This window comes from Glycomyces salinus (assembly GCF_016428645.1).
GTDB lineage: Bacteria > Actinomycetota > Actinomycetes > Mycobacteriales > Micromonosporaceae > Glycomyces > Glycomyces salinus.
The window spans coordinates 1-54,753 of sequence record NZ_JAELXW010000052.1 but is presented as its reverse complement, the minus strand read 5'-3'; the positions used below and the strand labels follow the sequence as shown (position 1 = coordinate 54,753).

The following is a 54,753-nucleotide window of genomic DNA, read 5'->3' as shown; positions in this document are numbered from 1 at the left end:
AGGTCATGATCGACCTGGCCGCGGCCTACCCCGGCATCGAGCTCGGCGGCATCGTGGGCGACTTCACCCGGCACCTGGAGCACCTCCCGGACAGCGGCGGGCCGAGGCTCGTGGGGTTCCTGGGCGGGACGTTCGGCAACTTCACCGGCATGGAGCGCCGCCAGTTCCTGCAGGACCTGCGCGAGGCGCTGCGCCCGGGCGACTGGTTCATGGTCGGGGCGGACCTGGTCAAGGACACCGAGGTGATCCTCGCCGCCTACAACGACGCGGCCGGGGCCTCGGCCGAGCTGAACCGGAACGTGCTGCACGTGCTCAACCACCGGCTCGACGCCGACTTCGAGCCGGAGAACTTCGAGCACATCGCCATGTGGGACAGCGCGAACTCGACGATCGACATGCGGCTGCGCGCGCTGAAGCCGATGAGGGTCGACCTGGCCGCGATCGAGCTGGACATCAGCTTCGAGGTCGGCGAGGAGATCCGCACCGGCATCTCCTCCAAGTTCGGCCGCGGCGAACTCGAGGAGGAACTGGCCGCGGCGGGATTCGTCCCCGAGCACTGCTGGCGCGACGCCGAGGACTACTTCGGCCTCTTCCTCGCCCGAATCGGGTTAGGGTGGCGCGCATGGGAGAGATCGTGCTGGTCCGCCACGGGGAGACGACCTGGTCGGCGACCGGCCGGCACACCTCGGTGACCGACCTGGACCTGACCGAACACGGTGCGGCGCAGGCAAAAGCGATGGGGCCCATGCTCTCGAACCGGGATTTCGCCGCGGTCTGGTCGAGCCCGCGCAAGCGGGCAACGAGGACCGCGGAGCTGGCGGGCCTGGAGGTCGACGCGGTCAAGCCGGACCTGGCCGAATGGGCCTACGGCGAGTACGAGGGCCTGACCTCGGAGCAGATCCGGCGGGACGATCCGGACTGGACGATCTGGACCGGCGGCGGCCGGGGCCCAGGCGGCGAGTCCGCTGACGAGGTGGAGGAGCGCCTCGACCGGGTCATCGACGAGGCGCGGCCGCTCCTCGAGGAGGGCGACGTGGCGTTCGTGGCCCACGGCCACAGCCTGCGGGTCGCGGCGGCCCGCTGGCTGGGCAAGCCCGCCCGCGAGGGCCGGATCTTCACCATCGAGACCGCCTCGGTCTCGACGCTGGGCTTCGAGCACGGCCGCGAGGCGGTCACCCGCTGGAACCTGACCGCCGCTCTGGCCCGCTGAGCTCTAGTCGAGCAGGTCCAGCTCGTCGGCCGCCTCCAGCGCCTCGACCAGCCGGGCCGGTTGGGCAAGCAGCAGTTCGAGCGCCGCCGCGACCTCACCGAGCGCGGCGCGGTCGCTCCCGTACGCGCAGAACATCCCGGCCTCGGAGTCGAAGGAGAAGCGCTCCAGCAGCTCGGCGCGCTCGACCAGCCAGGCGTGGACGGCCGACTGCCAGTCGTAGCCGCTGCCTTCGAGTCCGTGCGCGCCGAACACCTCGACCAGGTGCGCGTCGGCCGGACCGCCGGGGCTGTAGATCACGGAGTCGGAGCGCTCGCCCTCGATGAACTTGACGTTGGGGAACCGAGCGAATTCTGGTCGATCTGCCATCCCCGAGAGCCTAGGCCACCCCACCGACAATCCGATCCGAGGAGCGAGGCCGCCTCCACGGGTTAAACTTGGCGTCGCGACACGCAGTAGTCATCCACAGGTATAGAGGTAACTCAGCTAAAATGCGGCGGACCCCGGACCCCGGACCCCGGACCCCGGACCCCGGACCCCGGACCCCGGACCCCGGACCCCGGAACACTGGGCGCTGAACGCCTCGTCGTCCTCGCCGGCCGGACCCTCCAAGCCCTAGCCCGCCTGCATTACGATCTGGCGCCCCTCCTCGCGGTCGACCACCGGATCAAACTCCTCTACTCCCTCCACGGCGACTCCGACCGCCGCCATCTCGCCGAGCGCAGCGCCCTCGGAATCGGGATCCCGCTGACGCCGTGGAAACGAGCCTGCGCCGAGCGGCCCGACCTGGTGGTCTCCGCGAGCGCCGACCCGCAACTGCATGAGGCCGCGGCTCCGGTCGCGCTGATCCCTCACGGGGCCACCTACAACCGGGTACTCAAAGGACTCTCGGGAGCGGCCGGGACGGCTCGCGAACAGCTCCTGGGCCCCGGCGGGGAGCTTCCCGCACTGCTCGCCATGCCCGGCCGGGCCGCGATCGACCAACTGGACCGGGACTGCCCCGAGGCCGTCCCGTTCGCCGAGATCACCGGTGACCTGTGCATGGAGCGTCTGCGGATCAGCGCCCCCATGCGCGCGGCCTACCGCGAGTCCCTCGACGTCGGTCCCGAGCAGAAGCTCGTCGCGGTCTCGTCCACGTGGGGCCCGTACTCGCTGACGGGGACCGACCGGTCCCTGCCGGAACGCCTCCTGATCGACCTGCCGGCGGACGAGTTCAAGGTCGCCTACATACCGCACCCCAACATCGACGCCGACCACGGCGGCAACCTGATCGCCTACATGCGACCGAAGCTCCAGAACGGCCTGATCATGGTGCCGCCGGACGAAGGCTGGAGGGCCGCGCTCATCGCGAGCGACTGCGTGGTCGGGGACTCGGGCTCGGTCAGTCTCTACGCCGCGAATCTCGGCAGGCCGGTCATGCTGGCCGCCTTCGCCTTCGAGGAGATGGCGGCAGGGACCCCGCAAGAGCGGTTCGGCCACTCGGCTCCGCGATTGGACCGCGAGGCCGCCCCCGCCCCGCAGATACGATCCATTCTGGATGGCAGTGTCGAACGCCACCGGCTCCTGGACGACGCCTGGAGTGAACCGTCCCCCGGCCCGGCCGCACAGGTCCTCTCGCGGATCTACCGCCTGCTCGACCTCGCACCCGATGCGGTGGAACCCGAAATGTTGCCGCCCCCGATCCCGATACCGGAGTGCGAGCCCATGAACGCCTGGCACTGCTCGATCGGGTTCGAACACAGCGCGATCACCTGGGCCAGGTACCCCGCTTCGACGCCGAGGAGGGACCTCGGCCATCTGGTCGTGGACACCGCGTGCAGGAGGCCGCAGTTCCGAGGCGATGCGGCCGTCCTCCTGTCTCACGCTTCCGCACGCGAACCGGCACGCGCCGAGGCAGAGGCGCGGACGCTGCTCGACGCCTATCCGCGCAGCTCGATCGTCAGCGTCCGCACTGACCGGAACGAAGCGCTGGTCTTGGAGCGGGGCGGCGGCCGCTTCCGAGTCGTGGCCGATCGCCCGCTTCTCGACCTCGTCCCGTCAGCGTTGCTGCGCGCCGGGAGGGACCGGGTCTTGAACCTCGGGTTCGGATCCGTGCCCGGCCAGCCGGTGATCGAGCCGCCCGACTGATCGCCCGGAGCCATCGAGTGTGGCCCGCGGATCCCGCCGGGGCTACTGTTCTTCGGCGATGAGGCGCCGCACCTCTCCCGCCGCCGGGTCTCCCATGGACTCGTATTCCTTCAGCGCCTCTCGGAGCAGTTCGTTTCGCCGCGGATTAGCGGTCAGCAGCGCGAACTCGACCAGACCGTCCGCCATCGGCTGGAGCATGCCCTTGTCGCGGGCGAGCTCCAGGGCCCCGCTGACACGTTCCGCCGCGCCTTCCGATCCCTTCCGCAACGCCAGCAGGGCCGCGTCGATCTCGAGCATGAGACCCGAGCGCCTGTCTCCCACCTCGGCGAAGCCCTGGCGCGCGTTCTCCAGGTGCCGCGACGCTATCGCCACTTCGCCCTGCGCCAGGTAGCACTGCCCGAGGAAGCGCTGCTGCAATGCGACGACCCGCGGTCCGACATCGTCGAGCTCGCGGACCTGCATGCGCGCGTTGCTCAAAGCGTCCTCGAACCACGAGATCGCCTCGTCCCACAGCCGCCGCTTCTGGAAGAGCCTGCCGGTGAATTCGAGGGCGGTGCCCTGGAGCACCAGGTCGCCGAACTCCTCGGCCGTCCGCCGGATCTCCGCCAGCGCCGCCTCTCCCTCGTCGAAGCGGCGGGCGTCGGTGAGCATCTGCGCCGCCAGCAACGACATTCGGATCTGAGCTGCGGTGTCGCCGTCCTGTTCGGCGGCCCCGGCGGCCATCCGGTAGCACCGTTCGGCCTCGTCGAAGGTGCCGCTCGAGGTGAAATAGGCCCACATCGCCTCGGCGAGCGCCCACGCCTCGAAGTTCCACTGCCGGGACACCGCCAGTTCGATCAGGGCCAGCAGGTTCCGGCGATTGGAGGCGAGCCATACCTGCGCCTCCGTGTCGTCCTCGAATCCGGAGGTCTCGACTCCCTCGACGAGGTCGCGTTGGACGCGGTACCGCTCGCCCATGATCAGGCGGTCGGCGACCTGGGCCTTCCGCAGGTGCCAGCGCACCAGCTGCCGCTGCTCATCGGTCATGGGATCCTCCCCGGCTCGCTCCGTCCGGTCCGGCCATCAGCCGCCACCGGTCGTTCCCGACCTTCACCAGCAACCGCACTCGTTTCAGGTCCTCGGAGGGCCGGTCGTCCTCGGAGGCCGCGTCGATCGCGTCGAGCAGGGACTGCTCGACGACCGGATGCGGCAGGAGACCCAGCGCCTGGTAGACGCGAAGCGCGCCGTCTCCAAGGGAGTCCAGCGCCCTCAAAAGCAGGCGCCGTTCCCGGCCGTCTCCGGCCAGCTCCACCAGCTCCTCGATGCCCACCGCGCCGGCCGAGACGATGCCGCCCGCGTCGAGCAGCAGCCCCGGACAACCCTCGAAGGACTCGACGAGGCGCTCGATGACCTCTTCTCCGAGCGGCATGGCCCGCTCCAGCAGGGCGGTCGCGTTCTCGACATCCAGCGGGGGCAGTTCGATCCTCAGTGCCTCGTGCCAGCGGAGGCGCTTCTCGGAGAGGACGATGTAGGCCGCCGATTCCGAACGCGGCCAGAACCGCTCGATGTCGCTCTTGAGGCTCGCGCCGTCGAGGACGATGACGATCCGCTTTCCGGCCAACGCCGAGACGTAGCGCTTCTCGAGCTCGCCTTCCTCCTCCGGCAGGCGCCCGGCGCCCAGCCGGTCGAGGACCGAACGCATCGCGTCGTCGGCTCCGGACGCGTCGAGCTCGATGTGCACGACACCGTCCGGGTAGGACTCCTTGATGATGCTCGCGACCACGGCCACCAGGGCGGTCTTGCCCACGCCCGGCGGACCGATGATGTGCACGGGCCGCGGGTCCGGTTCCCTCAGGTGCGGCACCAGGAATTCGATCGTCTCGGTGCGGTCGGTCCACACGCGCGGGCGGTAGCCGAGTTCGAACGGTTTGTTCAGTTCCGGCTCCCTGGCGGTGTTGACGGTCTGGGCCTGAATGACGGTCCGAACGCCGTCATTGAACTCGTTGTGGAACGAGGGGGTCGTGTCCATCAAGTCTCCCAATTCGGTGAACCGCACCAATAGTCCCACATCGTCCGCGCGCACGCGGGACGGCGAGTCGATACGATCGGTGATGAACCCCGAACGAGAATTGAAGGTGCCCATGGAACCGATCTTGATCTCCATCGCCGCCGCGGCGGCGGGCAAGGCGACCGAGGCCGCAGTGAAGAGCGGCGGGGCGGCCGTGAAGAAGGCCGCCGAACTGGTGCGGCGGCGCTTCGCCGGGAAGCCGGAGCTCGAACAGGCCGAGCAGGGGCGGATCGGAGTCGAGGAATTCGCAGAAGCGATCTACCGGGCCTGCGCGACCGACGACGAATTCCGCGAGCGGCTCGGCGAAGCGGCGGGCACGCGGATCACGGTCTCGAAGTTCCACAACGAGTTCCACGGCGACGTCAAGAACGTCGTCCAGGCCGAGAGGATCGAGAACCTCCGGCTGGACTGATCAGGGCTCCTCGGGCAGCGTCTCGCCGGTCTCCAGGAGGGTCTTGAGGCTCGACAGGAGCTGCGGCCATCCCTGGCTCACCATAGTCGACGGCTTTCGGTCCCATCGGCCGTTCCGCCGAGAACCGCGCGCGCCGCCGATCAGATATACGCCGGCGGTCGACTTCGGTCGGCCCTTGTCCCTCTCCCACGGAGCAGCAGTGAAACGAATACTCCAGGCCCTGGTGATCATGGTCGGCGGATACCTCATCTTCCGCGCGGCGGTCGATCCCTTCCTCCGGGATCCTTCGGATCCGAGCACCTTCCAGGACGACTGGGGCGGACCGACCTACATCGGCGCGCTCGCGGTCCACATGGGCCCCGGCATCATCTTCACGGCCCTGTTCTCCTGGTGGTTCGTCCGCGCCCGCCTCGCCAGGGCCGCCAAGAAACGCCAGGAAGCCGAATTCGAGCGACTCCCGTAGTCTGGTAGCGGCTTCCCCCTCTCCCCTATCGGAACCCGAGACCCCCATGGCCTCCTTGCTCGACATCCTCTCGCTGCTCCTGTGCGTCGCTGTCGTCGGCGGCGTCGTCTGGGTCGGCCTGCTCCTGGTCACCCGGACCGAACCCGGCCGGTCGCATTCCGAGTCCGCCACGAAACCGAGCCGCAAGGAACGGCTTCTCGGAGTGCTCAGTTTCGCGGCGGTCCTTGCTCTGACCTACGCGGCCACCGCGGTGCAGACCGCCTACGGCGCACCGCTCGGAACCCAGAGTTCGGAGACCGTCGAAGTCCTCGAAGTGCGCGAATGCTCCCGGCCCGCGTTGGATTTCGGACTCGTGGTGAGCTGCGACCTGTCCGGATACCAGCGCACGGACGACTACTGGTGGCTCGACGGCCCGGACTCGATCCTTTCGAGTGAGGCCGTCGAGCCGGGCGACCGCGTCGCCATGTTCACCGCCTCCGGTTGGACCCGGTTCTTCCAGCCCCTGCCGAGCGATCCGCAGTGGCGCCCGATCGAGGACACCGACAAACCCGATCTCCGGTGGCTTCCAGCGGCGGCACTGATCGCTGGGACTACGGTCGCTTCCTGGATCGGCCGGTGGCGGCGCTCCCGTTCAGGCGAGGTCGATACGGATCAGGCGCTGCGTGGCTCGGGTTAGGACCACGTAGGCCACCCCCGGACCGAGCTGGTCGGCGATCGTGTCGAAGTCGGCGGCTATCACCGCGTCCCACTCCAGGCCCTTCGATTCGAGCGGGCCGACCAGGGTCACCCGGTCGTCGTGGAGCACGCCCGCCAGTTCGCCGTGCCGCGAGTACGGCGCGATGATGCCGACCGTGCCGTCCACCGCGCCCAGGGCCTCGACCACCGCGCCCGCCACCTCCGGCAGCAGCGCGTCGGCCGCGACCGTCCGCTCCTCGACCTCGACGCCGGTCTCGCGGACCGCCTCGGGCAGGTCGATGTCCTTCAGCTTCGGCGTGGCCCACGCGGCGGCGTAGTCGTAGACCTCCTTGGAGTTCCGGTAGTTCTTGGTCAGGTGGAACTCCTCGATCCGCCCTCGCGGGACGGCCCGCCTGCGGGCGTCGGCCGACTCCTTCGGGCGCGGCCAGCTCGACTGGGCCTCGTCGCCGACGATCGTCCAGCCCGCGGCCCGGCCGCGGCGGCCCAGCATGCGCCACTGCATCGGGGACAGGTCCTGGGCCTCGTCGACGATCACGTGCGCGTAGTCCTCGTAGAACGCGTCGCGGGGCTGCCGCTCGCCGCGGTCGTAGTAGCGGTCCTGCGTGGTCGAGACCTCTTGGACCCCTCCCCAGGAGCGGATGCGCTCGCCCCCGCGCGGCTCGGGTTTCACGCCCAGGAGCATGCGGAGCTCGTCGAGCAGCGCCACGTCCTGGATCGAGAAATCCGGTTCCCGCAGGCTCGCGGCCACCTCCTCGATGACGCCGTGCCGCAGGTGGCTCTCGGCGGCCGAGGCCAGGCGGCGGGGGTCGCCTCCCCAGCCGAGCACGTCGGCCGGGTCCAGGTCGGGCCACCAGTGGTCGAGGAACGTCAGGAACTCCCCGCGGGAGCCGACGTCGCGCGAGAACTCGGCCGGCTCGGATTCGGGCAGGATGGCCTTGACCTTGCGCCACAGGGCGACCAGCAGGGCCCGGCCGGCCTCGGTCTTGGCCAGGTTCGGGCGCGGCTCCTTCTCGAAGGCCCTCGCCCGCGCCGCGGCCAGCTCGGCCGCGTCGAGCACGAACAGCTCGCCGCGGTAGACGATGCGCAGCTCGTCGGGCGTGCCGGGCGGGGTCTGGCGCACCAGGCGCCGCAGGATCGGGAGCATCACCGTGCCGCCCTTGGCCGCCGCGACGCGCGGCGGGTCCTGGCGGGTCGCCTCGACGTCGGTGTAGAGCTCGCCGAGGGAGTACAGGGCCGCGGTCTCCTCGCCGAGGCTGGGCAGCACGCGGCTGATGTAGCGCATGAACACCGCCGAGGGCCCCACGACCAGGATCCCGGCGGCCTCGTACTTGGCGCGGTCCTGGTAGAGCAGGTAGGCGGCGCGGTGCAGGGCGACGACGGTCTTGCCGGTGCCGGGCCCACCGGTGATGAGCGTGGCGCCGCGGCCGGGCGCCCGGATCGCGGCGTCCTGTTCGGCCTGGATGGTCGCGACGATGTCGCGCATCCGACCGGTGCGCTTGCGGCCGAGCGCGGCCATGAGCGCCCCGTCGCCGATCACGGGCAGGCGGTCGGCGGCGTCCTCGTTCAGCAGGTCGTCGATGACCTCCTCGACGCTGCGCCCGAAGGAGCGGATGACGCGTCGGCGGGCCACCTCCTGGCGGTCGACGGCGGTGGCGCGGTAGAACGGCGCGGCGGCGGGGGCCCGCCAGTCGACCAGGAGCGGCCGGTACTCCTCGTCGCGGACGCCGAGGCGGCCGACGTGGCGGACCCTGCCGTCGTCGAAGTCGAGGCGGCCGAAGACCAGCCCTTCGTGCTGGGAGTCGAGGTCGGCGATGCGGCGGGCGGCGCGGTAGACGAACACGTCGCGCTCGTACTGGGCGCCGGGGACGGTGGCACTGCGGTGCGCGTAGCCCTCGTCGCGGTGGTGCTCGGCCTCGGATCGCAGCACGTCGACGCGGTCGTAGACGCGGTCGACGTAGTCCTGCTCGAGGTTCACTTCCTGTTCGGGGGTGTTGGCGGGGTCGGGGGCGGGTACGGCGTGAGACGTGTCGACGTCCTCCGGGTGTTCGACGTCGACGGGACCTGGCGTATCGGACACGGCGCTCCTCGCTCGAATTCGGGAACGCACCAGCCTATCGCGCGGCGGGCCCCGACGTCTTCGAATCCACCGCTATGTGCGCCCCGCCCACTGCTTGGACATCCACACCGTTTCGCCTCCGTCCAATTCCGCGAAGCCGTAGCGCCGGTAGAGCTCCTGGGCGTCGCCGGTCGCGAGCGCGGCTCGGCGGAGCCCCATCCTGTCGAGGTCGTCGACTATGTGCGCGACCAGGCGCTTGCCGAGCCCGCCGCCGCGGGTCTCCCGGTCGACGTAGACGTCGCAGATCCAGGCGAAGGTGACCCCGTCGGTGACGACCCTGGCGAAGCCGATCTGGCGGTCGGCGTCGTAGACGCCGTAGCACCGCGAGTCGTCGAGGGCCTGGTCGTTGCGTTCCCTGGACCGGCCGGTGGCCCAGTAGGTGTCGGTCGAGAGCACCTTGTGGACCCAGGCGCGGTCGAGACGGTCGGGGTCGGTGGAGATCTCGTGGCCGTCGGCTCGTTCCATGGCCCAAACCCTACGGCCGCCGGTCGGGCGGGGCCAACAACGAAATCACATGCCCGAATAGCAATGTCTGCACCTGTCAGGTTTTTGACTTCGCAAGTCGATTATGCCGTTGTACGTTATTTCTGCGCACTCAAGTGGTGGAACGGCGACGCAGAGTCTGCTCGACGAAAGACATAGCCTCCATCACCAGGGGGCCGCCCGGCGACGTGGGGTAGACGGGCGGCCCGCGGCGGGGCCCCGTTTACCTGGCCCGGGGTCCCGCCGCCCATCCCGAAGGGTTGGGCGGCACGTCAGTTCATCGTCGTTGCCCCCGGCGGATCGGCTCCCTAGGATTGAAGCGACCATCGACCTACTGAGGAGTGCGACAGTCATGGCCATCGGTTCGAATATGGTTCCGCTCGGAACACCCGCTCCCGATTTCACCCTCTCCGACCTCGACGGGATCGAGCGTTCGCTGTCCGATTTCGACGCGCCGGCGCTGCTGGTCGCGTTCATCTGCAACCACTGCCCCTACGTCAAGCACATCGAGCAGGCGTTCGCCGAGTTCACGGCCTCTCAAGCCGACCTCGACGTGGTCGCCATCTGCACCAACGACGCCGAGAACTACCCCGACGACGCCCCCTCCGGGCTGGCCGAGCAGGTCGCTCGCACCGGATGGAGCTTCCCGTACCTGGTCGACGAGTCCCAAGAGGTCGGTCGCGCCTACAACGCCGCCTGCACCCCGGACTTCTTCCTCTACGGGCCCGACCGCAAGCTGGCCTACCGCGGCGCCTTCGACGGCTCGACCCCCGGCAACGGCGTGCCGGTCACCGGCGAGTACCTGGCCGCGGCCATCGAGCAGGTCCGCAAGGGCGAGCCGGTGCCCGAGCCCCACCACCCGTCCACCGGATGCGGCATCAAGTGGCGCGATTAGCGCCTTCAGTCGCCGTCGGGCGGGCCGTACGGGGTGAGGAAGACGTACTGGATCGACGGGAACCGCTCCCGCAGCCGGTCCTCGACCTCCCGCCCGGTCCGCTCGACGGCCGCCCCGGTGGCCCCGTCGCGGAAGTCGACGCGGGCCGCCACCAGCACCGAGGTGGGCCCCAGGTGGAGGGTCAGCAGGTCGCCGACCGCGTCGATGTCCTCGGCCAGTTCCATCTCGGCCCGGATCAGATCGCGCAGCCGCTCGGGCACGGCCTTCCCCACCAGCAGCGACACATTGGCCTGACCGAGGATGACGGCCACGGCCACCAGCAGCACGCCGATCACGACCGAGGCCGCGCCGTCGAAGACCGGATCGCCGGTGACCTCGGTGAGCGCCAGGCCGAGCGCGGCCACCAGCAGGCCGATCAGCGCCGCCGCGTCCTCCAGGAACACCGCCTTCAGGCTCGTGTCGGGGGTCCGCCGCAGGAGGGTCACCGGCCGGGTCCGCCACCGCCGCGACTCCGAGCGCACCTGCTTGACCGTGCGCCCGAACGAGATCCCCTCCATCACGAAGGCGACCGCGAGCACGATGTAGGAGACCAGGTAGTCGGCCTCGCCGCCGGAGTCGATCGAGTGGAGGCCGTGGGTGATCGAGAACAGTCCGCCGGCGACGAAGGTGAGCGCCGCGGCCAGCGCCGCCCACAGGTAGGCGGCGTTCCCGTACCCGAAGGGGTGGGCCGCGTCGGCGGGCCTGGCGCTGGAGCGCAGCGCGGCGTAGAGCATCCCCTCGTTGACGGTGTCGGCCGCCGAGTGGGCGGCCTCGGAGACCATCGCCGCCGAGCCGCTGAGGACGCCGGCAACGAGTTTGGCCACCGCGATGCCGAAGTTCATCAGCGCGGCCACCACGACGGTCACCACGCTCTCGGTCTTCACCGACTCACTCCGACCCGCCCCGGTCCGCGCCACGGGTCGAGTCTACGGACCGGCCTCAGGGAGCTCGCCGGATCCGCGAAGAACGGCCGGGACTCACCGCCACAGGTCGGTCAGGGCGGTCTCGAGTTCGCCGAGCATGGTCCGCAGCAGCGGCATCGACAGCCCGATCACGGTGCCCGGATCGCCCTCGATCCGGTCGATGAAGGCCGAGCCGTAGCCGTCGAGCGTGAACGATCCGGCCACGTGCAGCGGCTCGCCGGTCGCGACGTAGGCGGCGATCTCGGCGTCCGAGACCTCGGCGAAGTGGACCTTCGTGCCCGAGGTGCGCAGCACCTTCCGGTCGGCGCTCACGTCGATCAGGCAGTGCCCGGTGTAGAGGACGCCGGAGCGGCCCCGCATGCGCTTCCACCTGGCGGTCGCCTCCTCGGCGCTCCCGGGCTTGCCGAGGATCTCGCCGCCGAAGTCCAGCACCGAGTCGCAGCCGAGCACCAGCGAGGTGGGGCCGACCATGTCGAGCACGGCTCCGGCCTTCATCTCGGCCAGGGCGCCGGCCAGTTGGGCCGCGTCGTGGGCCATCACCCGCGACTCGTCGACGCCGGAGACGATCACCTCGGGGTCGATGCCGGCCTCGGACAGCAGCTTGCGTCGCGCCGGAGAGGCCGAGGCCAGAACGAAGGGCCGAGTCACCGGTCCATGCCCCTGCGGGCCGGGACGGCCGCCTCGCGCCAGGAGCGGCGCACCCGCAGCCGCAGGCCCGGATTGCTCCAGGCGGCGCGGCTCCGGCTCGGGCCTGTCTCCTCCGGGGCCTCTTCGCGCGGCAGCGCGGCGATGACGCCCACGATGGCCGCCAGCTCCTCGTCCGTGGGGTTGCCCCGGAGGACCTTGAGCGCTGTGCTCATCGGCTTCTCACTCCTCGAAGTCGAATTCGCGGTGGACCCTCTCCCAGAAGCCGTCGCGGACCCAGATCCGGGCTTCGGGGTGGTCGCGTAGAGAGTAGCCGAGTTCCTTCTCGGCTTCCACCAGAAGCTCCTTGTCTATGACCGTCGGCAGCTGCGGGCCGGGCAGGAGGTCGGCTATATTGTCGGCGCCCCGGGTTAGCAGCCACTTGTGCCCGACGTACTCCCCCACCGATTTCACCGTCTCGGGGTCGAGCTTCTCGCCGGTCTGCGTGGTCCGGACGAACTTCGGCCGCGCCGACTCGGCCTGGGCGAGCGCCTCGGCGGCGTTCATGGTGACCGCGACCGACTCGCGGCGGCCGAACACCGCCGCTGGACTCGGCACGGTCGGCTCGGGCTCGGCCATCGGCGCGCCGACCATCGAACGGGTCGCCTGGGCGGCGGTCCCGTTCTTGGCGAAATGCGGTTTGAGCTCCTCGGACTCGATGGTCTCGACGGTGTCGGCCTCCCAGACCAGGCGCTCGGCCTGGTTGGTGCCGTAGGGCGGCTCGACGCCCCAGAGGTGGATGCGCACGCCGTAGGTCTGGGCGATCTCCACGGCCGGGACCATGTCCTCGTCTCCGGCCAGGAGGATCGCCTCATGGATGGCGCGGTGGCGGGCCAGCAGCTCCAGGTCGGACCGGATCTGGGCGTCGACGCCCTTCTGCTGGCCGCGCGAGTTGAGGTTCCCGAGGCGGACCTTGACGTATTCCATGTCGGCGATGACGCGCTGGTCGACGGTCGGCACCCGGTCGCGGGCGGCGTCGAACCAGTACAACCGCAGCAGTTCGCCGTCCGAGATGCGGTGCGCGGCCCGCTCCATCAACGTGGCGATCAGCTTTTCGGCGTCGACGCGATAATCCTTCCGAGAGGTCGCGTCGAGCAGCAGCTCAGCCGCCGCCGCGTAGAGGTAGCCGACGTCGATCAACATGGCGTACCGCCTGGTCAAGTGCCCAGGCAGCATTCCTACAGACTGTGTCATGGCCCACTCCCAATCTCGGGCAGGACGAAATGTCCCGCTTCCCCCGGCTGTATAAGACGGTACCCGGATGGGGCCCGACGGATGGGAGTGGTTCGGTCGGCAGTCTTGGCGAAGCTCGCGAGCCATAGATTGGCCCCGCGGGCGGGTTCTGAGTCGGGGCCGACCCCCGCGGTGCTACAGCGGGATGTTGCCGTGCTTCTTCGCCGGCAGCTCGTCGCGCTTGGAACCGGTCATGCGCAGACCCCTCACCAGCTGGGCCCGGGTCTGGTGCGGCTGGATGACCGCGTCGATGTAGCCCAGCTCGGCGGCGGTGTAGGGGTTGTTCAGCTTCTCCTCGTACTCGGCCATCAGCTCGGCCCGCTTGGCCTGCTCGTCGTCGGCCTTGGCGAGCTCGCGCCGGTAGAGGATGTTGACCGCGCCCTGCGAGCCCATGACGGCGATCTCGGCGGTCGGCCAGGCCAGGTTGAGGTCGGCGCCGACGTGCTTGGAGCCCATGACGCAGTACGCGCCGCCGTAGTTCTTGCGGGTGATGACCGTCAGCTTGGGGACGGTGGCCTCGGCGTAGGCGTAGATGAGCTTGGCGCCGCGGCGGATGATGCCGTCGTGCTCCTGGCTGGTGCCCGGCAGGAAACCGGGGACGTCGACGAAGGTGATCACCGGGATGTTGAAGGCGTCGCAGAAGCGGATGAACCGCGCGGCCTTCTCCGAGGCGTCGATGTCGAGGGTTCCGGCGAAGTGCATCGGCTGGTTGGCGACGATGCCGACCGGGCGGCCGTCCAGGCGGCCGAAGCCGGTGATGATGTTCTTGGCGAACAGCTCCTGGGTCTCGAGGAACTCGCCCTCGTCGAGGACGGTCTCGATGACCTTGTGCATGTCGTAGGGCTGGTTGGCCGAGTCTGGGATGAGGCCGTCCAGCGCGTAGTCGGTGCCGTTGAGGTCGAGTTCGACGTCCTTGGACTCGTAGACCGGCGGCTCGTCGAGGTTGTTCGACGGCAGGTACGACAGCAGGTGCTTGACGTACTCAAGCGCGTCGGTCTCGTCGGAGGCCAGGTAGTGCGCATTGCCGGCCACCGCGTTGTGGGTGCGGCCCCCGCCGAGCTCCTCCATGCCCACGTCCTCGCCGGTGACGGCCCGGACCACGTCGGGGCCGGTGATGAACATGTGGCTGGTCTGGTCGACCATGACGGTGAAGTCGGTGATCGCCGGGGAGTAGACCGCCCCGCCGGCGCACGGGCCCATGATCAGCGAGATCTGGGGGATGACGCCGGAGGCGCGCACGTTGCGGAAGAAGATGTCGCCGTAGCCGCCCAGGGAGGCCACGCCCTCCTGGATGCGGGCGCCGCCGGAGTCGGAGATGCCGATCAGGGGGCGGCCGGTGCGCAGGGCCAGGTCCTGGATCTTGGTGATCTTCTCGCCCGAGACCTGCCCGAGCGAGCCGCCGAGGACGGTGAAATCCTGGGCGAACACGCAGACCTCGCGGCCTTCGATGGTGCCGTAGCCGGTGACGACGCCGTCGCCATAGGGCCGGTTGGCCTCCATGCCGAAGTTGGTGGAGCGGTGGCGCGCGAGGGCGTCCACCTCGACGAACGACCCCTCGTCGAGCAGCGCCTCGAGGCGCTCGCGAGCGGTGCGCTTGCCCTTCTCATGCTGCTTCTCGATAGCGCGGGTGTTGCCCGTGGCCGCCTCGTCGAGGCGCTCGGCCAGATCGGCGAGCTTCCCGGCCGTCGTGTGGATGTCGATGTCGGTCACGCTTCGGATCGTATCCGCCCCGTTTGCATCTACGCTTGGTGCGTGAGCACACCGACGAGATCGCCACTGGACCGGCACCAGCTCTGGGCGCTGCTGTCGGAGAAGTCCGACTTCTGGACCGAATTGGACGTGGTGGAGGTCACAGGTTCGACGAATGCGGACCTGGCCGGGGCCGCTCGCCACGGGGCCGCCGAGGGGCGCGTGCTGGTCGCCGAGCAGCAGACCGCCGGCCGCGGGCGCATGGACCGGCAGTGGCAGTGCCCGGCCGGGGCCGGGCTGATGATGTCGATGCTGCTGCGGCCCACGGCCGACCGCGGCCAGTGGGGCACGCTGAACCTGGCCGCCGCGGTCGCCCTGGAGGAGACCCTCAGGGCGGTCGCCGGGGTGAGCGCGAAGCTCAAGTGGCCCAACGACGTCCTGATCGACGGCCGGAAGGTCTGCGGCATCCTCGCCACGGCCGAGAACGGCGCGGTCGTGCTGGGTCTGGGGCTCAACGTCTCGCTGACCGAATCCGAACTGCCGGTCCCGGAGGCGACCTCGCTGCTGCTGGCCGGGGCCGCGACGGTCGACCGGGCCGAGCTGGCCGCCCACTTCCTGGCCCACTTCGCGGCCGTCTACCGCACCTGGAACGACTCCGGCCCGGACCACGTCGTCCAGCGCTGGCGCGAGTACTCGGCCACGCTCGGGCGCCGCGTCGAGGTCTCCTTCCCGGACGGGGAGACGACCAGAGGCACCGCGGTCGACGTCCTCGGCGACGGGCGCCTGGTCATCGAGCCCGACGGCGCGGGATCCGAGGGCAGACTGAGCGTCGCGGCCGGGGACATCGTCCATCTCCGAAGGCGCGACTGAGGGAGCGGAGGTTGACCGAGGGCAAGCGAGACGGGGCCGAGGAAGCGGCGCTCGACCCCCGCCACGAGCGGCTGCTGGGCACGGCCCGGGCCGGCTACGAGGCGATGCGCGACCTCATCGAGCTCCACCGCGCCGCGGAGTCGGGCGGGGACGACCGGGGCCGCTGGGAGCAGGTGACCGGCGCGCGGGCCGTCAAGGAGCGGCTGTCCCGGTTGCGGGAGACGGCCGTCGAGAGCATCCGCACCTTCGTCAAGCCGCCGATCGTCCTGCCCCCGCCCGACGGTGAGCAGCACCGGCGGCTCGCCGACCGCGGAGTGCGCTACCGGCTGCTGTACGACCGGGAACTCTTCGAGGCCGACCCGGAGGCCGACCACCTCAAGCGGTCGATCGACCGGGGCGACGAGATCCGCTTCTCGGGGCGGCTGCCGCTCAAGCTCCTGATCGTCGACGAGCACACGATCTTCGTGGAGGAACCCGGCGCGCACCGGCCGCGGGCGATCGCCACCGCGAACCGGTCGGTCGTGGCGCTGGCCGCGGCGCTGTTCGAGCAGCTGTGGGCCGACGCGGTCCCGGCACCGCTGCGCGGCTCGGGCGCCTCGCCGATCGGCGAGGACGACGCGCTCCTGCTGAGCCTGCTCATCGCGGGCCTGACCGACCAGTCGATCGCCTCCAAGCTGGGTATCGGGCTGCGCACGGTGCAGCGTCGGGTGCGGGACCTGATGGATCTGGCCGAGGTGGACACCCGCATCCAGCTCGGCTGGTACGCGGCCCGGAACGGCTGGGTGTCCTAAGAGGTGAATTGCGTTCGGTTGAGCAAATCCGGCGACCGTACGCTCGGTCGAGGTGATGTACTGTGACTGTGCTTAATACTCGAATTCCGCCCTCGCCCGTTGTTTGATCCTGGAGGTCACCGCCATGGGTTATCCCGATGACCAGCTTGCCCGAGGCGAAGAGGTCAAGCTCCACACCAGGCCGCACTGGAAGGAGGCCGTCGGGCCCGTTCTGTGGTTCGTCGTCTTCCTGCTCATCGCGGCCATCGCCATCTACTACACCGCCCAGCTGGACTGGGATCCGAAGATCTGGCTCATCGTGGCCGAGGTCGTCGTCTTCATCGGACTGCTGGTGTGGCTGTCGGTGATCCCGTGGATCAACTGGCAGTCGACCCACTACGTGATCACCGACCAGCGCGTGATGTGGCGCGAAGGACTGGTCACCCGCGAGAGCCGCCATATCCCCCTTGCCCGGGTCAACACCGTCTCCTACACCCAGTCGATCATCGAGCGGATTCTCGGCTACGGCGACATGAAGATCGACTCCGCCTCCGACGACGGCGAGATCGAGCTCATCGACGTGCCCAAGGTGGACGACGTGAAGGCCGTCATCTACCAGCTCGCCGAGGACGACCGCAACCGCCGCGCCTCCCAGGGCGACGGCACCTGATCCGACGCGAACGCAGTTCGGGCCCGCGGTGATCTTCGCCGCGGGCCCGAGCCGTCTGAGGAGAAGATCGGGACGCGAGACGGCTGCACGGTCACCGCCTAGGCATAGGGGTCGTCCTCCTCGAATTCGGGTCCGCCGCCCCACACGTCCTCGTCTTCCACCAGCCAGAACTGGCGTTCGTGCTCGCTGTCGTCGCCCTTGCCGGAGCCGCCAGAGCCCGGGAGCATCCCGGGAGCGCCGTGGACGCCGCCGCCGCGGCCGCCCGCGCCGGTTCCGGCACCGGTACCGGTGCCCCCGAGCCCGCGTCCGGCGCCGCTGCCGGGCGGGCCGCCCGCCGCGGACGAGCCCGGCCGCAGGCCCGAGCCGGTCCCGGACGAACCCGGTCTCAGGCCGGAGCCGCTGCCCGAGGAACCCGGTCGCGTTCCCGTGGCGTCGGTGGTGGGGCGGGCGCTGAGGACGCGCGGACCGGTCGAGGAGCCCGGACGCAGGCCGGAAGGGCCTCCGGAGCGGGGCGACAGGTTCCGCGGGCTCGACGAGGTGCCGGGGCGCAGGCCCGACGGAGTGCCGCCGCCGATCACGCCCGGCCCGCCGCCGGACAGGTTGGGGCTGCTGCCGCCGGTCGGCGGGGCGCCGCCGCCGGGGAGGCCGCCGGGGCCGCCGCTGGCCAGACCGCCGCCGACCTCGTCGTCGGGTTGGAACGAGTCGTAGCCGTCCAGGCCGTTCCCGTCGTAGCCTTCCGGAGGCGTACCGCCGCTGTAACCGCCGGGAGGTGTGCCGCCGCTGTAGCCACCGGTAGGCGTGCCGCCGGTGGATCCCAGGTCGCCGCCCTCGTAGCCGCCGGGCGGGTCGCCGCCGAGGTTGTCGGGGTCGTCGATGTCGGAGCCGAACGGGTTCTCGTCGTCGAGGCCGTTCAGGCCGCCGTTGCCGCCGTAGCCGCCGGGCGGGGAACCGCCGCCGTTGAAGCCGCTCCCTTCGTAGCCGCCGAGGCCCTCTCCTCCAGAGCCCCCGCTGCCGTCCGAGTTGAGCGAGTTCAGGTTGTTCGGGTCCGGCCCGGCCATGCCGTCCAGGTCCGGCGGTCCGTCGCCGCCGCCGACCTCGGGGATGTCGCCGACGTCGGGGCCGCCGTCGAGGTCGGGCGGGGGCGGCCCGTCGCCGGGGTCGCCGCCGAACTGGGAGGGTTCGGCGGGCTTGGCGTCGGGCTCGATCTCGGTGACCTGGGCTTCGACGTTGCTGTGGCGGTCGGTCACCTCCTCGTTGACGATCGCGGCCTGCTCTTCGACGTGCTCGGAGCCTTTGGCGCCCATGTCGACGAGGGCCTGGTCGGCGTACTCGTCGGCCTTGGCCCTGGCCAGGGACTCGCCGGAGAGACCGTCCACTTCGTAGTCGGGGTTGTTGTTGACGTACTCCAGCCAGTTCTGGTAGACCTGCTCGCGGTCGTCCTGGATGTCGTCGACCACGGTCGGGTCGAACCCGGCCAGCTCGACCGCGTGCTTGATCTCGTCGTTCGCTTCGATCACGCAGTTCTTGTAGTACGGGGGGCGGATGTGGATGCGGTGCGAGCCGCAGCTGGTGCCCTCCATGTAGAACTTCGGGGCCGGGTAGACGCAGGCGGTGCCGCCCTGCTGCTCGAAGATCTCGGCCTGCTTGTCGTCGAGCAGCTTGACCACGCCGCCATCGCCCTCCTCTCCGGCGATGTCGTCGATGATGGTCCGGCAGTTCTTCAGGACGATCTCGACCTGCTCCTCGAAGGCGTCGAAGTCCTCGCCCTTCCAATAGCCCGACAGGTCCGACAGGCCCTGTTCGAGCTTGGGTCCGATAGTGCGGAAGTCCTCGTAGAAGTCGCTCCACTCGTCGCGGATGGTGTCGAGCGCGTAGTCGGCCTCGGGCTGCGGGCGGATCGAGGCGACCAGGTCCTGCATGGTCTTGCCCTCGGGCAGCAGCATCGTGCCCTCGCGGGCGGCGCGCAGGTTGTTGATCTGGGTCGCCTGCGGGACGGCCGACATGAGTTTCACCCACGCCGCCTCGGCGGGCTCCTCCTGAGCGGCGGTGCAGTCGCCGGTGTCGCAGTGGGGCTGGACCATCAGGTCGTTGGCCGCCTGCTGGTACTGGGACTGGGACTGACCCTCGTCCATGTCCCCGTACTCGTCGCGTTCGAAATCCGTGGTCTCTTCTTCTTCGGCCATCGCCGCTACTCGCTCTCGGCTCGCTGGAGGATGTCGGCCTGGAGCGCGGGCAGGTACTCGACCGCGACCCAGTCCTCGAACTGGTCAGGGGTGAAGGGGTAGACGGCCATCCGCTCGGCGGTGGAGTCCGGGTAGAACTCGGGGGCCGACTCGTAGGCGCCCACGCCGGGGTCGTGCAGATAGTCGATGGACGCGTAGACGACCCACGAGCCGACCCGGCCGAAGGCGTCGATGTAGTTGCGGTGCTCGGTCTCGCCGGCGATCACCAGGCTCTGGTCCCAGTCGCCGGAGAGCTCGGTCTCGCGCTCGTCGGTGTAGGCGACGCCCGGGGCGTTCTCCCGGCGGGTCTGGACCCGGTCGGTGAAGTTGGCCTCGGCCTCGGCGTCGGTCGACCAGGGGGCCAGGCCGACCCGGACGGCGGCGTCGCCGGTGGCGCTGTAGTCGAAGGTGCCCTGGGTGTCCTCGAAGGTGGCCAGGTCGAGCAGCCCCGAGCAGGTGGCGGCCTCGGCGTCGATGCCCTCGCCGAGTCCGTCGCTGAGGAGCTCTCCGTCGGTGCCGACCGCGCCCGTGTACTCCTGGACGGGGGCGAGCTCGTCGAAGACTTCGCAGCCGATCCAGTCGGACATGACCGCCAGGGACCCGCTGGGGGCGGTGTCGTCGGGCGGCTCGGACTCGGAGCCGCAGGCGGTGGCCCCGAGGATCGCCAGGATCGCACTCGCGGCCCGGATGCTCCGCATCGTCGTCGCCGTCATCTCAGTCGCCGTTGAGTCCGTCGTCGTAGGCGCCGATCTCGGAGGCGGAGTTCTCGTCGTTCTCCTCTGCCAGCTCGGCGGAGCCGTTGAGGCCGGTGATCATGCCGTCGAGCGATTGGCGGAGATCCTGGAGGTTGTTCCAGGTGGTCTCGTGGAAGGTCTGGTAGTTGGTGCGGGCGGCCTCGGCGGAATCGAGCCGCCCGAACGCGGGCATGCGGCCGAGGGCCTTGCCCTTCTCGAGTCTGGGGATGATCGTCTCGAGGTAGTCGAGCTGCTCGCGGACGACGGTCCGATACTCCTCGAGTGCCGTGGGGTCTATCTCTATTTCAGCCATGGGGTTGCCTAACTGAGAATGAACGGATGAATACCGAGTATTCAATTTTCGATCGGGGACCACCCGCGGAGTCTTCGGTCGCCGGACCGGTGATGCTCGGTCCGGCCGGTCCCTCCTACTCGTAGTCCTGCTTCTGGTCCTCGCCCATGAAGATGTCCGGCGGCTTCTCGCTCTCCATGGCGCTGTCCTCGAAGCCGTGGTTGTTCGGAACGAAGTCCAGGCCCATCACGTCGACGCCGGACTCGGCCATCGCGTTGTCCTCCTTGTCGGGGTTCGCGATGCCGTCGGCGCTGTTGCCGAGGTTGTAGGCGCCCTGCGCCCCCGAGAACCCGGCGAACCAGCCCTCCTTCCCGGCCATCCAGTTGTTCGCCTTCGGGGAGATCTTGTCCAGCAGACCGGGGTTGCCCGCCCGGCCGGGCGCCATGAGGTTGCGGAGCGTCATCTGCGCCAGCCCCTGCATGAGGCTGAACATCGAGGCACCGATGGTGTCGCCCGGGTTGACGACGTTGCCCTTGGCGGCCAGCGCGACCCACGTGTAGGCCATGTTGCCGTTGATGAAGGCCGCCAGCGCGTGGCCGACCTTCTCGATCGCGGTGTCCAGGGCGGTCAGCGCGTCCTTGCTCCGGCCGGCCACCTGCTGAGCGGCGACCATGATGTTGTTCGCGACGACCTGGGCGGGAGGGAACGGTATCGCCCGGTTGATCAGGTACAGGACCGCGAACGCCTGCAGGGAGGTGGCGACCGCGAGCATCAGCGGGACCATGACCGCGAGCATCGTCCCGATGGTGAACAGCGTGATGCCCACATGCATCGCGAAGGCGGCGATGATCGTCAACTGGGAGTGGACCTTCTCCGACTTGTCGTCGAAGGCGTCGCGGTCGTCGCCCTCCCAGTCCTCGTCGTTGAACTCGTCGCGCTTCTCCTTGAGCTTGTCCGCCGCCTCCAGGTACTTCTCGGCCAGCACCAGCCAGTGCACGCCGGCCTTCATGATCGAACCCGGATTGCACTGGTTCATGAAGATGATCCGGGAGAGCGCAGTCGTCTCACCGGGGAAGACGAAGGTGGGCATGGTGATCAGCATTGCGGCGGTCGGCGCCATGATCGAGTACGCCTGCTCCATCTCCGCGAACTGCTCGGGGTCGGGTGCCTTGTACGCCATGCGCGACCGCCCTCAGCCCTGTTCCTTGTCGCGGGCGTCCACGTTCCCCGCGATGTCCGCGTCGGTCTGTTCCCACTCCTCGACGGTCGCGACCAGTGCCTCGCTCAGCTCGGTGAAGCACTCCGAGGCGCCTTGGACCATGGCGTTCATGTAACCGGTGCCCATCGTGTAGGCGATCGCGAGGGAAGGTGCCACCGAGGTGTAGAGCGACTGGTCGATCTCGCGGAGCTTGGGGAGGGTCAGGCTGGCTTCCTGGAGGATCGGAAGCACCTCGTCGTGTACGCCTTTGCTCAGCGCCCGGACCTTGTCGCCTTCGATGCTAGGCAAAATAGCCTCCCTGGTGGAAGAGTCGGGTGATGTGCTCCTGCTGCTCGGCGAGCTTGCGCACGTCGCCGACGGCCCGGTCGCCGCGATCGCCGACCTCCTGTGAGGCCCCGGCCACGTCCGCCGGACCGAGCGGCAGGTCGAGCTCGGCGAAGTAGGCGTCCTGCTCTTGTCCGAGCTCCGCCAGCGCGGCGGCGGTGGTCTCGTTGATCTCGGAGGTCAGCGCCTTCGGACCGATTTCGCAGGCGCGCTTGCTGAGCCAGACCGAGGCGATCGGGTATTCCATGGTCGCCTCGACCACGACCAGCTTGCTCGGACTGGTCGCCTTGCCCGTCGGCAGACCGTCCTCGCCTGCGTCCCGCCCGGTTCCAGGGGGAGCGTCCTTGAAACGCCGCAGCAGCCCGATCGTCGAGTCCAGCGAATCCAGAGCGAAGTCGGGCAGGCGGAGTTTCGGGGTGCCCTCGAACCGCGCCTGGTCGCGCTCGGCCCGTTCGGCGGGCGACTCGAACTCCGCGCGCCGCCGGTCGATCGCGGCGGCGAATCCGTCGCCGTCCAGCTCCTCGCGCAGGCCGGCGAGCATGTCGATCGCCTCGTCCAGCGAGGGTCCGGATTCCGGCGCGGTCGCGGCGACCCCGGCGAGGTCGGAGGCTTTGCGGGCGGTGTCAGTGATCAGTTCGGCCAGGTCCCGGGGAAACATGCGCTCGGCGCCCGCCGTGAGTTCCACCTTCGGTGGCGAACCGGGGTCGACGTGCACCGTGACGTTGCCGCAGGGGCTTGTCAGAGAGCGCTCCCCGGATTGATTCTCAGTCAAGGGATCTCCATGGAGATTGGTGTCCGTAGAGGGAAGGACGCAATAATAAGCACACTTTCTGATATGAAAAAAGCTACCCGATTCGGGGTCGTTTGCGCACCTTCAGTGACCGCCCCGGGAGCGCTCGCCCATGAGCTGGGAGGGTTCTACTTCCAGCATCCCTTACAGACATACAGGAGTTCGAGGGTTCGCCTCCGATTCCCAAACCGCGCAACGGCAGTCAAACGCGGAGCAACCAGATCGTTATAGAAAGTTCATTTACGGAGGATCCGGGCCGGAACGGATTCAGGCGCGCTCGACGCGGCGGAAGACCCAGGTGCGGTAGGCGTAGAAGCGGAAGGCCGAGGCGATGCCGACGCCGACGACGTTCGCCGACAGGTTCACCGCGAGCGGGTTGTCGAAGTACTGCGGCCAGACCTGGGCCAGGCCGTTGTTGGCCCACAGGCACCCCAGCGCGATCAGCAGGCCGATGCCGTTGAAGAAGAAGTACAGCACGTACTGGCGGTGGGCGGCCGCGCCGACGCCGATGCGGTCGCGCCAGGTCCAGTGCCGGTTCCCGAAGAACGCGAACGTGGTGGCCACGACCGAGGCCAGGATCTTGGAGGTCCAGTCCGGCCAGCCCAGCACCAGATAGCAGAGGTTGAACAGACCGAGGTCGATGAGGTAGGCGACCCCTCCCACGCCGACGAAGCGGAACAGCTCGCCGCTGTGGCGCAGGAACAGGCGCCAGGCTCGGACGATCGGACCCGACGCGCCGCGGCGCGTCGGGGGCTCCTGGGGAGAAGTCGTGGAAGTCCGCATCAGACCTCAGCCTAACCGGTCGGGGCCCTCAGCCGCTCGGTGCGGCGATGGCGACAACGCCGATCACGAACTCGTCGCTGCCGTGGTAGAAGGCGACCGTCGACTCCTCCCCGACCGAGGCCGTCTCCACCCCGACGTCGACGCCGAAGGTGTACCAGCGCGGGTTGTTCACCGCGCCGTGCGCGGTGCAGGTCGCGGGCTCGCCCATGCCGCGCCCGCCGATGCTGAGGCGGTCGCCGCCGTCGTAACCCGAACCGCCCCACAGGGTGTAGGCGGCCGTCACCTCGCCGCCGCCGCGCACCTCGATCTCGGTGTCGGAGGCCGGGGCCCCGTCGTAGACGGCGATGTCCCGCTTCTCGGCGCCCGGCTCGTCGTAGACGACCGTGAGCGACCAGCCCGCCCAGTGGCGGTCGAGGCAGTCGTCGCCGCCGTGCGCCGGCCAGTGGTGGCAGTCCGAGGTCGGCAGGGCGTGGTTGTCGACCGCGACCCAGTACTCGCCTCCGCCGGCGACCAGGTCGGTGACGTCCGCGAACGCTTGCGCCCCCGGGCTGGTGCCGGTCACCTCGTCCGCGCCCAGATCGGTCCAGGACCCGCCCGGCCCGGCCAGGGAGACCTCGGTCGGCAGGTCGTCGTCGACTCCGGCCCAGTACACTCCCGCCCACACGATCTCGGCCCCGCCGGGGATGTCGAGGTGGGCGCCGCTGACCGCCTCGCCCTCCTGCCCGGCGGGCGGCTGCGGGTGGCCGTGGGGAGACTTGTACGGCTTCATCGGGTAACGGTCGCCGACGCCGATCGCGGTGGCCTCGCGGCAGGCCGGGATCGCGCAGGTCATCCAGGTGTTCCCCGAGGCGGTGACGCCGGTGGCGTCGAGGCTGGCGTAGCCGACCTCCGAGCCCGACGGGGCCACGGGGATGCGCAGCTCGCTGGTGCCGCTGACCTCGGGCCCGTCCACGGTGACGGTGAAGGTCTGGTAGCCGCTGACGTGGTCGGCGATGCGGATGCGGACCTCGGCCACGGCCGGGTCGGGCATTTCGCCGATGGCGCACTCGATCGTGCCGTCGCCTTTCTCGCAGGTCCAACCGGGCGCGGCCTCCTCGGCGGCCAGCTCGACGCCCTCGGGCAGTTCGATATCGAGGGTGATCCGGGTCGAGGCGGCCTGGCCGTGGGCGATCGGCCGGGCCTCGGCCGATTCGGGGAAGGTCTCGACCTGCTGCGTGGTGGGCGCGTACCCGCCGCCCGAGTTCGTCTCGTTCAGGCGGATCGGCAGGACCGACTCCCCGCCGGCGGTCAGGCCGCTGGAGCCCAGGTCGTGTTCGATGCCGTACGAGGCCGGCTCGGCGGGCTCGTCTTCGGGTTCGTCGGCGGGTTCCTCGGGCGCCGGGGACTCGGAGTCACCGGGTTCGGGCTCGGCCGGCGGGTCGTCGGGGTCCGGCAGCGGGTCGTCGGGATCGGCGGGGTCGTCCTGCTCTTCGGCGGGTTCGTCCTCCGGCTCGGCCGACGAGGACGGCGGTTCGGCGGCGGCCTCGGGCTCTTGTTCCGGCTCACCGGAGGTGAGCGCGAAGACCGCCGCGGCGGCGACCACGGCGGCGGCGGTCCCGGTGGCGATGCTGCCCTTGGTGCCCAGCTGCTGGAAGATGCGGCGGATCCAGTTCGCGACGGCCGTGAAGGGCGCGGCGATCGCTCCGAGGACGCCGCCGACGGCGATTCCCGCGGCCGAGGCGACCCCGGCGGCCAGATAGGGGGCCGAGGCGGCGCCGAGGACGATCGGTCCGACCACACCGCGCAGGCCCGAGTTCAACTCGGTGAGCTCGGCGAACAGCAGGTTGCACGAGACGCAGCCGTCGAGGTGGTCGTCGACCTTCTCGGCGTCGCGCACACCGAGTTTGCCGCGGACCCGCGCGCCGAGCCGGTCGACCGTCCAGCGGCACTCCTCCGGCGGGGAGTCGGCGGCGTGCTCGGTCAGGTAGTTCTGGCGCAGCTTCTCGCGGGCGCGGTAGGCCAGGGCCGAGACCCCGTTGGCGGTCATGCCGAGCATGGAGGCGACCTTGGCCGGGGGGTCCTGCTCGACCTCGGTGTGCCACAGCACCATCTGCCAGCGCTCGGGGAGCTTGCCGAAGGCCAGCGCGGCGTAGCGGCGCTCGGCGCCCTCGACGGCCGGGTCGACGAAGATCTCGCCGGAGTCGTGCTTGGTGAGGTCGTCGGTGTACTCGATGCGCTTGTCGCGCCGCACCCGGTCGTAGAAGGTGTTGCGGAGCGTCCGGAGCATGTAGGGGCGGAAGGCCAGGTCGGGACCCTGTCCCTCGCGGAAGGCGTGGAGGAGCTTGGCGAAGGTCTCCGAGACCAGGTCGTCGGCTGCGGCGGTGTCCTGGGCGAGGACGCGCGCGAGGCGGCGGGCGGCGTGGACGTGCCGCTCGTAGAGGACCGCGTAGGCGGTGGTGTCGCCGCCGCGGGTGGCGGCGATGAGTTCGGGATCGGAGAGGTTCTCGGGGGCGTCGGGGGTGACCGGGCCGACGCCGCGCGGATCTCCGGCGGGAACGGTGTCGGGCATGTTCGCCGGTGCTCCTTCCATGTGGCGCCCAGCTCATACTATGCGGGGACCCGGGTGTTGCGCTCGTGGCGTGGCGAGGCCGCCGTCGAGGAGCTTCTTCGTGTCTCCCTTTGAATTAACGATCGGCCGCCGCTTCGGTTGTGCATCGAGATTAGGCGAAATCACCATCTACGTAAAGACGGCAAACTACGTTTATTGGGGCAAATATCCGACACTTGCGATAATTGTGATTCGATTGCGACCATGAGTGACGGTATGGGCCTTGCTCAGCGGGGTTCCAGTCAACTGTCGGAAATCTGTCAGGATATTGCGTACCGTTGGGTAACGCACCCGAACCCGCGGACAACACGCAGGAGGTGAGCAATGCCCGCTTCGGTCCTGCTGGCGCTGCTGGCCGCCACCAGCCTGCTGGCCCTGACCCCCGCCCTGGTCCGGCGCTACGACCCCGACGAGCGCATGATCGCCGACCGGGCCGCCTCCAACGCGCGCGTGCTCGCGCGCGAGGCGCACGACCCGGGCCGCCCGGCCCCCCACCCCGTCCCCGGTTTCACCCATACGGGTGAAGAAGAGTCGCCTGGCACGCCTGAGCCGACCGGGCCCGCCGGATGGGAGCGGCGCGGCGGTCGCCGCGGCGGGTCGGTACGGTTGGAATCCGACCAGTCGGTGACCGACGAGGACCCCGAGATGCGTGAGACGGCCAGGCTTCGAGAGATGCGCGCAGAATGGTGGCGGCGGCGCCACCGCCGAATCCTTTACGTGCTGATCGCCCTCACTCTCGTGGAGCTGATCGGCGTCATCGTCGCCGGACCCGGGTTCTGGATCGGCGCCGGTCTCGCGGCGGTCCTGCTGGGCGCCTACGTCTACTTCCTGCGCACCCGCGCCAAGCGGCTCCTGCGCAGCAAGGCCGCCCACCCGGCCCGCGCCATGCTCACCTCCGAGCCCGAGCACCCCGAGCAGGGGCCGCCGACCTACGTGCCCGAGCAGCCCGGCGCCGAGGGCGACTACGAGCCCGAGACCGAGGAGCGCCGCGAGTCCTTCCTGTTCGAGAACGGCACGCTCTCGGGCGAGGAGGACGAGCCGCCCCCGCGCCCGGAGACCCGCCACGGCGACCACCCGGCCGGAATCCGGGGCCGCTCGTACGAGTCCCCGGCTAAACTCGAGCGGTTATGCCTGAGCAGACCGAACACCGCCACATCCTGACCTTCAACTTCCGCCAGGGGCGCAACAAGCCGCGCCACGACGAGGCCATGGAGCGCCTGTGGCCGCGCTACGGCGTGGAGTGGAGGCCCGAGGACGGCCGGATCGACCCCGCGGAGCTGTTCGGGCGGACCGCGCCGGTGATCCTCGAGATCGGCTCGGGCAACGGCGAGGCCGCCGCCGCCATGGCCGACACCGACCGCGACCGGGACCTGCTGGCCGTCGAGGTCTACCCGCAGGGCGTGGCGGACCTGATGGACCGCGCCGAGCAACGCGGCCTGGACAACCTCCGCGTCTACTCCGGCGACGCCCTGCCGCTGCTGTGGCACGGCCTCGCCCCCGGGTCGCTGGACGAGATCCGGGTCTACTTCCCCGACCCGTGGCCGAAGAAGCGCCACCACAAGCGCCGCATCATCCAACCGGCGCACACCGCGACCATGCGCGACCTCTTGCGGCCGGGCGGAGTGATCCACTGCGCCACCGACATCGCCGACTACGCCGAGCAGATGCTGGAAGTCCTCACCGCCGACGAGCACCTGGAGAACACGGCCGAAGGCTACGCCCCCAGGCCCGACCACCGCCCGGTGACGAAGTTCGAACGCCGAGGTATAACGGCCGGCCGCCAAATCTTCGACCTCGTCTTCCGCAAGGCGCGTACTTCCGAACAGCGGCTGGAAGCGGCCCAACGGCTGCTAGAACGATGACTGGCCGGGGAATTCGATCAAGCCGCAGCGGCACATCGGCGGGCAAGACAAGCCCGGAAGGCAGCCTTCGGCGAACCGCCGAGCGAGGAATAAGCCGCCAGGGCCTCCGGCGGACCAAGTCCCCAGGACAGACCGGAGTATCCATACCGGGCCGGGCTCACCGGCGATAATTCCTCTTGTCCGAGAGGAACTCCGAGTCGATCGCGCCGTCGGCCGCCATCGCGCGGAGCCGTCGCAGGGCGCCCTTCCTACGTTCACAGGCGGCGAGCGCCTGCCTTAGGGCCCAGTCGATGACCTCCTGCTGGGAAGAGGATCCGAGTGCTTCACCGGCCCCGGCGAGGAGATCGCCGTCGAGATCGATCACTACACGAGCCATACCGCACCTCCGCCAGGAATGGACGCTGTCCAGGACGGAACGAGTATCGGATCCGATGCCGCATCGCGGCAAGCGAATAAGGCCGCAGTGAGGCGGCGGTGCCAGGCCTCGGCTGAGGGGTCGGTCAGGGACGCTACCTGGTCTATGACCGCTCTGAGGCGGGCGGCGTCGTCCTCGGCTCGGTGCCAGGCGGCGGCGAACATCGGTTCCAGGTCCCTCGGGGCCCGCTTCGCGAGGACCTCGACCAGCTCGGCCAGGATCTCCCGCTGCCGCACGTACGAGGGCCTGGCCGTCCGCGGCTGCATCACGTAGCGCCAGGCGATGCCCTTGAGCAGGGCGCACTGGATCCGCTCGCGCTCGGGGACGATGAGCGAGGCGTCGTAGCGGCGCAGCTCGCCCTTCCCATAGCGCTCCTGTGTGGCCTCTACCGCGGCGGTCACGAAGCGGCCCACCATCGTCGAGGTGAAGGACTTCAGCGCCACCAGGGAGTCGAAGGCGCCGTCGTAGTCGTGGAGGTCGCGCATCACCGGATCGTGCAGGAGGTCCTTCAGCGCCTCTTCGAGCGCGGCCGGCGACTGGTCGGAGTAGCGGCCGGTCACGTCCGCGCAGACCCCGGCCTGCTCGTCCCGGTCGTCCATCAGCCGGGCCAGGTCGATGTAGCCGCCGTGCAGGCCGTCCTCGACGTCGTGGACCGAGTAGGCCACGTCGTCGGACCAGTCCATGACCTGGGCCTCCAGGCACTGGCGGCCCTCGGGGGCCTCCCCGCGGAACCAGTCGAAGACCGGCCGGTCGTCGGCGTAGACGCCGAACTTGCGCCGCTCGGGCGCGGGCTCCCACGGGTACTTGCAGGTCGCGTCCAGGGAGGCACGGGTGAGGTTGAGGCCCACGGATTCACCGTCGGAGTCGACCACCTTGGCCTCGAGCCGGGCCAGGACCCGGAGGGTCTGGGCATTGCCCTCGAAGCCGCCGCACGGGCCGGCGACGGCGTGCAGCGCGTCCTCGCCGTTGTGGCCGAACGGCGGGTGGCCGAGGTCGTGGGCGAGGCCGGCGACGTCGACCACGTCGGGGTCGCAGCCGAGCGAGTCGCCCATCTCCCGGGCGATCTGGGCGACCTCCAGCGAGTGGGTGAGCCGGGTCCGCAGGAAGTCGTCGGTCCCGGCGGTGTGGACCTGGGTCTTGGAGGCCAGCCGCCTGAAACCTGCCGAGTGGAGGACCCTGGCGCGATCGCGCTGGAACGGACCGCGCCGCGAATCCGGTTCCGGCACGCGGCGCTCGTAGGCGGGCCGGCGCCTCTCGAAGTCACCGGCACGGAAAACGGGATCGGTCACGCCGTCGAGCCTAGCGTGACCGATCCCCGATTCGGGAGGTGTGCTTACTTCAGGTACAGGCGCGCGACCCCGGTGTCGTCGCCGTCGACGGTGCCGTGCGCGAACGCGAAGGCCGACAGGGGCTCCACCTCCGACTCGTACTCCCCGGCCCATTCCAGGTCGACCCACACCGCCAGCGCGGTGTTGTCGGGGGCGGCGTCGGCGAAGGAGCCGAAGCGCGAGTCGTCGGCGAGGGTGCCGTCGGCGACGTTGGCTCCCTGGTAGGTCAGCTCCGAGCCGTCGACCTCGACGCCCTCGGGCATCTCGCCCTCAGTGGCCTCGGCTACCAGGTCTTCGAGGTCCTGGGCGCGGTCCTCGGAGAGGATCGCCCTGAACAGGATGGTCTCCGGGTCGAAGTCGGAGCCGTTGGACGGGACGTCGGCGGCGAAGCTGAGCTGGGCGCCCGAGAGCAGGTCGATGATCTCGTCGGCCCCGGTGAACATGCCTCCGGTGCTGCCGCAGTCCTCGCCGTAGCCGTAGTCCTCGTCTTCGACGCAGTAGTCGTTGGAGGTCAGGTCCTCGAACTCGTCCATCCACTCCTCGGTGGCCTCGGAGAGGTCGTCGGGGATGTCGGCGCTGACGGCGAAGCCGGAGGCCGGGAGCTCCCCGAAGTTGTCCATCAGGTCCTCGGAGCCGGTCCAGATGCTGTCCTCGGTGCCGAAGTGGCGGTAGGTCAGTTCGAAGCCCTCGTCGAAGGCCGAGACGCCCATGATCGCGTGGCCCGAGAACGCCTCCTCGAAACCGGCGAGGTCCTCCTCCTCGCCCATGGCGGCGGCCATCTCGGTGACGGCGTCGGCGTCGATCCAGTAGACCAGGAGCTGGTCGCCGTCCAGCCAGGAGCGGGCCTCGTCGTAGCCGGAGGAGTCGGACAGCGGCGAGGTCTCGGCCTCGGTCTGCACGGCCTCGAGCGCGGCCTGGGCGTTCCCGGCGCCGCCGACGATGAGCACCGAATCCTCGTTGACGGTGTAGGCCAGTTCCTCTTCGGGGGCCCCTGCGGCTTCGACCAGGCGCTCCATGCCCTCGCGGGCGGCATCGGCGTCGGTGCTGGCGAGGTTGACCACCGCGTACGGCGAGCCGTCGTGCTCCCACATGGCGACGCCGTGGCGGCGGCCCAGCCAGGAGGTCAGGTCGCGCTCGGCCTCGACGCCCTCGAGCCCGGACTCGTCGATCAGTTGCTGCCAGAAGTCGTCGGTGTCGTCGAAGTCGGCGCCCTCGAACCGGCTCAGGTGCTCCAGGAGCTTGGGGGTCTGGTCGAAGGACGGGTCGAGGTTGATCTCGGCGTACATGCTCGTGCTGGACGGGAAGCGCTCGGCCGGGTCGGGGCCGGTGGTCCACACGAACTGGAAGAACACGAACGCGCCGACGCCCAGCAGGAGGGCCACCGACAGGATCGAGGCGATCGCGACCCGGCCGCGGCGCCTGGGCCGGGGCGGCGGAGGCGGGGCGGGGGTATAGGCGCCAGGCGGGAAGTGGGGCGGCTGCCCGCCGCCGGGCGCGACGGGCGGAGCGCCCTCCACGTACGGCTGCACCGGGGGCGGGCCGGGCGGGGGCTGCTGGTATTGCGGCTGGCCCGGCTGCTGGTAGGGCTGATGCTGGTACTGCGGCGGGGGCTGCTGCGGCGGTTGCGGCGGCTGCCCGTTCGGTTCGAATCGGTACTGCTGCGGATTGTTGTAGCTCGACATATGTCGAAGCTATGCGGCTCCGGTGACGACTACATCCCGAGAATGTGCCAAGCGGGCTTCAGAACTGGTGGACCTGACCGGGGGCGACCACTTCGACCGGTCCGGTGTAGGAGGCGCGGGCCTCGGCGAGGGTGCCCTCGCGCGGGCCCCACGACTCGACCAGGTGGGTCAGCAGGAGGCGGCCGGCTCCGGCCTTGGTGGCGAACTCGCCGGCCTCCTTGCCGGTGAGGTGGACGTCCTTCGGGTTCTCGCGGCCCTCGTGGTAGGACGCCTCGGCCAGGAGCACGTCGCAGTGGGCGGCGAGCGACTCGAGCGCCTCGCAGGGGCCGGTGTCGGACGAGTAGGCCAGGCTGGACCCGGCGTGCTCGACGCGCACGCCGAAGGTCTCGATCGGGTGGGCGACGCGGTCGACGGTGACGGTCAGCGGCCCCAGCTCGAACGTGCCGGGCTCGAGTTCGCGGAAGTCGTACACGTCCCGCAGCGAGGGGTGGCACAGCTCCCCCTGGCCGCCGTAGGCGGCGACGATGCGGTCGGCGACCCCGGCGGGGCCGTAGAGCGGGATCGGCTCGGGCTGGACGCCGGGCGAGTAGCGGCGCATGACCGCGTAGCCGCAGGTGTCGAAGAAGTGGTCCGGGTGCAGGTGGGTGACGACGATCGCGTCGAGCAGGTGCGGGTCGACGTGCTTCTGAAGCTCACCGAGCGCACCGGTGCCGAAGTCGATCAGCAGCCGGTAGCCGCCGGCCTCCACCAGGTAGGCCGAACACGGGGTGTCCGGGGCCGGGAATGAGCCGGCGCATCCGATCACAGTCAGTTTCATGGCAGATCACACCTTGTCCAATGCGGCCGCCGCGGCGTTTGGAAACAGGTTTCCGAGAAAGCGACGCGCGGTCCGGGTGAAGGCCTCGGGATCGCCGGTGGCCAGGAAGCGGTGTTCGGCCGGCCCGGCGCCTCCGGCCAGGAGGCCGTTCTCGGTCAGCACCCGGTAGAGTTCGCGGGCGCATTCGTCCGCGGACGACACCAGCGTCACGTCCTCTCCCATCACCAGTCCTATGAGTCCCGACAGCAGCGGATAGTGGGTGCAGCCCAACACGACCGTGTCGACGTCGGACTGCTGTAGCGGCTCAAGGTACCCCTGGGCCAGGCCCAGGAGCTGTCGGCCGGTTGTCACTCCCCGTTCCACGAAGTCCACGAACGCCGGGCAGGCCACCGCGGTGACTTCCATCCCGGGCACCACGTTGAACGCGTCGGCGTAGGTCCCCGAGGAGACCGTGGCGACCGTCCCGATCACTCCGACCCTGCCGGTCCTCGTGGTCGCGACCGCGCGGCGCACCGCGGGCCTGACGACCTCGACGACCGGGATGTCGTAGCGGTCCCGCACGTCGGCCAGGCTCGCCGCCGAGGCCGAGTTGCAGGCGATCACCAGGGCTTTGACCTGCTGATCCACCAAGTGGTCGCAGGCTTCCAAAGTGAGCTTGCGTACCTCGGCGATGGGCCGGGGCCCGTACGGGACGTGCTCGGTGTCGGCGACGTAGAGCAGCCGCTCGGCGGGCAGCGTTTCGGCGACCGCTCGGGCGACGGTCAGGCCCCCGACACCGGAGTCGAAGATCCCGATGGGCGCGTCGTTCATGGGGTCCGAGCGTACGTCCAGAAACGGTTCGAGCGCCCGTTCTCGGCACGGGATTGTCGTCAAAATGACATGGTGGCGATCGCCACACAATTAACGTGCGGCGTCCTCTGAAAGGCGCGTATGGGATCCTCGGTCAGCCCATCGACAGCATCGCGAAGGCCGCCAGGAGGGTCGCGGTGGCGGCGGCCATGAACATCCACGGGACGCCCTTGAACCGGAGTGTCGCGAACGCCATCATCGTCAGCAGCATGCCAAGGACCCCGGTGGAGATGAACGCCGGGGCGAACCAGCCGGGGCCGTCGCCGAAGATGCGGAACAGGCCCACGATCGCCGAGACCGAGCCGGCCAGCACCAGCAGGAGCGCCCAGATGGCCACGCCGGCCAGCCGGCGCAGCCGCACCGCCGCGGCCTCGCCGCGGCGCGTCTGGGGGACGAGGCCCCCCGCGCCCGGCCCGCCCTGCCTCGGCAGGGCCGGCGCCTGGCCGACGAGTGGGCTCTGCTGCTCGGAGGTACTCACGGACTCAGACTAGCAAGTGGACCGAATCACGCCCAGACCTGGCCGTCCAGGGCTCCGGCCGCGTCGTCCAGGTCGTCGGAGTAGGCGCCGGTGGACAGGTACTTCCAGCCGGAGTCGGCCACCAGCAGTGCGATGTCGGCGCCGCGCCCGGCCCGGTGCGCCTCGCGCGCCAGCGACAGGCCCGCGTGCAGGACCGCGCCGGTCGACAGGCCCACGAACAGGCCCTCGGCCGACAGGATCTGGCGGGTGCGTCGCAGCGCGTCCTCGGTGCCGACGCTCAGGCGCCGGTCGAGCACCTTCTCGTCGTACAGCTCGGGCACGAAGCCCTCGTCGAGGTTGCGCAGGCCGTACACCAGTTCGCCGTAGCGGGGCTCGGCGGCCACGATCTGGACGTCCGGCACGTGCTCGCGCAGGTACCGGCCGATGCCCATGAGGGTGGCGGTGGTGCCCAGGCCGGCCACGAAGTGCGTGATCCCCGGCAGGTCCCGCAGGATCTCGGGCCCGGTGCCCTCGTAGTGGGCGGCCTCGTTCGCCGGGTTGGCGTACTGGTTGAGCATGACCCACTCGGGCTTGTCGAGGGCCATCTCGCGGGCCTTGGCCACCGCGGCGTTGGAGCCTCCGGCGGCCGGGGAGAACACGATCTCGGCGCCGAAGGCCGTCAGCAGCTGGCGGCGCTCCAGGGAGGTGTTCTCGGGCATGACCGCGACCAGCCGGTATCCCTTGCGCCGGGCGAGCATCGCCACGGCGATGCCGGTGTTGCCCGAGGTCGGCTCCAGGATGGTGCCGCCGGGTTCGAGGCGCCCCTCGGCCTCGGCGGCCTCGATCATCTTGGCGGCCACCCGGTCCTTGACCGATCCGGTCGGGTTCTGTCCCTCCAGCTTGGCCCACAGCCGGACCTCGGGGGAGGGCGAGAGCCGCGGCAGGCCCACCAGCGGTGTGTCGCCGAGGACTCCGGTGATGTCTTCGTAGCGCGCCACGGCGAATCGCTCCCGGGCCTACATCCCGCCCGCGACCGCGGGCAGGATCGTGACGGAGTCGCCGTCCTCAAGCTTGGCCTCCAGGCCGCCGATGAAGCGGACGTCCTCGTCGTTGACGTAGACGTTGACGAAGCGGTGGAGGTTGCCCTCGTCGGTGACCACGCGGCCCTTGAGGCCGCTGTGGGAGGTGTCGAGGTCGTCGAACAGCTCGGCGAGGGTGGAGCCGGCGCCGGAGACGACCTTCTGACCGCCGGTGTGCTGGCGGAGGATGGTGGGAACGCGGACTTCAACAGACATGGATACGTCTTCCTTCTTACGTGCTTGAGTGTGAAAAACGGCAGACTCGTCTCGCCGTCCGTGGCCGGCGGCGCGGAGATTCAGTGACAGTCGTAGACCGTCGAGTCGGGGCTGTGCGCGAACTTGTAGGTCTGGACCGCGTCGGGCGCGCCGATCGCCTCGATCGGCTCCTCGGTCACCTCGCCCTCGGAGATGCGGAACGACCTGACCTCGGCGATCGCCGGATCGCGGGTGGTCACGAGCAGGTAGTGCGCCTGCGGCAGACCCAGCTCGGAGGCGATCCCGGCGTCGGAGCGGGAGGGGTAGGCCTCGGTGGCGGTGTGCGAGTGGTAGGCGACGACGACTTCCTCGTCGTTGTCCCACATCTCGTCGTAGACCCGCTTCCACTCTTCGGCGTCGAACTCGTAGAAGGTCGTGGAGCGGGCGGCGTTGGTCATCGGGATGTGCCTCTTCGGCTCCCCGGTGCCCTCGGGTCCGGCGACGAGTCCGCACGCCTCGTCCGGGTGGTCCGCCCGGGCGTGGGCGACGATCGCCTCGACCAACTCATGCGCTATCCGCAACACGACGACAAGGGTACACACTCCGCCGGGGCCCGCGCCTCCGTCGCTCAGGTCGTGGGACGCGGCGCGGGCGCCGGGAGCGGGGCGGTCAGGGCCGCCACCATGACCGCCAGCGGCACCAGTGTCGACAGCCACAGCACCAGCTCGAACGAGCCGGTCCAGGAGTAGAACAGCGCGTACAGCAGCGGCGCGAACGCGCTGAAGGTGATGGTCACTCCCGAGACCACGCCGCGGATCGCGCCGATGTGGGCGGTGCCGAACAGGCGCGGGGTGATCCCGTTCTCGATCGCCCGCAGGGCGTTGCCGCAGGCGCCGAACAGGACGCCGAAGCCGACCGCCGACCAGCCCGGGGCGGCCATCGTCCCCCAGGCGAAGGCCGCGGCGAAGGTCACCATCGAGGCGGCGATGACCAGCCGCGGGTTGGCCCGGTCCAGGACCGTCCCCACCAGCAGGGTCGCGGCGGTCCCGGCGATCGCCTGCGGCAGGAAGTTCGCGGCGGCCTCGGTCGCCGACAGGCCCCGCTCGCCCAGCAGCGCGATCAGGTGGAAGCCGACCGCGGCGTTGAAGAATCCGGCGGTGGCGAAGACCCCCACCAGGACCCAGAAGAACGGCTGCCGCATCGCCTGGCCGCGGGTAAGGCCCCACTCGGCGGCGCGGCCGCGGCCGTTGGCGGGGTCGCCGTCGACGAACTGGCCCAGGTCGGCCGGGCGGTTGCGGACCCCGAACACGGCCAGCGGCAGCAGCACGAGAGCGACGACGGCGGCCTCGGTGAGCATCGCGACGCGCCAGTCGTAGGCGGCGATGATGCGCTCCAGCGGCACCGGGGAGAGGGCGATGATGCCGCCGCCGACGGCGATCTGGAGGCTCAGGACGCGGCCGCGGCGCTTGGCGTACCAGCGGGAGGCGAGCGTGGCCGCGCACAGGCCCAGCGCCCCCTGGCCGAGCATGCGGATGCCAATGAAGCCGAGGGTGAGGCCGAAGAGGTCCGCGGCGAACGCCAGCCCGACCATGGCGAGACTGAAGGCGGTGACGACGATCGACATGACCAGGCGCACGCCGAACCGGTCGACCGCGCGGCCGACCCACGGCAGGGCGAACGCGCCGGAGAGCGTGCCGATCATGTACGCGGCCGAGACGGCGGTGCGTCCGACGCCGAGTTCGGCGATCATCGGGTCGATGAACACCGAGATCGAGGCGGTCTGGCCCGGCGCGGTCAGTCCCATCGCGAGGGTCGCGATGACGACCATGCGGGGGCCGGAGAACTTCCTCTCGGCATTGACGGCGATCACTGGGGGCGGCGCTCCTAGGGGATGTGGAAGCTACTGGCCGACCGGCTAGGTAAGCCCTTTCCAAAGTACAGGCCGAGGCCCCGCCGGGCAATAGCCGCCGGGCGATCGGCGGCCGAAGTGATCGACGTGGACTAATCTCGGACGCATGTCCGTTACTCTGCCGCGCACCCCGCTCTACACCGATCACTACGAGTACACGATGCTCGAGGCCTCGCTGCACGACGGGACCGCCGACCGGCCCAGCGTGTTCGAGGTCTTCGGCCGCCGCCTGCCGACCGGCCGCCGCTACGGCGTGGTGGCCGGGATCGGGCGCATGGCCGACGCCATCCGGCGCTTCCGCTTCGAGGACGGCGACCTGGAGGGCCTCACCGAGCGCGGCGTGATCAAGGAGTCCACGGCCGAGTGGCTGGCCGGCTTCCGCTTCTCGGGCGACATCGACGTCTACGCCGAGGGCGAGCTCTACTTCCCCGGATCGCCGATCGTGACCGTCTCGGGCGGCTTCGGCGAGTGCGTGCTGCTGGAGACCCTGGTGCTGTCGATCCTCAACCACGACTCGGCCGTGGCCGGGGCCGCGGCCCGCATGGTGACCGCCGCGCGCGGCCGCCCGATCCTGGAGATGGGCTCCAGGCGCACCCACGAGACCGCCGCGATCGCCTCCTCGCGGGCCGCCTACCTGGCGGGGTTCTCGGCGACCTCCAATCTGGAGGCCGGGAGGCGCTACGGGGTGCCCACGGCCGGGACCAGCGCGCACGCCTTCACACTGCTGCACCGCTCGGAGGAGGACGCGTTCCGCGCTCAGATCGAGGCGTTCGGCACCGACACGACGCTGCTGGTCGACACCTACGACATCACCCAGGGCATCCGCAACGCCATCAGCGTGGCCGGGCCGCGCCTGCGGTCGATCCGGATCGACTCGGGCGACCTGGACGTGATGGCCACCGGCGCCCGCGAGCTGCTGGACGAGCTGGGAGCGCCGGACACCAAGATCGTCGTCTCCGGCGACCTCGACGAGTACTCGATCGCGGCGCTGGCCGCCGCGCCGGTCGACATGTACGGGGCCGGCACTGCGGTGGTGGTCGGATCGGGGGCGCCGACCGCGCAGTTGGTCTACAAGCTCGTCGAAGTGGAGGGTCGTCCAGTCGCCAAGCGCAGCGAGCACAAGGGCACCACCGGGGGCCGGAAGTCGGCGGTGCGCCGCCACAAGCCGACCGGCACGGCCACAGAGGAGGTCGTCGTCTCCCAGGGGGAGCCGGAGTCGATGCCGGGAGACAAGCGACTTCAGGTGCCGCTCTTCGTCTCCGGTGAGCTGGCGCCGCAGCCGACATTGGAGGAGTCGAGGGAGCTGCTTCGCCAGCGCCTCATCTCGATCCCTTGGGAGGGTTTGAAACTCTCACCCGGTGACCCCGCGGTGCCGGTCGTGATGAGCCGGGCTTCCTAGCACGATACGATTCACGCACCCGATTGACTCCTCCTTGCACGATCCTCCCGGAAAGGACTCACCCCAGTGGTGTTCAACATTCTCAAGCAAGTCCTCGGCGCTGGGGTCTCCGTCGATACCGCGTTGACCAGCACCCACATCACTCCAGGTGGGACGCTCCAGGGTTCGGTGACCTTCACCGGCGGTGAAGTGGCGGGGAAGGTCGAGGGCATCGAGATCGACTACACCGCCGTGGTCGAGGACGACGCCAAAGGCGAGGACAAGACCTTCGTCGCCGACTTCTTCTCGGCGCAGGTCTCCGGTCCGTTCAATCTCGCCCCAGGGACCAGCCACTCGATCGACTTCGAGGCCGCCGTGCCCTGGGAGACGCCGCTGAGCGCCGTCGCCGGCCGCCCGCTGCCGGGCATGAAGCTCGGAGTGGCGACCAAGCTGGCGCTCGACAACGCCTTCGACAAGGGCGACCTCGACGAGCTGTCCGTCGAGCCGCTGCCGGTGCAGACGGCGGTGATGGAGGCGCTGGAGGGCCTGGGCTTCACCTTTCAGCAGGGCGATTTGGAGAAGGGCACGATCCCCGGCTCGCACATGCCGTTCTACCAGGAGCTCGAGTACTGGGCCACCGGCGAGTACGCCGACCGGCTCAAGGAGCTCGAGGTGACCTTCGTGTCGAGCCAGGCGAACACCGACGTGGTCCTCCAGACCGACAACCCCGGCGGCCTGATCACCCCCGACCACAACCGTTTCGTCCGGTTCGGGGTGCCCACCGACGAGCCCGGCGATGTGGAGGAGATGCTGCGCGCCCAACTGGAGCAGCTCATCCAGCGCAAGGAGATCTAGTCCGCCAGCAGGCATTACAGCCGCAGGGCCGTCAACGTGATGTCACGTTGACGGCCCTGCGGCATTTTATTTGGCGTCAAAGTCTTGCCATCCCTCCGCGTATACGTATATGATATGCGTATACATACACGAGACCGCGGAAGGAGGTTAGGATGCGGCCATGCCCAACAAGACGATCTACGTTTCCGACAAGGACCTCCCGCTCTACGAGCGGGCCCAGGAACTGGCGGGCGGGAACCTCTCGAAGGCGATCTCCACCGCGCTGCGCAAGTTCGTGGAGGCCGCCGAGGGCCGTCTCGAGGGCTACCAGGAGATCACCGTCAAGGTCGGCGTCGGCCCCGGACGCAAGCGCCGCCGCCAGCGGTTCACCGGCGTCAAGCTCGGCGAGGGCGGCCGCGTCAACGAGAAGGGCCGGGTCGAGCAGTTCACGGTCTACCGCTCCAAGAGCGGCAAGTACGTGGTCCACATCGAGCGCAGCGCCGACTGGAACGTCGGCGGCGCCACCGATTGGAAGGCCCAGCTCGGCCTCGGTGCCATGAGCTGGGGATCGACCGCCGACGAAGGCCGTCTCGTCGTCGTCGAGACGCTCGAGGAGCTGGGGGGCCGGATCCCCGACGACCTGTACGAGATGGTCGCCTCCATGGCGGAGGAACCGCCCGTCGAAGACCTCGACATCTGACGAAGTCCACCTGATCTGACCACCGGCCCCGGGCCGGCAGCCGAACCTGCGCCCGAAACGGGCGCCCCACCGCGGGCGAGCCTGCGCCCAAAATCAGTCCACATTGAACACTCACTCGAAGGAGGGCCCGGACATGTTCGACCTCGGTCTGCTGTTCGCCCTCTACCCGCACACGAATCGAGGAACCATGAACGCCTCCGGACCACCGGCCATCGAGGCCCGCGGCCTGTCCAAGGCATACGGCGAGAACACCGTCCTGGACGGGATCGACATCACCGTGCCCAGCGGCAGCGTCTACGCCCTCCTGGGCCCCAACGGGGCCGGCAAGACCACCACCGTCAAGATCCTCTCCACGCTCATCGGCGCCGACCGCGGCGAGGCCCGCATCGGCGGCTGCGACGTCTTCGGCGACGCCGACCTGGTGCGCACCAAGATCGGCGTGACCGGCCAGTTCGCCGCCGTCGACCGCCTGCTCACCGGCCGGGAGAACCTGCACCTGATGGGCCGCCTGCACCACCTGCCGCGGACCGAGACCGCCCGCCGCGCCCAGGACCTGCTGGAACGCTTCGACCTGGTCGACGCCGCCAAGCGGGTGCCCGAGACCTACTCCGGGGGCATGAGGAGGCGCCTGGACATCGCCATGAGCCTCATGGGCGACCCGGAGGTGATCTTCCTGGACGAGCCCACCACCGGGCTCGACCCGCGCAGCCGCCGCACCATGTGGACTATCATCCGGGAACTCGTCTCCGAGGGCGTCACGATCTTCCTGACCACCCAGTACCTGGAGGAGGCTGACGAGCTGGCCGACCTGATCGCCGTCCTCGACGGCGGCCGGATCATCGCCGAGGGCACCTCCGAGGAGCTCAAGCGGCTCGTCCCCGGCGGGCACGTCAGCCTCCGGCTGTCCCGCGCCGACCAGGTCGAGACCGCCGCCCGGGTCCTCCGGGCCGGATCGGTCGACGCCGACCAGCTGACCTTGCAGGTCCCCGGAGACGCCTCGGTGGACTCCCTGCGGGGCCTCATCGACACCCTGGACCGCAACGCGATCGCCGTCGACGAGCTCACAGTCCACACCCCCGACCTCGACGACGTCTTCCTCGCCCTGACCGGGCGGCCCGAGACCCCGAAGGAGAACGCGCGATGAGCACAGCTTCCTACGTACTCACCGACTCGATGACCATGCTGCGCAGGCAGATCAAGCACATGGGGCGCTACGCCTCGCTCACGCTGATGCTCATCGGCATGCCCGTGGTGTTCCTGCTGCTGTTCGTGTACGTCTTCGGCGGCACGCTCGGCGACGGACTCGGCGGGGTGACCGGCGGCCGCGAGGCATACCTGGCCTACGTCGTCCCGGGGGTCCTCATGATGGCCGTCGCCGCCTCCGCGCAGGGGACCTCGATCAAGGTCGCCATGGACATGACCGAGGGCATCATCGACCGCTTCAAGACCATGTCGATCGCGCGGGTCTCGGTCCTGACCGGGCACGTGCTGGCCAGCCTCATCCAGATCGTGCTCGCCATCGCCGTCACCCTCGGCGTCGCGGTGGCCATCGGCTACCGGCCCGAGGCGAACCCCGCCGAATGGCTCGGGCTGCTCGGCGTCGTCGTCATGATCGGCTTCGCCATCACCTGGCTGGTGGTGGCGGCGGGAGTCACCGCCAAGAGCCCCGAGACGGCCAGCAACACGCCGATGCCGCTGCTGCTCCTGCCGTTCCTCGGATCGGCCTTCGTGCCGACCGAGTCGATGCCCGGCGCGATGCGGTGGTTCGCCGAGTACCAGCCGTTCACTCCCTGGATCGAGGTCGGCCGGGGCCTGCTGGACGGCACCGGGGTCGACGGGCTCGACCTGACCCTGGCGGTGTCCTGGGCGGTCGCGCTGGCCGCGCTCGGGTACACCGTCGCCAGACTCAAATTCAACCGAGCCGAATAGAGCCGGATTCCAGGAAACCGAGGGCGGGACGCGTACGCGTCCCGCCCTGCTTTGCTGAGGCGTGAACCACATTCGGCAAGTAGAAAGCATTACGAAGAAACGAATCGGCATTACGAGAATCAGTCGTGACTGATTCTGGCCATGCAGGACCGTGCAGATAGGTACCGTGCGCGTGTCGATGGTTGCCCGAGCAGCACAGATGTGCTTCCGTTGAAAGGAAGCGCATTGCGCTTCTGACATCAAAATATGGCCGGTGGGCCGCCACCGCCGAGGCGAACCCACCGATCTTCGGCTACCTCACCGGCCGGCCCTCCGGATCGCCGCTGCTCCAGATCACCGACCAAGCACAGCTGGCCTGGACCCGGGCGGGCAACCACTCCGAACAGCTCAAACGCGCCGGGCTCGAAGTCTGGCGCGAGGCCCAGCGCTGGTGCGAGGGCTGACTCGGATGCCGACGAGCCCGAACCAGAGCACCAGCAGGACTCACTTCAGGCGACATCCAGCGAAACCGTCATTGCGAACTCAATCCTCGGCTGCCATGGTGTCCGGGTGAGCATGACCATGGCCCTCCTCGGTGGCGCGCCCGGAGTCGGTAAGACGGCGACCGCACGCGAGTGCCTGGGGTTGTCGGCAGGTGGGTCGGCGCTGGTGCAGTGGATCGACGTCGACGCACTCTGGGCCCACCAACCCTGGCGAGTGAACGACACCATGATCGCGATGTTGCAGAGCAACCTGCGCGCCGTGATCGAGCACGCCGCCGACGCCGACGTGGACCTCCTCCTCGTCACCTGGGTGTTCCAGGACGCCTCGTTCCACGACCTGCTCGAATCGCTCGCCCCCGCGGAGGTCCGGACCACCACGGTCCAACTCCGCGCGGGCGAGCCCACCTGGAGGGCCAGGTTCACCGCCGACACGGCCCGGCCCGAGATCAACGCGTTCTATACCGACCGATACCGGGCCGCACAGGCGACTCCCGTCGACCACGTGATCGAGACTGATGGCCTTGACGTTCGTTCCGTCGCGCAGGCGACGATGACCGCTCTCGGCCTGTGAACGGCTTGCTTGGAAGAATTCTTCTCGAGGCCGATGAATCAGCTCCCCTGTCCGCGTCTGCATGTATGTAAGCGAAACATTCGCGTTCAAAGGGAGTAGCAATGACCACCAGCGAGAAGAAATTCCGGTACGAGCTCACGGCCGACATCGACGCTCCCGTCGCGAAGGTGTGGCAGGCGTGGACCGACGCGAAGCAGTACGAGGAGTGGAGCCGCTCGGCCCCCGGATCGGTCGCCCAGGACGTCCGGCCGGGCGGAAAATGGCAGGCCACCGTCGTCACTCCGGACGGCCAGGAGTTCCCCATCACCGGGTCCTACGGCGAGATCGTCGAGCACCGGCGCCTCGACACGATCATGGACGGACCCGGCGGAGAGCAGGAGCTCATTCGCGCGGACTTCACCGACCTGGGCGAGGACCGGAGCCGTATCACCATCACCCAGGACTGCGCCACCCAGGAAGACCACGACCAGTCCAAACTGGGCAGCCAGATGCTTCTCGACTGGTGCGTCGAATACGTCACCGGGTCTTGATCTCAAACATCCACAAGCAACACCTGAAAGGGCCCACGGGAATCGGATTCCCGCGGGCCCCTTCCGTGTCGGAATTCAACGGTCGTGCGCACCTCCCCCGGCCGCGTGACCGAGGCTTCTCCGGCGGATCCGACCCCGGTCCCGCCGAGGCGGTTATGCGAGAATCGCTCCGTGTACATCGGCCGACCGCTGCTCCGAGGGTTTCGCGCCCTGGTCTTCGCGGTCGTCTGCGTCGCCGTCTCGGTCGCGCTCCACGTCGTCGCCGGTGGCGCGCTGATCACCTCGGGCGCGTTCGCGACCGCGGTCGCCGCCCTGGTGCCGCTGGCGTTCCTCCTCGGCGGCGGGCAGCGCGGCGTCCCGACGCTGCTGGCCGCCTGCGCGGTCGCCCAGTCGGGCCTGCACCTGTGGTTCACCGCCGACGCCGGTCACGCCGGACACCTGATGCCGAGCCCGACGATGCTGCTGGTGCACGCGCTGGCGGCGGCGGTCTCGGCGGTGTGGCTGGCCCGCGGCGACGCGGCGCTGGCCGCGTTCTGCGACTTCCTGGTCCTCCTGTTCGGGCCCGCGCTGCGGCTGCGGCTGCTCGGCGCGCTCGAACCGGTCCTGCCGCCGCGGCCGGCGGCCGCGGCCCCGCCGCTGCCGCGTCCGCAGCTCGAACTGCTGGCATCGGCCGCCTCGCTCCGGGGCCCTCCCGCTCGCTCCCTCTCCCGATGACTCATTCACCGGCGGAGCCGTCCGAAACGGCGCCCGCCGCGAGCGACCGCACCGTTCACTGACCCCGGCACCGCCGTGGGCGCGGGCGCGCTCGCACCGACAGAGAGAGCGAACATGCGAAGCATCCTTGACAAGCAGATCTCCCCTGCCCGCGGCGCGGTAGCCGTGATCGCCGTGCTCAGCGCGGGCCTGCTCGCCGCCTGCGGCGGCAACGACGACGACACCGGGGACGACGCCGAGACCGCCGCGGCGGGCCAGGCCACCGCCGCCGATTCGGTGACCGTGGCCGACTCGTGGGTCCGCGCGACCGACAAGGACATGAGCGCCGTCTTCGGCATCCTCGAGAACGGCTCCGACACCGACGCGGTCGTGGTCTCGGCCGAGAGCGACCTGGCCACCATGGAACTGCACGAGGTCGTCGAGGAGGACGGCGAGATGGTCATGCAGGAGGTCCCCGGCGGCTTCACCATTCCCGCGGACGGCTCCCGCGAGCTGAAGCCGGGCGGCGATCACCTGATGCTGCTGGGCCTGACCGATCCGATCGTCGCCGGCGACGAGATCACCGTCGCCATCGAATTCGAGGACGGCTCCGAACTGGAGTTCACCACCGTCGCCAAGGAGTTCGAGGGCGGGGACGAGGACTACGAGCCCGGCGGCATGGACGACATGGACGACTCGGATGACATGTAGGGGCATGGCGTGGAACCGACACCGAAACGCCTGAACCGGCGCGGGCTGCTGACCGCGGCCGGCGGGGCCGCCGCGGTCGGCGCCGTCGGCACCGGTGCGGCCCTCGCGCTGCAAGGCGAGGACGAGCCGGAGGCGGAGGCCGCTCCCACGGCGACCGTCCCCTTCCACGGCCCGCACCAGGCCGGCATCGCCACGCCCGCGCAGGACCGCGCCGTGCTGCTGTCGCTGGACATCGGCGAGGAGGTCGACCGCGACCGCCTCGCCGCGGTGATGCGGCTGCTGTCCGACGACGCCGCCCGCCTCACCCGGGGCGTGCCGGCGCTGGCGGACGCCGACCCCGACCTGGCGGCCGAACCGGCGCGCCTGACGGTCACCTTCGGGTTCGGCCTCGGGCTGCTGGAGCGGATCGGCCTGGCCGACGCCGTTCCGCCGGGGGCCGTGCCGCTGCCCGAGTTCTCAGTCGACCGCCTGGAAGAGGCATGGTCGGGCGGGGATCTGTTGCTGCAGGTCTGCGGGGACGGCGACCTGACCGTCAGCCACGCGGTGCGGATGCTGGTCAAGGACAGCCGGTCCTTCGCGAGCGTCCGGTGGATCCAGCGCGGCTTCCTCCAGCGCCCGACCGACGGCGGCACGCCCCGCAACGTCCTGGGCCAGATCGACGGGACCGGCAACCCCGATCCGGAAGGGTCGGGGTTCGGCTCGGCGATCTGGATCGACGAGGGCCCGTTCGCGGGCGGGACTACGATGGTCGTCCGGCGCATGCGCACCGACCTCGACCAGTGGGACGAGCTCGACGAGGTCGGCAAGGACCGCGTCATCGGCCGCCGCATCTCGAACGGGGCGCCGTTGACCGGCGAGAACGAGCACGACACGGTCGACCTCGACGCGCGGCAGGACGACGGGCTCCCGGTCATACCGGCCAGCGCCCACGTCCGCCGCGCCGCCGAGGCCGGCGAGACGATCCTGCGCCGCCCATACAACTACGACGACGGACCGGACGCGGACGGGACGACCGACACCGGCCTGGTGTTCATCGCCTACCAGGCCGACGTCGCCCGGTTCACGGCCATCCAGGAGCGGCTGGCCGAAGCAGATCTGCTGAACGACTACGCCGTGCCGATAGGATCGGCGGTCTTCGCCGTCCCGCCGGGCTGCGAAGAGGGCGGCTGGATCGGCCAGACCTTCCTCGAATGAGATCCGCCGCGGCCGGCCCTCTGGGGGCCGGCCGCCGCTGAAAGGAATCCACAGATCATGGCAAAATCGCAGCGCAAGGCCGCGGCGGAGGCGCTACGCAGGCAGCAGGCCGCCGAGGCGCGCCGCAAGAAGATCCTGTTCGGCACCGCGATCGGCGCGGCCGTGCTCCTCATCGGGGGCCTGCTGGGCCTCGGCATCTGGTTGAACCGGGACGTGGAAGAGGAGGTCAACGAGCCGGAAGCGGCGACCACCGACACCTACGGCGTGCAGATCGGCGACGGACCGGTCGAGATCGACCTCTACATCGACTACATGTGCCCGATCTGCAACGAATTCGAGTCGGCCTACTCCGAGGACATCCAAGGCTGGATCGACGACGGTTCGGTGACGGTGAACTACCACCCGATCACGATCCTCGACCGGCTCAGCGAGGGCACCGAGTACTCGACGCGCGCGGCCTCGGCGGCGGTGTGCGCCGCCGATACCGGCGAGCAGGCATTCCTGGACTACTCGCTGGCGCTGTTCGCGAACCAGCCCGCGGAGAACACCCCCGGGCTCGACGACGACGAGCTGATCAGGATCGGCACCGAGGAGGCCGACCTCGGCGACGACTGGGAGCAGTGCGTGTCGGAGGAGACCTACCGGGGCTGGGTCCAGGCCGGCAACACCTCCGCCACGGAGGACCAGGGCGTGAGCGGGACACCGACCGCCGTCGTCGACGGCGAGACCGTCGACACGCAGGCCTTCGCCGACGAGGTCGAGGCCGCCATCGCCGCTTCCTGACCGGCTCCCGGGATGCCGGGGCCGATCCCCGCGGGGATCGGCCCCGGCCTCTCCTTCTCCGATGTTCTCGCTGCTTATTTGGGCGTGTTGCATCGCGGCGGAGCCTTTTGGACTGAGAATTGTCAGGTGGTCTCGGCCGTCGACGGTTCGGCCCGACCAGAGAGCACTCGAAGCCGCCACGGAGAAGGAAGTGATGGAATTGCAGGTAAGGCGAGGTTCTCGCTGGGCCGGGGGTACCGGTCTCGCGGCCGCGCTGGCCGCGGCCGTCGTATTGGCTCCCGCCCCCGCGTTCGCGCAGGGCGGCGGGCCGGAGACGGCGCCCTCGGATTCGCGGGCGGACTACCTGGACGACATGATCCAGTCCTGCGGGCAGGGCGGCTACGCCCCCTCCGACGGCTTCATCGAGCTGGCCGGGGATGGCACAGACACCGCAGACGACGGACTCGTCCGCGTGACCGGCGGGACGGTGCCCGAGCCGTTCCCGCCCGAGCACGAGGAGAGCCGGGATTCCTACGAGGGCATCAACGTAGAGATCACCGACATGGGCGAGGCCATGGGGGTCGTCGTCGATGCGGTGTTCGTCAAGGCCGCCACCGCCACCAACAGCTACACCTCGCCTTACACGCCGCCTGAACTGGGCCCGGACCAGTGGTACGTCGCTCCGCTGCTCCTGGCCGGCCAGGGGCAGCAGATCCCCGAGGTCAGCCACTACAACGTCTGCTACCACCTCGAGATGGAGCCGCCCAGCAAGGACAGCGGCTCTCTGACCGTGGCCAAGAGCGTCGAGGCCGGGGCCGGGGTCGAGACTCCCGAGTCGTACGAGGCCACTGTGGAGTGCACCGAGAGCGGCACGTTCGAGGTGACCTTCGGCGGCGCCGGCGGCCTGGGCACCTTCGAGGGCGGCGGGCACATACTCAGCGACCTGGCCGACGGCGAGACCTGCACCATCACCGAGGTCGAACCGGGAGACGGCGTCGTCGACTACCTGCCGAGCGACACGGTCACGATCGAGGCGAACGAGATCGTCCACGTGACCATCGTCAACGAGTTCGACGAGGCGCCTCCCGGCAAGTTGACGATCCTCAAGAAGGCCACCGGGGGCGAGACCGACCAGAAGTTCACCATCGAGTACGCCTGCCAGGACCCGGAGTCGCCGCTCGCCGGTGAGCTCGAGCTCGCGCCCGGGGAGACCGGGACCGTCGAGCCGATCGCCGCCGACGCCTTCTGCACCGTCATCGAACCGGCCTCGGGCCTGCCCGACGGCTGGATCCTGACCGGCTACGAGGTCAACGGGGGCGCGGAGCTGATGCTCGACGAGGACGACAACCCGATCTTCCGCGTCCCGGCGGGAGCGGAGGTCACGGTGAAGGTCAAGAACGAGAAGACCGCCGAAGAGGTGGTCCAGCCGGAGCCGAAGCCGAGCCCGACCCTGCCGGTGACCGGCGACGGCCCGTGGCTGGTCGTCGCGGCCGTCGCGATGGTCGCGGCCGGCGTCGTCACGCTCCTGCTGGTCCGCAGGCGGACCGCTTAGAGCGCTCGGGAAGTCATCGGGCCGGGGACTCCGCTGCTCGTCCCCGGCCCTTCCCCCTTTTATGCGGGCGGACCTGCCGGTCAGATGTGGTTCCGCCAAGTGTGCCGCGGGTCGTAGCCGAACAGCCGGCGGGCCTTCTCGGTCGACATCAGCGATTCGTGTCCCGAGACCGGACGGCGCAGCTCCAGGTCAGGGTAGTAGGCATTCACCAGGTCCATGGTCGGCGTGCTCATGACCGTGTCCGGGGAGGCGATCACGCAGACCTCCCGGCCCGCGCCCTCGCGCCCCAGCGCCAGGCGGATCGCCTGGGCCCCGTCGCGGGCGTCGATGTAGGACCACAGGTTCCACTTGCGCAGCAGCGGGTCGTCCTCGAAGGCCGGGAAGGCCGCGTAGTCGGAGACGTACATGACGTTCGAGAAGCGCAGGCCGGTGGCCTTGAGCTCGGGGTCCCAGCGGCAGAACTGCTCGACCATGGTCTCCTCCATGGTCTTGACCAGCGAGTAGGTCGACTCCGGTCGGGGGGCGTACTCCTCGTCGATCGGCAGGTACGGCGGCGGGGTCTCGAACGGCAGGCCCAGGACGGTCTCGCTGGAGGCCCAGACGATGTTCCCGATCCCGGCCAGCTTCGCGGCCTGGAAGACGTTGAACGTGGTCAGGGCGTTGTTGCGGAACGTCGCCGCATTCGCCTTCAGTCCCGGGGCCGGAATCGCCGCGAGGTGGACAAGCGCGTCGACCCCCTCGTAGCGGTCGTCGATCCCGGTGAGGGCCTCGACGGCCTGCCCGTAGTCGGTGAGGTCGACCTCGGTGTACGGCGCCAGCGCGTCGGTCGAGGGCGCCCGGTCCAGGTTGACCACCTCCCACCCGTGCTCGACCAGGTCGCGCACGCACGCCCTCCCGAGTTTGCCACTGCCACCGGTCACTGCCACGCGTCCTGCCATTCGAATGCCCTTCCGTCAGCTTTATCGGGCAAGACTAAGACCTGGAGCGCACTCCAGGCCAATATCGGCGACGGCAGAGGAGCGGATCAGTCGCTGAAGAGCTCCGAGGAAGGGTTCGAAGTCAAGCGGTGAACTCCACCGAGACTCTCAGGCCGCCGCCGCGCCGTGGCAGGGCCTTGATCTCGGCTCCGTGGACGCGGGCGATCGAGTCCACGACCGACAGGCCCAGTCCCACTCCCTTGGCCGAGTCGATCCGGTCGCGGTCCTCGCCGCGCCGGAACGGCTCGAACAGGGCCTCCACCTCGTAGGCGGCGACGACCGGCCCCGAGTTGACGACGGTCACCTGGGCCCGGCGATCCTTCGTCGAGGTGACGACCGAGACGTCGCCCCCGGAGTGGTTGTGTCTGATGCCGTTGTTGATCAGGTTCTCGACCAGGCGCTCCAGCAGCGTGGCGTCGCCCCGGAGGACCGCCGTCCCGGCGTCGACGCGCAGCACGACGTCGGCCGCATCGGCCTCGGACCGCAGTCGGTCGGCGACGTGGACAACGATGTCCGCCAGGTCGACCGGCGCCCGGTCGAGCGTGGCCTGCTCGGTGCGGGCCAGCGTCAGCAGGCCGTCGATGAGCTTCTCGTGGCGGGCGTTGACGGCCAGGAGGTTCTCGGCGAGCGTCTTGAGCCTCTGGTCCGCGTCCGGTCCGGCGGCGGCCACCTCGAGGAGGGTGCGGTTGATCGCCAGCGGCGTCCGCAGCTCGTGGGAGGCGTTGCCGACGAAGCGGCGCTGGCCCTCGAAGGCGCGGTCGAGCCTGCCCAGCATCTCGTCGAAGGTGTCGGCCAGGCGCTTGACCTCGTCGTTCGGGCCTTCGAGGTTGATGCGCTCGTGGAGGCTGCGGTCGGCGACCCGGCGGGCCGTGCCGGTGATGGCGTCGATCGGACGCAGCGCCCGCCCGGCGATGAGCCACCCGGCCATGACCGCGAGCACGCCGACCACCGCGAGCGCGGCTATCGACCAGATCAGCACCGATTGCATGGTCTCGTGGTTGTAGGCGTCCTGGGCGGAGAGGAATTCATCGGCTACCTGCTGGCGGGCCTCGCCGTTCGCCGAGATGGTGAGGTCGATGGAGTCGAAGTCGGCCCGGCTGAGCGCGAGGGACGGCAGGTTGTTGCCGGTCCGGTCTCTCACGACGATGTAGACCGCCGCGATCACGGCCGCCCCGGCCGCGAAGAACGCCGCCGAGTACCACAGTGTGAGCCTGGTGCGAAGGCGCATGCTCACCGTTCCTTCCTGACCGTGTACCCCGATCCGGGGACGGTCTCGATCACCGGCGGAGTGCCGAGTTTGCGGCGCAGGGTCATCATCGTCACCCGCACCACGTTGGTGGCCGGGTCGATGTGCTCGTCCCATGCCTTCTCGAGCAGCCGCTCGGTGGACACGGTCGCGCCGTCGGCGCGCAGCAGCTCGACCAGCACCCCGAACTCCTTCTTCGAGAGCGGCACGTAGCGGCCGTCCCGGAAGACCTGGCGGCGGGCGGTGTCGACGGTGAGCCCGGCCCGCTCGATCACCGGCGGCGGGGCGGGCACCGACCGGCGGGCCAGGGCCTGGACGCGCGCCACCAGCTCGGAGAAGGCGAACGGCTTGCCGAGGTAGTCGTCGGCGCCCAGTGACAGGCCCTCGACCCGGTCCTCGACCTCGGTGGAGGCGGTCAGCATCAGGATGCGGGTGTGGTGCGGGCCGTCGACGATCTTGCGGCACAGGTCGTCGCCGCCGACGCGCGGCAGGTCGCGGTCGAGGATGGCCACGTCGTAGTCGTAGGCGGCCAGCCGCAGCCGCGCCGAGTCGCCGTCGTAGCAGACGTCCACGGCCATCGCCTCGGCGCGCAGCCCTTCGGCTATCCCGTCCGCCAGCATCTTCTCGTCCTCGACTACCAGCACTCGCATACCCCGTCCTCCCGTCCGACTCGACCGTAAGTCTGCTCCGGGCCGCATAAGGGCCGCGTAAGCGAATTCGTTGACGCGGAACACACGCTCCCGGGTCTTCACTTGGCGGCGCAGACCGATCCCACAGATAGGAGCGGAACGATGAGAAGACTACTGCTCGCCGCAGGCGCGGCGGCGGCCCTGATGTTCACCGCGGCCTGCGGAGACGACGAGGGAGACGGCGGCGACGTGGCCAGCGCCGGCGGCGACGCCGAAACGAACGAGGAGTCCGCCGAGGACCTGAGTCAGGAGGAGGCGATGCTCGCCTTCTCCGAATGCATGCGCGAGAACGGCGTCGAGGAGTTCCCGGACATGGGCGACGGTGGAGCCACGATGGGCGAGGAGATCATCGACGACCCGGACTTCGACTCGGCCATGGAGGCGTGCCAGCACTTCCTCGAGGACTTCCAAGCGACGTCCGGAGGGCCTGGGGACACCTCCCCCCTCGACGAGGAGACCGCCAGGGAATTCGCAGACTGCATGCGCGAGAACGGCGTCGAGGAGTTCCCCGACCCCTCCGGCGACGGCATGGCCCTCACCAGGGACCTGCTCGACGACCCCGACTTCGAGGCCGCGCAGGAAACGTGCTCCGAGATCCACGAGATCGGACTCGGAGGCGGCAACTGATGAGCAGACGGAGGAACATCCTGCTGGGCGGCGGAGCGGCCGCCGCGGTGGTGGCGGCCGCCGGGGCGTTCGCGTTCGTGGACACCGGGAACTCGGAGGCGACCGCCGACGACTCGCCCGCCGCGACCACCGAGATCGAGCGCCGGGACATGGCCCGCACCGAGGACTTCGACGGGACCCTGTCCTACGGCACGGCGTACACGATGAACGGCACGCTCCAGGGCACGGTGACCGACATGGCCGAGCCCGGGACGGTGCTGGAGCCGGGCACGGCCGCCTACTTCGTGGACAACGAACCCGTCGTCGTCATGCAGGGCGAACTGCCGATGTGGCGCGAGCTGGCCCCCGGCACCGAGGGTCCGGACGTGCGCCAGCTCGAGGAGTACCTGTCCGAGAACGGCTACGAGAACTGGTTCACCGTCGACGACGAGTACACCTGGGCCACTGCCGAGGCGGTGGAGGACTGGCAGGCCGACATCGGCGCCGCCGAGACCGGCACGGTCCCGCTCGGCTCGGTGGTGTTCCTCCCGGACACGATGCGCGTGTCCGAGCAGCTCGCCTCGGTCGGCGACCCGGCGAACGGAGCGATCCTCGGCTACACCCGCGACCGGCGGAGCGTGACGCTCGAACTCGACGTCCTCGACCAGGACCTGGCCGAGGAGGGCCTGGCGGTCACCGTCACCCTTCCGGACGGCACCGAGGTCGACGGCGAGGTCACCGAGGTCAGCACCACCGTCTCCGGCGGCGGTTCCGAGGACGACATGGGCGGCGAGGAGGAGCCGACCACGATCGAGGTCACGGTCACCGTGGCCGACGACGAGGCGCTCGAGGACCTGGAGTCCGCCCCGGTCACCGTGGAGCTCACCAACGAGGTCCACGAGGACGTGCTCGCCGTTCCCGTCGAGGCGCTGCTGGCGCTGCGCGAAGGCGGCTACGGCCTGGAGATCTCCGACGGCTCCGCCACCGAGATCGTCCCGGTCGAGACCGGTATCTTCTCGCAGGGCATGGTCGAGGTCGCCGGCGACGGCCTGGAGGAGGGCATGTCGGTGGTGGTCCCCGAATGAGCGTCGTGACCCTGGACTCGGTGAGCAAGACCTACCCGGGCGTGACCGCGCTCGACGACGTCTCGCTGGGGATCGACTCCGGAGAGCTGGTGGCGATCGTCGGGCCCTCCGGCTCGGGCAAGTCGACGCTGCTCAACCTGGCCGGGACGCTGGACCGGCCGACCTCGGGAACGGTCCGCGTGACCGGCCACGAGGTCGGCGCGCTGTCGGACAAGCAGCTCTCGAAGGTCCGCGCGACCGCGCTCGGGTTCGTGTTCCAGTCCTTCCACCTCGCTCCCGGGGTGCCGATCCTGGACAACGTCGCCGACGGGCTGCTCTACTCCCGCATTCCGCGCGGACGCAGGCGCGAGCGGGCCGCCGAGGCGCTGGAACGCGTCGGCCTGGGCGACAGGACCGGCAGTCGGCCGCACGAGCTGTCCGGGGGGCAGCGGCAGCGCGTCGCGATCGCCCGAGCGATCGTGGGCGACCCGGACCTGCTGCTGGCCGACGAGCCGACCGGGAACCTCGACTCGCATTCGGGCGAGGTCGTCATGAAGCTGCTGCGCGAGTTGAACGACTCGGGCACGACGGTTGTGATCATCACTCATGACCGGGAGATAGCGGCGAGCCTGCCGCGCCGCATCGAGATGCGCGACGGCCGGGTGGTGCGCGATGCGGTGGGCTGACATCTGGCGGGCCGGGGCGTACGGCCTGCGCTCGCGGCCCCTGCGGGTGACCCTGTCGGCCATCGGGATCGCTATCGGCATCGCCGCGATGGTGGCGGTCGTCGGCATCTCGGCCTCCAGTTCGGAGGACCTGAACCGGAGGCTGGAGGCGCTGGGCACCAACCTGCTCACGGTCGGGCCCGGGCAGTCGATGTTCGGCGACGATTCGCAGTTGCCGCTGGTGTCGGAGGACATGATCGAGCGGGTCGGGCCGGTGCTGGACACCTCGGCGACCGGCCGGGTCCCCGACGTCGGCGCCTACCGCAACGACCGGATACCGGAGGTCGAGACCGGCGGGCTGACCGTCGACGCCGTCAGGCTCGACCTGCTGGAGGTGGTCGCCGGGGAGATGGCCGACGGGCGGTGGCTCGACGAGGCGACCGGCGAGTTCCCGGCGGTGGTGCTGGGGGCCGAGGCCGCCGACCGCCTGGGCGTGACCGAGGCGAACCCGGACGTGCAGGTGTGGATCGGCGACCAGTGGTTCAGCGTCGTCGGAATCCTCGAACCGGTCCCGCTGGCGCCGGAGCTGGACACCGCCGCGCTGGTGGGCTGGGAGGCCGCCGAGGAGTACCTCGACTTCGACTCCCACGCCACCACCGTCTACACCCGCGCCGCCGAGACGGCCGTGGCCGACGTGCAGTCGGTCCTGGCCACGACCGCCAACCCCGAGCACCCCGACGAGGTCGAGGTCTCCCGGCCCTCGGACGCCCTGGTGGCGGCCGAGGCCGCCGAGGAAACCTTCACCGGGCTGCTGCTCGGCCTGGGCGCGGTGGCGCTGCTTGTCGGCGGCGTCGGGGTCGCCAACACGATGGTGATCTCGGTGTTGGAGCGGCGCGGCGAGATCGGGCTGCGCCGCTCCCTGGGGGCTACGAGAAGGGACGTGCGCAGCCAGTTCCTGGCCGAGTCGCTCCTGCTGTCGCTCCTCGGCGGGGCCGGCGGGGTGGCGCTGGGCTCGGCGATCACGGCCGCCTACGCGGCCTGGCAGGGCTGGCCGCCCACGGTTCCAGCGTGGGTCCTGGGCGGCGGCGTGGCCGCCACCGCCCTGATCGGGGCGATCGCCGGGCTCTACCCGGCGGTCAAGGCCGCGCGCCTGTCCCCCACCGAGGCGCTCACGGCGCCCTGACCGGAGTGCGGCGGGCGCCGGGAAGGCGCCCGCCGCTTGGGGCCAGGGCGGGCCCGGAATGAGTGATCGCCAACCGCCACAGGTCGTGTCCGGTTGTCGGGTCCGTGTCGGCTCGGGGT

The 54,753-nt window shown here is 70.0% G+C and carries 60 protein-coding genes (1 of these 60 only partly in view); 29 read left to right on the top strand and 31 right to left on the bottom strand.

All coding sequences use genetic code 11. The annotated features are described in order from the left end of the window. Positions 1-692: the 3' portion of an L-histidine N(alpha)-methyltransferase gene (egtD, locus tag JFB92_RS15545; protein WP_307789175.1), read on the top strand. 376 nt of this gene lie to the left of the window's left edge; 692 of the gene's 1,068 nt are visible here — the last part of the coding sequence; its start codon lies beyond the left edge, outside the window; the stop codon is at positions 690-692. Further along, on the top strand, positions 623-1,210 hold the full coding sequence (locus tag JFB92_RS15540; RefSeq protein WP_199040676.1) for a histidine phosphatase family protein: 588 nt from the start codon (positions 623-625) through the stop codon (positions 1,208-1,210). The genes egtD and JFB92_RS15540 overlap by 70 nt, the downstream gene beginning before the upstream one ends. A 3-nt stretch (positions 1,211-1,213) precedes the next feature. Here JFB92_RS15540 and JFB92_RS15535 read toward each other — a convergent pair whose 3' ends face one another. Continuing rightward, complete coding sequence (locus tag JFB92_RS15535; protein ID WP_199040672.1) at positions 1,214-1,576, bottom strand: Imm51 family immunity protein; 363 nt, start codon at positions 1,574-1,576, stop codon at positions 1,214-1,216. Between the two features lie 420 nt (positions 1,577-1,996). Between JFB92_RS15535 and JFB92_RS15530 the strand changes: the two genes are divergently transcribed. Further along, positions 1,997-3,334 carry a hypothetical protein gene (locus JFB92_RS15530; RefSeq protein WP_199040668.1) on the top strand — a complete coding sequence of 446 codons (1,338 nt, stop codon included), beginning with the start codon at positions 1,997-1,999 and terminating at the stop codon, positions 3,332-3,334. Positions 3,335-3,376: 42 nt separating this feature from the next. Here JFB92_RS15530 and JFB92_RS15525 read toward each other — a convergent pair whose 3' ends face one another. Both JFB92_RS15525 and JFB92_RS15520 read right to left on the bottom strand, forming a co-directional pair. Next, positions 3,377-4,360 carry a tetratricopeptide repeat protein gene (locus JFB92_RS15525; RefSeq protein ID WP_199040666.1) on the bottom strand — a complete coding sequence of 328 codons (984 nt, stop codon included), beginning with the start codon at positions 4,358-4,360 and terminating at the stop codon, positions 3,377-3,379. Further along, positions 4,350-5,342, bottom strand: coding sequence for an NB-ARC domain-containing protein (locus tag JFB92_RS15520; RefSeq protein ID WP_199040664.1), 993 nt, complete (start codon positions 5,340-5,342; stop codon positions 4,350-4,352). The genes JFB92_RS15525 and JFB92_RS15520 overlap by 11 nt, the downstream gene beginning before the upstream one ends. Before the next feature lie 112 nt (positions 5,343-5,454). Here JFB92_RS15520 and JFB92_RS15515 point away from each other — a divergent pair, with 112 nt between their 5' ends. The 3 genes from JFB92_RS15515 (at position 5,455) to JFB92_RS15505 (ending at position 6,932) form a co-directional block, all read left to right on the top strand. Further along, positions 5,455-5,793, top strand: a complete 339-nt coding sequence (locus JFB92_RS15515; RefSeq protein ID WP_199040660.1) for a hypothetical protein — start codon at positions 5,455-5,457, stop codon at positions 5,791-5,793. Positions 5,794-5,992: 199 nt separating this feature from the next. After that, complete coding sequence (locus tag JFB92_RS15510) at positions 5,993-6,256, top strand: hypothetical protein (RefSeq protein WP_199040657.1); 264 nt, start codon at positions 5,993-5,995, stop codon at positions 6,254-6,256. Positions 6,257-6,302: 46 nt separating this feature from the next. Next, the gene (locus tag JFB92_RS15505; RefSeq protein ID WP_199040654.1) at positions 6,303-6,932 is read left to right on the top strand and encodes a hypothetical protein; all 630 of its coding nucleotides are present in this window, start codon (positions 6,303-6,305) and stop codon (positions 6,930-6,932) included. Here JFB92_RS15505 and JFB92_RS15500 read toward each other — a convergent pair. Next, positions 6,888-9,029, bottom strand: a complete 2,142-nt coding sequence (locus tag JFB92_RS15500) for a HelD family protein (RefSeq protein WP_199040651.1) — start codon at positions 9,027-9,029, stop codon at positions 6,888-6,890. The two genes, JFB92_RS15505 and JFB92_RS15500, sit on opposite strands and share 45 nt — an antisense overlap. A gap of 72 nt (positions 9,030-9,101) precedes the next feature. Beyond that, positions 9,102-9,533 (bottom strand): GNAT family N-acetyltransferase, encoded by a 432-nt coding sequence (locus JFB92_RS15495; protein ID WP_199040648.1) that lies wholly within the window; start codon positions 9,531-9,533, stop codon positions 9,102-9,104. A gap of 370 nt (positions 9,534-9,903) precedes the next feature. Between JFB92_RS15495 and JFB92_RS15490 the strand changes: the two genes are divergently transcribed. Then, positions 9,904-10,446: a thioredoxin family protein gene (locus tag JFB92_RS15490; RefSeq protein ID WP_199040647.1), complete on the top strand. Its 543-nt coding sequence runs from the start codon at positions 9,904-9,906 to the stop codon at positions 10,444-10,446. Between the two features lie 5 nt (positions 10,447-10,451). Here JFB92_RS15490 and JFB92_RS15485 read toward each other — a convergent pair whose 3' ends face one another. From JFB92_RS15485 to JFB92_RS15465, 5 genes are all read right to left on the bottom strand, one after another. Beyond that, complete coding sequence (locus tag JFB92_RS15485) at positions 10,452-11,369, bottom strand: cation diffusion facilitator family transporter (RefSeq protein ID WP_307789174.1); 918 nt, start codon at positions 11,367-11,369, stop codon at positions 10,452-10,454. A gap of 93 nt (positions 11,370-11,462) precedes the next feature. Then, entirely contained in the window at positions 11,463-12,056 is a 594-nt protein-coding gene (locus tag JFB92_RS15480) for a Maf family protein (protein ID WP_199040644.1), read from the bottom strand. Next, positions 12,053-12,268, bottom strand: a complete 216-nt coding sequence (locus tag JFB92_RS15475; RefSeq protein ID WP_199040641.1) for an acyl-CoA carboxylase subunit epsilon — start codon at positions 12,266-12,268, stop codon at positions 12,053-12,055. The genes JFB92_RS15480 and JFB92_RS15475 overlap by 4 nt, the downstream gene beginning before the upstream one ends. Positions 12,269-12,275: 7 nt before the next feature. Next, positions 12,276-13,286 (bottom strand): NYN domain-containing protein, encoded by a 1,011-nt coding sequence (locus JFB92_RS15470; RefSeq protein WP_199040636.1) that lies wholly within the window; start codon positions 13,284-13,286, stop codon positions 12,276-12,278. Positions 13,287-13,460: 174 nt separating this feature from the next. Next, positions 13,461-15,035, bottom strand: coding sequence for an acyl-CoA carboxylase subunit beta (locus tag JFB92_RS15465; RefSeq protein WP_199040633.1), 1,575 nt, complete (start codon positions 15,033-15,035; stop codon positions 13,461-13,463). Between the two features lie 42 nt (positions 15,036-15,077). On the opposite strand from JFB92_RS15465, the gene JFB92_RS15460 reads away from it, so the two are divergent. The 3 genes from JFB92_RS15460 to JFB92_RS15450 all read left to right on the top strand — a co-directional run bounded on the left by JFB92_RS15460 (position 15,078) and on the right by JFB92_RS15450 (position 17,324). After that, positions 15,078-15,884: a biotin--[acetyl-CoA-carboxylase] ligase gene (locus tag JFB92_RS15460; RefSeq protein ID WP_199040630.1), complete on the top strand. Its 807-nt coding sequence runs from the start codon at positions 15,078-15,080 to the stop codon at positions 15,882-15,884. Positions 15,885-15,895: 11 nt separating this feature from the next. Continuing rightward, positions 15,896-16,675 carry a hypothetical protein gene (locus tag JFB92_RS15455; RefSeq protein WP_199040627.1) on the top strand — a complete coding sequence of 260 codons (780 nt, stop codon included), beginning with the start codon at positions 15,896-15,898 and terminating at the stop codon, positions 16,673-16,675. Positions 16,676-16,799: 124 nt separating this feature from the next. Beyond that, positions 16,800-17,324 carry a PH domain-containing protein gene (locus JFB92_RS15450; protein WP_199040624.1) on the top strand — a complete coding sequence of 175 codons (525 nt, stop codon included), beginning with the start codon at positions 16,800-16,802 and terminating at the stop codon, positions 17,322-17,324. A gap of 98 nt (positions 17,325-17,422) precedes the next feature. Here JFB92_RS15450 and JFB92_RS15445 read toward each other — a convergent pair whose 3' ends face one another. The 8 genes from JFB92_RS15445 to JFB92_RS15410 form a co-directional block, all read right to left on the bottom strand. Beyond that, positions 17,423-19,507 (bottom strand): hypothetical protein, encoded by a 2,085-nt coding sequence (locus JFB92_RS15445; protein ID WP_199040621.1) that lies wholly within the window; start codon positions 19,505-19,507, stop codon positions 17,423-17,425. A gap of 5 nt (positions 19,508-19,512) precedes the next feature. After that, positions 19,513-20,259, bottom strand: a complete 747-nt coding sequence (locus tag JFB92_RS15440; RefSeq protein ID WP_199040618.1) for a hypothetical protein — start codon at positions 20,257-20,259, stop codon at positions 19,513-19,515. 1 nt (position 20,260) lies between these two features. Beyond that, positions 20,261-20,593 carry a hypothetical protein gene (locus JFB92_RS15435; protein ID WP_199040615.1) on the bottom strand — a complete coding sequence of 111 codons (333 nt, stop codon included), beginning with the start codon at positions 20,591-20,593 and terminating at the stop codon, positions 20,261-20,263. A gap of 115 nt (positions 20,594-20,708) precedes the next feature. Further along, positions 20,709-21,752 carry a hypothetical protein gene (locus tag JFB92_RS15430; RefSeq protein ID WP_199040612.1) on the bottom strand — a complete coding sequence of 348 codons (1,044 nt, stop codon included), beginning with the start codon at positions 21,750-21,752 and terminating at the stop codon, positions 20,709-20,711. A gap of 12 nt (positions 21,753-21,764) precedes the next feature. Continuing rightward, positions 21,765-22,079: a hypothetical protein gene (locus JFB92_RS15425; protein ID WP_199040609.1), complete on the bottom strand. Its 315-nt coding sequence runs from the start codon at positions 22,077-22,079 to the stop codon at positions 21,765-21,767. Next, positions 22,072-22,887: a hypothetical protein gene (locus JFB92_RS15420; protein ID WP_199040606.1), complete on the bottom strand. Its 816-nt coding sequence runs from the start codon at positions 22,885-22,887 to the stop codon at positions 22,072-22,074. Before JFB92_RS15420 ends, JFB92_RS15425 begins: the two co-directional genes overlap by 8 nt. 285 nt (positions 22,888-23,172) lie before the next feature. Beyond that, positions 23,173-23,688, bottom strand: coding sequence for a GtrA family protein (locus tag JFB92_RS15415; protein ID WP_199040603.1), 516 nt, complete (start codon positions 23,686-23,688; stop codon positions 23,173-23,175). 28 nt (positions 23,689-23,716) lie between these two features. Continuing rightward, positions 23,717-26,236 (bottom strand): sigma-70 family RNA polymerase sigma factor, encoded by a 2,520-nt coding sequence (locus JFB92_RS15410; RefSeq protein WP_199040600.1) that lies wholly within the window; start codon positions 26,234-26,236, stop codon positions 23,717-23,719. A gap of 363 nt (positions 26,237-26,599) precedes the next feature. On the opposite strand from JFB92_RS15410, the gene sepX reads away from it, so the two are divergent. After that, positions 26,600-27,436, top strand: a complete 837-nt coding sequence (gene sepX, locus JFB92_RS15405; protein ID WP_199040597.1) for a divisome protein SepX/GlpR — start codon at positions 26,600-26,602, stop codon at positions 27,434-27,436. Continuing rightward, positions 27,403-28,137 (top strand): tRNA (guanosine(46)-N7)-methyltransferase TrmB, encoded by a 735-nt coding sequence (gene trmB / locus JFB92_RS15400; protein WP_199040595.1) that lies wholly within the window; start codon positions 27,403-27,405, stop codon positions 28,135-28,137. The genes sepX and trmB overlap by 34 nt, the downstream gene beginning before the upstream one ends. A gap of 157 nt (positions 28,138-28,294) precedes the next feature. On the opposite strand, the gene JFB92_RS15395 is transcribed toward trmB, so the two are convergent. From JFB92_RS15395 to JFB92_RS15350, 10 genes are all read right to left on the bottom strand, one after another. After that, a complete protein-coding gene (locus JFB92_RS15395; protein ID WP_199040592.1) occupies positions 28,295-28,501 on the bottom strand; it encodes a DUF2191 domain-containing protein in 207 nt (68 codons plus the stop codon). Further along, complete coding sequence (locus JFB92_RS15390) at positions 28,501-29,841, bottom strand: deoxyguanosinetriphosphate triphosphohydrolase (protein WP_199040589.1); 1,341 nt, start codon at positions 29,839-29,841, stop codon at positions 28,501-28,503. The genes JFB92_RS15395 and JFB92_RS15390 overlap by 1 nt, the downstream gene beginning before the upstream one ends. A 44-nt stretch (positions 29,842-29,885) precedes the next feature. Beyond that, positions 29,886-31,562 (bottom strand): hypothetical protein, encoded by a 1,677-nt coding sequence (locus JFB92_RS15385; protein ID WP_199040586.1) that lies wholly within the window; start codon positions 31,560-31,562, stop codon positions 29,886-29,888. A 58-nt stretch (positions 31,563-31,620) separates the two neighbouring features. Next, the gene (locus JFB92_RS15380) at positions 31,621-32,379 is read right to left on the bottom strand and encodes an MBL fold metallo-hydrolase (protein WP_199040583.1); all 759 of its coding nucleotides are present in this window, start codon (positions 32,377-32,379) and stop codon (positions 31,621-31,623) included. 6 nt (positions 32,380-32,385) lie between these two features. Further along, complete coding sequence (gene murI / locus JFB92_RS15375; protein WP_199040580.1) at positions 32,386-33,189, bottom strand: glutamate racemase; 804 nt, start codon at positions 33,187-33,189, stop codon at positions 32,386-32,388. Between the two features lie 133 nt (positions 33,190-33,322). Next, positions 33,323-33,706: a hypothetical protein gene (locus tag JFB92_RS15370; protein WP_199040577.1), complete on the bottom strand. Its 384-nt coding sequence runs from the start codon at positions 33,704-33,706 to the stop codon at positions 33,323-33,325. Between the two features lie 26 nt (positions 33,707-33,732). Further along, positions 33,733-34,683, bottom strand: coding sequence for a PLP-dependent cysteine synthase family protein (locus JFB92_RS15365; RefSeq protein ID WP_199040574.1), 951 nt, complete (start codon positions 34,681-34,683; stop codon positions 33,733-33,735). An 18-nt stretch (positions 34,684-34,701) separates the two neighbouring features. Continuing rightward, positions 34,702-34,980 (bottom strand): MoaD/ThiS family protein, encoded by a 279-nt coding sequence (locus JFB92_RS15360; protein ID WP_199040571.1) that lies wholly within the window; start codon positions 34,978-34,980, stop codon positions 34,702-34,704. Positions 34,981-35,060: 80 nt separating this feature from the next. Then, complete coding sequence (locus tag JFB92_RS15355; RefSeq protein ID WP_199040568.1) at positions 35,061-35,543, bottom strand: M67 family metallopeptidase; 483 nt, start codon at positions 35,541-35,543, stop codon at positions 35,061-35,063. Positions 35,544-35,587: 44 nt separating this feature from the next. Further along, positions 35,588-36,829 (bottom strand): MFS transporter, encoded by a 1,242-nt coding sequence (locus JFB92_RS15350; protein ID WP_199040565.1) that lies wholly within the window; start codon positions 36,827-36,829, stop codon positions 35,588-35,590. Between the two features lie 145 nt (positions 36,830-36,974). Between JFB92_RS15350 and JFB92_RS15345 the strand changes: the two genes are divergently transcribed. The 13 genes from JFB92_RS15345 (at position 36,975) to JFB92_RS15285 (ending at position 48,204) form a co-directional block, all read left to right on the top strand. Continuing rightward, the gene (locus tag JFB92_RS15345; RefSeq protein WP_199040562.1) at positions 36,975-38,267 is read left to right on the top strand and encodes a nicotinate phosphoribosyltransferase; all 1,293 of its coding nucleotides are present in this window, start codon (positions 36,975-36,977) and stop codon (positions 38,265-38,267) included. 66 nt (positions 38,268-38,333) lie between these two features. Beyond that, positions 38,334-39,101 (top strand): sporulation protein, encoded by a 768-nt coding sequence (locus JFB92_RS15340; RefSeq protein WP_199040559.1) that lies wholly within the window; start codon positions 38,334-38,336, stop codon positions 39,099-39,101. A gap of 160 nt (positions 39,102-39,261) precedes the next feature. Next, entirely contained in the window at positions 39,262-39,780 is a 519-nt protein-coding gene (locus JFB92_RS15335) for an EXLDI protein (protein ID WP_199040556.1), read from the top strand. A gap of 187 nt (positions 39,781-39,967) precedes the next feature. Beyond that, the gene (locus JFB92_RS15330; RefSeq protein WP_199040694.1) at positions 39,968-40,924 is read left to right on the top strand and encodes an ATP-binding cassette domain-containing protein; all 957 of its coding nucleotides are present in this window, start codon (positions 39,968-39,970) and stop codon (positions 40,922-40,924) included. Beyond that, positions 40,921-41,709, top strand: a complete 789-nt coding sequence (locus tag JFB92_RS15325; RefSeq protein ID WP_199040553.1) for an ABC transporter permease — start codon at positions 40,921-40,923, stop codon at positions 41,707-41,709. Before JFB92_RS15330 ends, JFB92_RS15325 begins: the two co-directional genes overlap by 4 nt. Before the next feature lie 182 nt (positions 41,710-41,891). Continuing rightward, positions 41,892-42,152: a hypothetical protein gene (locus JFB92_RS15320; protein ID WP_199040551.1), complete on the top strand. Its 261-nt coding sequence runs from the start codon at positions 41,892-41,894 to the stop codon at positions 42,150-42,152. 106 nt (positions 42,153-42,258) lie between these two features. Then, positions 42,259-42,762, top strand: coding sequence for a P-loop NTPase family protein (locus JFB92_RS15315; RefSeq protein ID WP_199040548.1), 504 nt, complete (start codon positions 42,259-42,261; stop codon positions 42,760-42,762). A 101-nt stretch (positions 42,763-42,863) separates the two neighbouring features. Continuing rightward, positions 42,864-43,292 carry an SRPBCC family protein gene (locus tag JFB92_RS15310; protein WP_199040545.1) on the top strand — a complete coding sequence of 143 codons (429 nt, stop codon included), beginning with the start codon at positions 42,864-42,866 and terminating at the stop codon, positions 43,290-43,292. Positions 43,293-43,463: 171 nt separating this feature from the next. After that, positions 43,464-44,006: a hypothetical protein gene (locus JFB92_RS15305; RefSeq protein WP_199040542.1), complete on the top strand. Its 543-nt coding sequence runs from the start codon at positions 43,464-43,466 to the stop codon at positions 44,004-44,006. Between the two features lie 114 nt (positions 44,007-44,120). Continuing rightward, positions 44,121-44,696: a copper chaperone PCu(A)C gene (locus tag JFB92_RS15300; RefSeq protein WP_199040538.1), complete on the top strand. Its 576-nt coding sequence runs from the start codon at positions 44,121-44,123 to the stop codon at positions 44,694-44,696. Positions 44,697-44,705: 9 nt separating this feature from the next. Beyond that, positions 44,706-45,890: a Dyp-type peroxidase gene (locus tag JFB92_RS15295; protein ID WP_199040536.1), complete on the top strand. Its 1,185-nt coding sequence runs from the start codon at positions 44,706-44,708 to the stop codon at positions 45,888-45,890. 57 nt (positions 45,891-45,947) lie between these two features. Beyond that, entirely contained in the window at positions 45,948-46,673 is a 726-nt protein-coding gene (locus JFB92_RS15290) for a DsbA family protein (protein WP_199040533.1), read from the top strand. A 193-nt stretch (positions 46,674-46,866) separates the two neighbouring features. Further along, the gene (locus tag JFB92_RS15285; RefSeq protein ID WP_199040530.1) at positions 46,867-48,204 is read left to right on the top strand and encodes a DUF5979 domain-containing protein; all 1,338 of its coding nucleotides are present in this window, start codon (positions 46,867-46,869) and stop codon (positions 48,202-48,204) included. An 80-nt stretch (positions 48,205-48,284) separates the two neighbouring features. Here the strand turns inward: JFB92_RS15285 and JFB92_RS15280 are convergent, their stop codons facing one another. The 3 genes from JFB92_RS15280 to JFB92_RS15270 all read right to left on the bottom strand — a co-directional run bounded on the left by JFB92_RS15280 (position 48,285) and on the right by JFB92_RS15270 (position 51,077). Next, complete coding sequence (locus JFB92_RS15280; RefSeq protein WP_269847966.1) at positions 48,285-49,142, bottom strand: NAD-dependent epimerase/dehydratase family protein; 858 nt, start codon at positions 49,140-49,142, stop codon at positions 48,285-48,287. A 121-nt stretch (positions 49,143-49,263) separates the two neighbouring features. Then, positions 49,264-50,409, bottom strand: coding sequence for a sensor histidine kinase (locus tag JFB92_RS15275; protein WP_199040524.1), 1,146 nt, complete (start codon positions 50,407-50,409; stop codon positions 49,264-49,266). Positions 50,410-50,411: 2 nt separating this feature from the next. Continuing rightward, entirely contained in the window at positions 50,412-51,077 is a 666-nt protein-coding gene (locus JFB92_RS15270; RefSeq protein ID WP_199040521.1) for a response regulator transcription factor, read from the bottom strand. A 141-nt stretch (positions 51,078-51,218) separates the two neighbouring features. On the opposite strand from JFB92_RS15270, the gene JFB92_RS15265 reads away from it, so the two are divergent. From JFB92_RS15265 to JFB92_RS15250, 4 genes are read left to right on the top strand one after another with little or no spacing between them, the layout of a single operon-like run. Then, positions 51,219-51,743 carry a hypothetical protein gene (locus JFB92_RS15265; protein WP_199040518.1) on the top strand — a complete coding sequence of 175 codons (525 nt, stop codon included), beginning with the start codon at positions 51,219-51,221 and terminating at the stop codon, positions 51,741-51,743. Then, complete coding sequence (locus JFB92_RS15260) at positions 51,743-52,807, top strand: peptidoglycan-binding protein (RefSeq protein ID WP_199040515.1); 1,065 nt, start codon at positions 51,743-51,745, stop codon at positions 52,805-52,807. Before JFB92_RS15265 ends, JFB92_RS15260 begins: the two co-directional genes overlap by 1 nt. Next, complete coding sequence (locus tag JFB92_RS15255) at positions 52,804-53,472, top strand: ABC transporter ATP-binding protein (protein WP_199040512.1); 669 nt, start codon at positions 52,804-52,806, stop codon at positions 53,470-53,472. The genes JFB92_RS15260 and JFB92_RS15255 overlap by 4 nt, the downstream gene beginning before the upstream one ends. Further along, a complete protein-coding gene (locus tag JFB92_RS15250) occupies positions 53,459-54,634 on the top strand; it encodes an ABC transporter permease (RefSeq protein ID WP_199040509.1) in 1,176 nt (391 codons plus the stop codon). Before JFB92_RS15255 ends, JFB92_RS15250 begins: the two co-directional genes overlap by 14 nt. The last annotated feature ends 119 nt before the right edge of the window (positions 54,635-54,753 follow it).

What these genes read in the sequence shown, in the direction of transcription:
- JFB92_RS15540 (WP_199040676.1), top strand. Translation starts at nt 623, where the DNA reads ATGGGAGAGATCGTGCTGGTCCGCCACGGGGAGACGACCTGGTCGGCG.
- JFB92_RS15535 (WP_199040672.1), bottom strand. Translation starts at nt 1,576, where the DNA reads ATGGCAGATCGACCAGAATTCGCTCGGTTCCCCAACGTCAAGTTCATC.
- JFB92_RS15525 (WP_199040666.1), bottom strand. Translation starts at nt 4,360, where the DNA reads ATGACCGATGAGCAGCGGCAGCTGGTGCGCTGGCACCTGCGGAAGGCC.
- JFB92_RS15520 (WP_199040664.1), bottom strand. Translation starts at nt 5,342, where the DNA reads ATGGACACGACCCCCTCGTTCCACAACGAGTTCAATGACGGCGTTCGG.
- JFB92_RS15515 (WP_199040660.1), top strand. Translation starts at nt 5,455, where the DNA reads ATGGAACCGATCTTGATCTCCATCGCCGCCGCGGCGGCGGGCAAGGCG.
- JFB92_RS15505 (WP_199040654.1), top strand. Translation starts at nt 6,303, where the DNA reads ATGGCCTCCTTGCTCGACATCCTCTCGCTGCTCCTGTGCGTCGCTGTC.
- JFB92_RS15495 (WP_199040648.1), bottom strand. Translation starts at nt 9,533, where the DNA reads ATGGAACGAGCCGACGGCCACGAGATCTCCACCGACCCCGACCGTCTC.
- JFB92_RS15490 (WP_199040647.1), top strand. Translation starts at nt 9,904, where the DNA reads ATGGCCATCGGTTCGAATATGGTTCCGCTCGGAACACCCGCTCCCGAT.
- JFB92_RS15475 (WP_199040641.1), bottom strand. Translation starts at nt 12,268, where the DNA reads ATGAGCACAGCGCTCAAGGTCCTCCGGGGCAACCCCACGGACGAGGAG.
- JFB92_RS15470 (WP_199040636.1), bottom strand. Translation starts at nt 13,286, where the DNA reads ATGACACAGTCTGTAGGAATGCTGCCTGGGCACTTGACCAGGCGGTAC.
- JFB92_RS15450 (WP_199040624.1), top strand. Translation starts at nt 16,800, where the DNA reads ATGGGTTATCCCGATGACCAGCTTGCCCGAGGCGAAGAGGTCAAGCTC.
- JFB92_RS15445 (WP_199040621.1), bottom strand. Translation starts at nt 19,507, where the DNA reads ATGGCCGAAGAAGAAGAGACCACGGATTTCGAACGCGACGAGTACGGG.
- JFB92_RS15440 (WP_199040618.1), bottom strand. Translation starts at nt 20,259, where the DNA reads ATGACGGCGACGACGATGCGGAGCATCCGGGCCGCGAGTGCGATCCTG.
- JFB92_RS15435 (WP_199040615.1), bottom strand. Translation starts at nt 20,593, where the DNA reads ATGGCTGAAATAGAGATAGACCCCACGGCACTCGAGGAGTATCGGACC.
- JFB92_RS15430 (WP_199040612.1), bottom strand. Translation starts at nt 21,752, where the DNA reads ATGGCGTACAAGGCACCCGACCCCGAGCAGTTCGCGGAGATGGAGCAG.
- JFB92_RS15415 (WP_199040603.1), bottom strand. Translation starts at nt 23,688, where the DNA reads ATGCGGACTTCCACGACTTCTCCCCAGGAGCCCCCGACGCGCCGCGGC.
- JFB92_RS15410 (WP_199040600.1), bottom strand. Translation starts at nt 26,236, where the DNA reads ATGCCCGACACCGTTCCCGCCGGAGATCCGCGCGGCGTCGGCCCGGTC.
- sepX (WP_199040597.1), top strand. Translation starts at nt 26,600, where the DNA reads ATGCCCGCTTCGGTCCTGCTGGCGCTGCTGGCCGCCACCAGCCTGCTG.
- trmB (WP_199040595.1), top strand. Translation starts at nt 27,403, where the DNA reads ATGCCTGAGCAGACCGAACACCGCCACATCCTGACCTTCAACTTCCGC.
- JFB92_RS15385 (WP_199040586.1), bottom strand. Translation starts at nt 31,562, where the DNA reads ATGTCGAGCTACAACAATCCGCAGCAGTACCGATTCGAACCGAACGGG.
- JFB92_RS15380 (WP_199040583.1), bottom strand. Translation starts at nt 32,379, where the DNA reads ATGAAACTGACTGTGATCGGATGCGCCGGCTCATTCCCGGCCCCGGAC.
- murI (WP_199040580.1), bottom strand. Translation starts at nt 33,189, where the DNA reads ATGAACGACGCGCCCATCGGGATCTTCGACTCCGGTGTCGGGGGCCTG.
- JFB92_RS15360 (WP_199040571.1), bottom strand. Translation starts at nt 34,980, where the DNA reads ATGTCTGTTGAAGTCCGCGTTCCCACCATCCTCCGCCAGCACACCGGC.
- JFB92_RS15345 (WP_199040562.1), top strand. Translation starts at nt 36,975, where the DNA reads ATGTCCGTTACTCTGCCGCGCACCCCGCTCTACACCGATCACTACGAG.
- JFB92_RS15335 (WP_199040556.1), top strand. Translation starts at nt 39,262, where the DNA reads ATGCCCAACAAGACGATCTACGTTTCCGACAAGGACCTCCCGCTCTAC.
- JFB92_RS15330 (WP_199040694.1), top strand. Translation starts at nt 39,968, where the DNA reads ATGAACGCCTCCGGACCACCGGCCATCGAGGCCCGCGGCCTGTCCAAG.
- JFB92_RS15325 (WP_199040553.1), top strand. Translation starts at nt 40,921, where the DNA reads ATGAGCACAGCTTCCTACGTACTCACCGACTCGATGACCATGCTGCGC.
- JFB92_RS15310 (WP_199040545.1), top strand. Translation starts at nt 42,864, where the DNA reads ATGACCACCAGCGAGAAGAAATTCCGGTACGAGCTCACGGCCGACATC.
- JFB92_RS15300 (WP_199040538.1), top strand. Translation starts at nt 44,121, where the DNA reads ATGCGAAGCATCCTTGACAAGCAGATCTCCCCTGCCCGCGGCGCGGTA.
- JFB92_RS15290 (WP_199040533.1), top strand. Translation starts at nt 45,948, where the DNA reads ATGGCAAAATCGCAGCGCAAGGCCGCGGCGGAGGCGCTACGCAGGCAG.
- JFB92_RS15285 (WP_199040530.1), top strand. Translation starts at nt 46,867, where the DNA reads ATGGAATTGCAGGTAAGGCGAGGTTCTCGCTGGGCCGGGGGTACCGGT.
- JFB92_RS15280 (WP_269847966.1), bottom strand. Translation starts at nt 49,142, where the DNA reads ATGGCAGGACGCGTGGCAGTGACCGGTGGCAGTGGCAAACTCGGGAGG.
- JFB92_RS15275 (WP_199040524.1), bottom strand. Translation starts at nt 50,409, where the DNA reads ATGCGCCTTCGCACCAGGCTCACACTGTGGTACTCGGCGGCGTTCTTC.
- JFB92_RS15270 (WP_199040521.1), bottom strand. Translation starts at nt 51,077, where the DNA reads ATGCGAGTGCTGGTAGTCGAGGACGAGAAGATGCTGGCGGACGGGATA.
- JFB92_RS15265 (WP_199040518.1), top strand. Translation starts at nt 51,219, where the DNA reads ATGAGAAGACTACTGCTCGCCGCAGGCGCGGCGGCGGCCCTGATGTTC.
- JFB92_RS15260 (WP_199040515.1), top strand. Translation starts at nt 51,743, where the DNA reads ATGAGCAGACGGAGGAACATCCTGCTGGGCGGCGGAGCGGCCGCCGCG.
- JFB92_RS15255 (WP_199040512.1), top strand. Translation starts at nt 52,804, where the DNA reads ATGAGCGTCGTGACCCTGGACTCGGTGAGCAAGACCTACCCGGGCGTG.
- JFB92_RS15250 (WP_199040509.1), top strand. Translation starts at nt 53,459, where the DNA reads ATGCGGTGGGCTGACATCTGGCGGGCCGGGGCGTACGGCCTGCGCTCG.